54 protein-coding genes (1 of these 54 only partly in view) are annotated in these 51,981 nt (G+C 67.6%); 22 read left to right on the top strand and 32 right to left on the bottom strand.

Features of this window, described 5'->3' with window-relative positions; all coding sequences use genetic code 11:
* Positions 1-115: 115 nt before the first annotated feature.
* The 4 genes from ACAG26_RS18255 to ACAG26_RS18240 are packed head-to-tail and all read right to left on the bottom strand — an operon-like array spanning position 116 to position 2,149.
* Positions 116-550, bottom strand: coding sequence for a VapC toxin family PIN domain ribonuclease (locus ACAG26_RS18255; RefSeq protein WP_370484476.1), 435 nt, complete (start codon positions 548-550; stop codon positions 116-118).
* Positions 547-813: a CopG family transcriptional regulator gene (locus ACAG26_RS18250; protein ID WP_370484475.1), complete on the bottom strand. Its 267-nt coding sequence runs from the start codon at positions 811-813 to the stop codon at positions 547-549. Before ACAG26_RS18250 ends, ACAG26_RS18255 begins: the two co-directional genes overlap by 4 nt.
* A 38-nt stretch (positions 814-851) precedes the next feature.
* Positions 852-1,541: a hypothetical protein gene (locus ACAG26_RS18245; RefSeq protein WP_370484474.1), complete on the bottom strand. Its 690-nt coding sequence runs from the start codon at positions 1,539-1,541 to the stop codon at positions 852-854.
* The gene (locus tag ACAG26_RS18240) at positions 1,538-2,149 is read right to left on the bottom strand and encodes a hypothetical protein (protein ID WP_370484473.1); all 612 of its coding nucleotides are present in this window, start codon (positions 2,147-2,149) and stop codon (positions 1,538-1,540) included. Before ACAG26_RS18240 ends, ACAG26_RS18245 begins: the two co-directional genes overlap by 4 nt.
* 60 nt (positions 2,150-2,209) lie before the next feature.
* Here ACAG26_RS18240 and ACAG26_RS18235 point away from each other — a divergent pair, with 60 nt between their 5' ends.
* Positions 2,210-4,201 (top strand): M13 family metallopeptidase, encoded by a 1,992-nt coding sequence (locus tag ACAG26_RS18235; protein WP_370484472.1) that lies wholly within the window; start codon positions 2,210-2,212, stop codon positions 4,199-4,201.
* A 108-nt stretch (positions 4,202-4,309) separates the two neighbouring features.
* On the opposite strand, the gene ACAG26_RS18230 is transcribed toward ACAG26_RS18235, so the two are convergent.
* The 4 genes from ACAG26_RS18230 to ACAG26_RS18215 form a co-directional block, all read right to left on the bottom strand.
* A complete protein-coding gene (locus tag ACAG26_RS18230; RefSeq protein WP_370484471.1) occupies positions 4,310-5,341 on the bottom strand; it encodes a L,D-transpeptidase family protein in 1,032 nt (343 codons plus the stop codon).
* A gap of 140 nt (positions 5,342-5,481) precedes the next feature.
* Positions 5,482-6,717 carry an MFS transporter gene (locus ACAG26_RS18225; RefSeq protein WP_370484470.1) on the bottom strand — a complete coding sequence of 412 codons (1,236 nt, stop codon included), beginning with the start codon at positions 6,715-6,717 and terminating at the stop codon, positions 5,482-5,484.
* Positions 6,718-6,787: 70 nt separating this feature from the next.
* Entirely contained in the window at positions 6,788-7,078 is a 291-nt protein-coding gene (locus tag ACAG26_RS18220) for a metal-sensitive transcriptional regulator (RefSeq protein WP_370484469.1), read from the bottom strand.
* Positions 7,079-7,654: a DUF305 domain-containing protein gene (locus ACAG26_RS18215; RefSeq protein ID WP_370484468.1), complete on the bottom strand. Its 576-nt coding sequence runs from the start codon at positions 7,652-7,654 to the stop codon at positions 7,079-7,081. It lies immediately after the preceding gene.
* A gap of 77 nt (positions 7,655-7,731) precedes the next feature.
* Between ACAG26_RS18215 and ilvD the strand changes: the two genes are divergently transcribed.
* Positions 7,732-9,450, top strand: coding sequence for a dihydroxy-acid dehydratase (gene ilvD / locus ACAG26_RS18210; protein ID WP_370484467.1), 1,719 nt, complete (start codon positions 7,732-7,734; stop codon positions 9,448-9,450).
* A gap of 134 nt (positions 9,451-9,584) precedes the next feature.
* On the opposite strand, the gene ACAG26_RS18205 is transcribed toward ilvD, so the two are convergent.
* Entirely contained in the window at positions 9,585-10,028 is a 444-nt protein-coding gene (locus ACAG26_RS18205) for an SPW repeat protein (RefSeq protein ID WP_370484466.1), read from the bottom strand.
* A gap of 129 nt (positions 10,029-10,157) precedes the next feature.
* Positions 10,158-10,817, bottom strand: coding sequence for an O-methyltransferase (locus ACAG26_RS18200; protein WP_370484465.1), 660 nt, complete (start codon positions 10,815-10,817; stop codon positions 10,158-10,160).
* Positions 10,818-10,973: 156 nt separating this feature from the next.
* On the opposite strand from ACAG26_RS18200, the gene ACAG26_RS18195 reads away from it, so the two are divergent.
* A complete protein-coding gene (locus tag ACAG26_RS18195) occupies positions 10,974-11,129 on the top strand; it encodes a metallothionein (RefSeq protein ID WP_370484464.1) in 156 nt (51 codons plus the stop codon).
* A 57-nt stretch (positions 11,130-11,186) separates the two neighbouring features.
* Here ACAG26_RS18195 and ACAG26_RS18190 read toward each other — a convergent pair whose 3' ends face one another.
* From ACAG26_RS18190 to ACAG26_RS18180, 3 genes are read right to left on the bottom strand one after another with little or no spacing between them, the layout of a single operon-like run.
* On the bottom strand, positions 11,187-11,681 hold the full coding sequence (locus ACAG26_RS18190) for a TIGR04338 family metallohydrolase (RefSeq protein WP_370484463.1): 495 nt from the start codon (positions 11,679-11,681) through the stop codon (positions 11,187-11,189).
* Positions 11,678-12,427: a DUF2786 domain-containing protein gene (locus ACAG26_RS18185; RefSeq protein ID WP_370484462.1), complete on the bottom strand. Its 750-nt coding sequence runs from the start codon at positions 12,425-12,427 to the stop codon at positions 11,678-11,680. Before ACAG26_RS18185 ends, ACAG26_RS18190 begins: the two co-directional genes overlap by 4 nt.
* A 45-nt stretch (positions 12,428-12,472) precedes the next feature.
* Positions 12,473-13,312, bottom strand: coding sequence for a lysophospholipase (locus ACAG26_RS18180; protein WP_370484461.1), 840 nt, complete (start codon positions 13,310-13,312; stop codon positions 12,473-12,475).
* On the opposite strand from ACAG26_RS18180, the gene ACAG26_RS18175 reads away from it, so the two are divergent.
* Positions 13,260-14,339 carry a sigma-70 family RNA polymerase sigma factor gene (locus ACAG26_RS18175; RefSeq protein WP_370484460.1) on the top strand — a complete coding sequence of 360 codons (1,080 nt, stop codon included), beginning with the start codon at positions 13,260-13,262 and terminating at the stop codon, positions 14,337-14,339. The genes ACAG26_RS18180 and ACAG26_RS18175 overlap by 53 nt on opposite strands.
* Here ACAG26_RS18175 and ACAG26_RS18170 read toward each other — a convergent pair.
* Positions 14,336-15,469: a dihydrodipicolinate reductase gene (locus ACAG26_RS18170; RefSeq protein WP_370484459.1), complete on the bottom strand. Its 1,134-nt coding sequence runs from the start codon at positions 15,467-15,469 to the stop codon at positions 14,336-14,338. The genes ACAG26_RS18175 and ACAG26_RS18170 overlap by 4 nt on opposite strands.
* A gap of 72 nt (positions 15,470-15,541) precedes the next feature.
* On the opposite strand from ACAG26_RS18170, the gene ACAG26_RS18165 reads away from it, so the two are divergent.
* The 6 genes from ACAG26_RS18165 (at position 15,542) to ACAG26_RS18140 (ending at position 21,782) form a co-directional block, all read left to right on the top strand.
* Positions 15,542-16,381 (top strand): MarR family transcriptional regulator, encoded by an 840-nt coding sequence (locus ACAG26_RS18165; protein ID WP_370484458.1) that lies wholly within the window; start codon positions 15,542-15,544, stop codon positions 16,379-16,381.
* Between the two features lie 72 nt (positions 16,382-16,453).
* Positions 16,454-17,194 carry a glucose 1-dehydrogenase gene (locus ACAG26_RS18160; protein ID WP_370484457.1) on the top strand — a complete coding sequence of 247 codons (741 nt, stop codon included), beginning with the start codon at positions 16,454-16,456 and terminating at the stop codon, positions 17,192-17,194.
* A 68-nt stretch (positions 17,195-17,262) separates the two neighbouring features.
* Positions 17,263-18,387 carry an NDMA-dependent alcohol dehydrogenase gene (locus tag ACAG26_RS18155; protein ID WP_370484456.1) on the top strand — a complete coding sequence of 375 codons (1,125 nt, stop codon included), beginning with the start codon at positions 17,263-17,265 and terminating at the stop codon, positions 18,385-18,387.
* Positions 18,388-18,422: 35 nt separating this feature from the next.
* Positions 18,423-19,145: a pirin family protein gene (locus ACAG26_RS18150; RefSeq protein WP_370484455.1), complete on the top strand. Its 723-nt coding sequence runs from the start codon at positions 18,423-18,425 to the stop codon at positions 19,143-19,145.
* Between the two features lie 2 nt (positions 19,146-19,147).
* Entirely contained in the window at positions 19,148-20,524 is a 1,377-nt protein-coding gene (locus tag ACAG26_RS18145; RefSeq protein ID WP_370484454.1) for a DUF3533 domain-containing protein, read from the top strand.
* Positions 20,525-20,753: 229 nt separating this feature from the next.
* Positions 20,754-21,782, top strand: coding sequence for a phosphodiester glycosidase family protein (locus tag ACAG26_RS18140; protein ID WP_370484490.1), 1,029 nt, complete (start codon positions 20,754-20,756; stop codon positions 21,780-21,782).
* Between the two features lie 76 nt (positions 21,783-21,858).
* Here ACAG26_RS18140 and ACAG26_RS18135 read toward each other — a convergent pair whose 3' ends face one another.
* Both ACAG26_RS18135 and ACAG26_RS18130 read right to left on the bottom strand, forming a co-directional pair.
* The gene (locus tag ACAG26_RS18135) at positions 21,859-22,518 is read right to left on the bottom strand and encodes an Mce protein (RefSeq protein ID WP_370484489.1); all 660 of its coding nucleotides are present in this window, start codon (positions 22,516-22,518) and stop codon (positions 21,859-21,861) included.
* Between the two features lie 344 nt (positions 22,519-22,862).
* The gene (locus tag ACAG26_RS18130) at positions 22,863-23,465 is read right to left on the bottom strand and encodes a hypothetical protein (protein WP_370484453.1); all 603 of its coding nucleotides are present in this window, start codon (positions 23,463-23,465) and stop codon (positions 22,863-22,865) included.
* A 340-nt stretch (positions 23,466-23,805) separates the two neighbouring features.
* On the opposite strand from ACAG26_RS18130, the gene ACAG26_RS18125 reads away from it, so the two are divergent.
* Genes ACAG26_RS18125 through ACAG26_RS18080 form a run of 10 tightly spaced genes read left to right on the top strand, consistent with a single transcriptional unit; the run spans position 23,806 to position 34,452 of the window.
* Complete coding sequence (locus ACAG26_RS18125) at positions 23,806-24,669, top strand: ABC transporter permease (protein ID WP_071021876.1); 864 nt, start codon at positions 23,806-23,808, stop codon at positions 24,667-24,669.
* 1 nt (position 24,670) lies between these two features.
* Positions 24,671-25,528: an ABC transporter permease gene (locus ACAG26_RS18120; RefSeq protein ID WP_370484452.1), complete on the top strand. Its 858-nt coding sequence runs from the start codon at positions 24,671-24,673 to the stop codon at positions 25,526-25,528.
* Entirely contained in the window at positions 25,529-27,136 is a 1,608-nt protein-coding gene (locus ACAG26_RS18115) for an MlaD family protein (protein ID WP_370484451.1), read from the top strand. It begins immediately after the preceding gene.
* A complete protein-coding gene (locus ACAG26_RS18110) occupies positions 27,133-28,212 on the top strand; it encodes an MlaD family protein (protein WP_370484450.1) in 1,080 nt (359 codons plus the stop codon). The genes ACAG26_RS18115 and ACAG26_RS18110 overlap by 4 nt, the downstream gene beginning before the upstream one ends.
* Positions 28,205-29,278: an MlaD family protein gene (locus ACAG26_RS18105; protein WP_370484449.1), complete on the top strand. Its 1,074-nt coding sequence runs from the start codon at positions 28,205-28,207 to the stop codon at positions 29,276-29,278. The genes ACAG26_RS18110 and ACAG26_RS18105 overlap by 8 nt, the downstream gene beginning before the upstream one ends.
* The gene (locus ACAG26_RS18100; RefSeq protein WP_370484448.1) at positions 29,275-30,387 is read left to right on the top strand and encodes an MCE family protein; all 1,113 of its coding nucleotides are present in this window, start codon (positions 29,275-29,277) and stop codon (positions 30,385-30,387) included. The genes ACAG26_RS18105 and ACAG26_RS18100 overlap by 4 nt, the downstream gene beginning before the upstream one ends.
* Positions 30,384-31,640 (top strand): MCE family protein, encoded by a 1,257-nt coding sequence (locus ACAG26_RS18095; RefSeq protein WP_370484447.1) that lies wholly within the window; start codon positions 30,384-30,386, stop codon positions 31,638-31,640. Before ACAG26_RS18100 ends, ACAG26_RS18095 begins: the two co-directional genes overlap by 4 nt.
* Positions 31,637-32,917, top strand: a complete 1,281-nt coding sequence (locus ACAG26_RS18090; protein ID WP_370484446.1) for an MlaD family protein — start codon at positions 31,637-31,639, stop codon at positions 32,915-32,917. Before ACAG26_RS18095 ends, ACAG26_RS18090 begins: the two co-directional genes overlap by 4 nt.
* Positions 32,918-32,953: 36 nt before the next feature.
* Positions 32,954-33,652, top strand: coding sequence for an Mce protein (locus tag ACAG26_RS18085; protein ID WP_370484445.1), 699 nt, complete (start codon positions 32,954-32,956; stop codon positions 33,650-33,652).
* 11 nt (positions 33,653-33,663) lie between these two features.
* The gene (locus ACAG26_RS18080) at positions 33,664-34,452 is read left to right on the top strand and encodes a mannan-binding protein (RefSeq protein WP_370484444.1); all 789 of its coding nucleotides are present in this window, start codon (positions 33,664-33,666) and stop codon (positions 34,450-34,452) included.
* Positions 34,453-34,491: 39 nt separating this feature from the next.
* Here ACAG26_RS18080 and ACAG26_RS18075 read toward each other — a convergent pair whose 3' ends face one another.
* The 14 genes from ACAG26_RS18075 to fadD5 form a co-directional block, all read right to left on the bottom strand.
* Positions 34,492-35,190 (bottom strand): YoaK family protein, encoded by a 699-nt coding sequence (locus tag ACAG26_RS18075; RefSeq protein WP_370484443.1) that lies wholly within the window; start codon positions 35,188-35,190, stop codon positions 34,492-34,494.
* 12 nt (positions 35,191-35,202) lie between these two features.
* On the bottom strand, positions 35,203-35,883 hold the full coding sequence (locus tag ACAG26_RS18070) for a mammalian cell entry protein (protein WP_370484442.1): 681 nt from the start codon (positions 35,881-35,883) through the stop codon (positions 35,203-35,205).
* Positions 35,850-36,416 (bottom strand): mammalian cell entry protein, encoded by a 567-nt coding sequence (locus ACAG26_RS18065; RefSeq protein ID WP_370484441.1) that lies wholly within the window; start codon positions 36,414-36,416, stop codon positions 35,850-35,852. The genes ACAG26_RS18070 and ACAG26_RS18065 overlap by 34 nt, the downstream gene beginning before the upstream one ends.
* Positions 36,413-37,369 carry an RDD family protein gene (locus ACAG26_RS18060; protein ID WP_370484440.1) on the bottom strand — a complete coding sequence of 319 codons (957 nt, stop codon included), beginning with the start codon at positions 37,367-37,369 and terminating at the stop codon, positions 36,413-36,415. Before ACAG26_RS18060 ends, ACAG26_RS18065 begins: the two co-directional genes overlap by 4 nt.
* Positions 37,366-38,055, bottom strand: a complete 690-nt coding sequence (locus ACAG26_RS18055) for a hypothetical protein (RefSeq protein WP_370484439.1) — start codon at positions 38,053-38,055, stop codon at positions 37,366-37,368. Before ACAG26_RS18055 ends, ACAG26_RS18060 begins: the two co-directional genes overlap by 4 nt.
* On the bottom strand, positions 38,025-39,626 hold the full coding sequence (locus ACAG26_RS18050) for an MCE family protein (protein WP_370484438.1): 1,602 nt from the start codon (positions 39,624-39,626) through the stop codon (positions 38,025-38,027). Before ACAG26_RS18050 ends, ACAG26_RS18055 begins: the two co-directional genes overlap by 31 nt.
* Positions 39,627-39,628: 2 nt before the next feature.
* Entirely contained in the window at positions 39,629-40,780 is a 1,152-nt protein-coding gene (locus ACAG26_RS18045; RefSeq protein ID WP_370484437.1) for a virulence factor Mce family protein, read from the bottom strand.
* A complete protein-coding gene (locus ACAG26_RS18040) occupies positions 40,777-42,414 on the bottom strand; it encodes a virulence factor Mce family protein (protein WP_370484436.1) in 1,638 nt (545 codons plus the stop codon). The genes ACAG26_RS18045 and ACAG26_RS18040 overlap by 4 nt, the downstream gene beginning before the upstream one ends.
* Before the next feature lie 3 nt (positions 42,415-42,417).
* Positions 42,418-43,989 carry an MCE family protein gene (locus tag ACAG26_RS18035; RefSeq protein ID WP_370484435.1) on the bottom strand — a complete coding sequence of 524 codons (1,572 nt, stop codon included), beginning with the start codon at positions 43,987-43,989 and terminating at the stop codon, positions 42,418-42,420.
* Positions 43,986-45,026: a virulence factor Mce family protein gene (locus ACAG26_RS18030; protein WP_370484434.1), complete on the bottom strand. Its 1,041-nt coding sequence runs from the start codon at positions 45,024-45,026 to the stop codon at positions 43,986-43,988. Before ACAG26_RS18030 ends, ACAG26_RS18035 begins: the two co-directional genes overlap by 4 nt.
* On the bottom strand, positions 45,023-46,327 hold the full coding sequence (locus ACAG26_RS18025; protein ID WP_370484433.1) for an MCE family protein: 1,305 nt from the start codon (positions 46,325-46,327) through the stop codon (positions 45,023-45,025). The genes ACAG26_RS18030 and ACAG26_RS18025 overlap by 4 nt, the downstream gene beginning before the upstream one ends.
* A 7-nt stretch (positions 46,328-46,334) precedes the next feature.
* Complete coding sequence (locus ACAG26_RS18020; protein ID WP_370484432.1) at positions 46,335-47,204, bottom strand: ABC transporter permease; 870 nt, start codon at positions 47,202-47,204, stop codon at positions 46,335-46,337.
* A gap of 1 nt (position 47,205) precedes the next feature.
* Positions 47,206-47,943, bottom strand: coding sequence for an MlaE family ABC transporter permease (locus ACAG26_RS18015; protein ID WP_370484431.1), 738 nt, complete (start codon positions 47,941-47,943; stop codon positions 47,206-47,208).
* A 284-nt stretch (positions 47,944-48,227) separates the two neighbouring features.
* The gene (gene fadD5, locus ACAG26_RS18010) at positions 48,228-49,853 is read right to left on the bottom strand and encodes a fatty-acid--CoA ligase FadD5 (RefSeq protein ID WP_370484430.1); all 1,626 of its coding nucleotides are present in this window, start codon (positions 49,851-49,853) and stop codon (positions 48,228-48,230) included.
* A 70-nt stretch (positions 49,854-49,923) separates the two neighbouring features.
* On the opposite strand from fadD5, the gene ACAG26_RS18005 reads away from it, so the two are divergent.
* A complete protein-coding gene (locus tag ACAG26_RS18005) occupies positions 49,924-50,634 on the top strand; it encodes a GntR family transcriptional regulator (protein ID WP_370484429.1) in 711 nt (236 codons plus the stop codon).
* 153 nt (positions 50,635-50,787) lie between these two features.
* On the opposite strand, the gene ACAG26_RS18000 is transcribed toward ACAG26_RS18005, so the two are convergent.
* Both ACAG26_RS18000 and ACAG26_RS17995 read right to left on the bottom strand, forming a co-directional pair.
* Positions 50,788-51,231 (bottom strand): SRPBCC family protein, encoded by a 444-nt coding sequence (locus tag ACAG26_RS18000; protein ID WP_370484428.1) that lies wholly within the window; start codon positions 51,229-51,231, stop codon positions 50,788-50,790.
* Positions 51,232-51,263: 32 nt separating this feature from the next.
* Complete coding sequence (locus tag ACAG26_RS17995; RefSeq protein ID WP_370484488.1) at positions 51,264-51,734, bottom strand: acyl-CoA thioesterase; 471 nt, start codon at positions 51,732-51,734, stop codon at positions 51,264-51,266.
* Positions 51,735-51,769: 35 nt separating this feature from the next.
* Here ACAG26_RS17995 and ACAG26_RS17990 point away from each other — a divergent pair, with 35 nt between their 5' ends.
* Positions 51,770-51,981: the 5' end (the start) of an alcohol dehydrogenase catalytic domain-containing protein gene (locus ACAG26_RS17990; RefSeq protein ID WP_370484427.1), read on the top strand. Its footprint extends 895 nt past the window's final position; only the first 212 of its 1,107 coding nucleotides appear in the window; its start codon is at positions 51,770-51,772; the stop codon falls past the right edge of the window.

Below are 51,981 nucleotides of genomic sequence, written 5' to 3'. Positions count from 1 at the left end.
CTACGTAGAGACGAGGACCGGGGCACAGCCCCCCAACCCCTTGACAAAAACCCCTTACGAAGGTGTCCCCGGCCGCCACACCGGGCAAATTTCCGGTTCTGCGCACGTTCGCCGATCAGAGATCGTCGGGCAGGAGCCGGAAGGCGCCGTGGCCAGTCAACGGCCGGATGGCGCGAAAGTCGCGGCGGTCCAGCGTTAACACCACGTCGGTACGGTATTCGGCGGCCAGCACGACGGCGGCGGCGTCAGCTAGATCCAGATCCAACTCGACGTACCGGCGGCGGACCGCCAATGTGTTGCGCAGCAGTCGCGGAGTCGTCTCGACGATCGCGACGCGACTCGATTCGGCGCGAGCGACAACGGTGCCCAGGATGGCATCGGCGGCGCGCCGATCGGCGCGGATGCTGGCGACCTGATGGGCCTCAACGAGGGCCAGTGGGCTCACGACCAGCAGACCGCAGGCGTCGGCCGCGGCAACCGTCTGGGTGTGCTCGGGGTCGGCGCGGTTGAAAAGGGCCAAGAGCCCCGAGGTATCGGCGATCGCGATCACCGATACGCCTCGGTACGCTCCCCTTTCGATTGGGCCGCCCGCCCAAGTGCAGTGTGGACGTCGTCGCTGGTCAGCGGCCCGCCCAAGTCGACGGTTTCGTCGTCGCGGACCAGCGGCTCGTCCCACACCCGGGCGCCGAGGGCGGCAAGCCGGATGCCCTCGCGCAGTATCTCCGCTTCGGGAACACCACGACGCGCGGCCGCTTCCTTGATCAAGGCCAGGTCTGCTTCATCCGCATACACGTTGGTCCGCTTCATGGACATGTACCAACCCTAGCGTATGTACCTGTTGGGCGGCAGCCTCAACGCTGGTTGATCGGCGACACATCGAGCACCAGCCACTGCCCGTCGCGCTTGGTCAACGCCACCCGCAGCGCCACGACCGCCTGATCGGGCGGCTGGCCCGGGGCGTTCTGGGTGACGCGCAGCACGGTGGTCACGGTGCCCATCGACGGCCCCAACGCCTCGACACCGGCCGACAGCGTCAGCGCCTGCGCCGTCACGTTGCGGTGCGCCAGATCGGCGGAGGACTGGGCGACGTTCTGTTTGAATGCCCCGGCCCGCTCCGGCACCATCAGCGCCGCAGCCTTCTCGGCGGCGCCGGTCGGGTTCTGCGGGGTAAACGTCGCGGTCGCTTCGGCCATCGTGGTAGCGATCTGCACCACCTGCGCCGCATCGCGGGTGAACTCGCGGTCCGGTTCGGTCCAGCGCTCGTACCCGACCACCACCGCGGCGACCAGCGCCGCCGTGCACAGCGCCACCACGGCCAGCCGCAGGCCCGGCCCGTCGTCGTCGGTGCCGACGGTCACCGAGTCGCGGCGCAGCAGCCAGAAGTTGATCGCCACCGCCTCGAGCACCAGCAGCACCAGCACCGAGCACGCCGACACCCACCACCACGGCCAGCCGAGCACCACCCCGATCGCCAACAGCGCGGCCACCGCGGCCAGCGGGGCGGCGATGTCGAACGCCACCACCCGCCAGAGGTTTCTCATCGGATGGACCCCAGCCGCGATATCAGCAGCTTGCCGTCGACGTCGGCGACGTCCAGGCGCAGATTCCAGTGCACCGTCTGCGGCTTGCCGCTGACGTTCTCGGCGACCGAGGTGGCCACCAGCAGCACGGTGTCGACCCGGCTGGCCACTTCGGGCAGCGGGTCATCGCGCGGCCGGGCAGCCGGCCGCGCATCGGGGTCGTGGTGCACCGATTCGATCGCCACCGACTCGACCTGCCCAACGCTGTGCGGCTTGAGCTTCTGCACGACTTGGCGATAGGACTGCATCGCCGAGACGAACTCCACATTGAGCTGGCCGACGGTGCCCTCGTGCAGCCGCCGCAGGTCGGCGTCGACGGTGTCGATGTTCATGTTGATCAGCACCCCGGTCCACTCGACCGCGGCCGCCAGCACCCGGGTTTGGTGGTCGCGCTCACCCACGTTGTCGCGATGGACCGACCAAAGCAGCAAACCCAGCGCCAGCGCGGCGACCGACAGCACACCCAGCGCCGCCGACGCGACGCCGTACCCGGAGAACACCCGACCGTCCGAGGATGCGTCGTCGTCGGGATCGGTGTCGGCTGACGCGCTCGGCTCCGGGTCGGACATGGCTGGAGGGTACCTGCCGAGCCCGGCGCATCAGTGCCCCGCCGTGGTAAGGATGGGAGCGTGACGCCACAAGCCTTGCGCTCGGGGATCGACCTGAGCTACGTCGACGCCGATGCCCGTCCCCAAGACGACCTGTTCGGTCATGTCAACGGCCGCTGGCTGGCCGACTACGTCATCCCCGCCGACCGGGCGACCGACGGCGCGTTCCGCACGTTGTTCGACCGCGCCGAGATCCAGGTGCGCGACCTGATCACCGAGGCCGCGGAATCCGGTGCCGCCGCCGGCACCGACCGGCAGCGCATCGGCGACCTGTATGGCAGCTTCGCCGACGAGCAGGCGGTGGAAAACCGCGGCGTGCAGCCGTTGCTCGACGAGTTGGCCGCGATCGACGCCGCGGCGACTCCGGAGGAGTTGGCGGCGGCGCTGGGCGGCCTGCAACGCACCGGGGTGGGCGGCGGGGCCGGGCTCTACATCGACACCGACTCGAAGAATTCGTCGCGCTACCTGGTGCATCTGACCCAGTCCGGGCTCGGGTTACCCGACGAGTCCTACTACCGCGAGCCGCAGCACGCCGAGGTGCTGGCCGCCTACCCGAACCACATCGCGGCGATGTTCGCCCTGGTCTACGGCGGTGGCGCCGACGACCACGCCGACACCGCCGCCCGGATCGTCGCGCTGGAGACCAAACTGGCCGCCGCCCACTGGGACGTGGTCAAGCGCCGCGACGCCGAACTCGGCTACAACCTGCGCACCTTCGCCGACCTGCCGGCGCAGGCCCCCGGATTCGACTGGGCCGGGTGGGTGACCGCGCTGGGCACCAGCCCGGACGCGGCCCCCGAACTGGTGGTGCGCCAACCCGACTACCTGACCGCGTTCGCCGCGCTGTGGTCCGGGGAAGACCTGGCGGACTGGAAGCGCTGGGTGCGCTGGCGGGTGATCCACTCCCGCGCGGCACTATTGACCGAGGCGCTGGTCGCCGAGGACTTCGCGTTTTACGGTCGAACCCTGACCGGCGCCGAACAGATCCGCGATCGCTGGAAACGCGGCGTCGGGCTGGTCGAGGGCCTGATGGGTGACGCGCTGGGCAAGCTGTATGTCGAGCGGCATTTCCCACCCGAGGCCAAGGCCCGGATGGATGTGTTGGTGGACAACCTGCGGGAGGCCTACCGGGTCAGCATCACCGACCTGGACTGGATGACACCGGCCACCCGGCAACGCGCCCTGGCCAAGCTGGACAAGTTCACCGCCAAGATCGGCTACCCGACGAAGTGGCGGGACTACTCGGCGCTGCGGATCGACCGCGCCGACCTGTACGGCAACTACCAACGCGGCTACGCGGTCAACCACGACCGCGAGCTGGCCAAGTTGGGCGGCCCGGTGGACCGCGACGAGTGGTTCATGACCCCGCAGACCGTTAACGCCTACTACAACCCCGGCATGAACGAAATCGTCTTCCCGGCAGCGATTTTGCAGCCGCCGTTCTTCGACGCCGACGCCGACGACGCCGCCAACTACGGCGGGATCGGGGCGGTGATCGGCCACGAGATCGGGCACGGGTTCGACGATCAGGGCGCCAAGTACGACGGCGACGGCAACCTGGTCGACTGGTGGACCGACGACGACCGCACCGAGTTCGGGGCGCGCACCAAGGCGCTGATCGAGCAGTACGAGGCCTACGTGCCGCGGGCGTTGGCCGACGGCAATGGCCACCACGTCAACGGCGCGTTCACCGTCGGGGAGAACATCGGTGATCTGGGCGGATTGTCGATCGCGCTGCTGGCCTATCAGCTGTCGTTGGGCGGTCGGGAGGCGCCGGTGATCGACGAATTGACCGGCGTACAGCGCGTTTTTTATGGTTGGGCGCAGGTGTGGCGCACCAAATCCCGTGACGCCGAAGCGATCCGGCGGCTGGCCATCGACCCGCACTCACCGCCGGAGTTCCGCTGCAACGGCGTCATCCGCAACGTCGACGCGTTCTACGAGGCGTTCGAGGTGGCTGAGGCCGACGGGCTGTACCTGGAGCCGGACCGCCGGGTCCGCATCTGGAACTAACGGTGCGACCGCCGAGTCTGGAACTAACCGTGCACCCGCCGAGATCGACGTGAGCGCGGTGTCCTCTCGGGTTTTCTCGCGCTGTGGTCGATCTCGGGGGCCTCGGCGTTAAATCTGCCAGTCGTTGGAGCCGTCGTTCTTGGTGTAGCTGCCGACGGAGTTCTTCACCACGACGGGGTCCCCGCTGCCGAAGTTGTCGTAGAACCACTTCGCGTTGGCTGGCGCCAGGTTGATGCAGCCGTGGCTGACGTTGCGCTTACCCTGGTCGCCCACCGACCACGGCGCGCTGTGCACGAAGCCGCCGCTGTTGTCGATGCGCACGGCGTCGTTGACCGTCACCTTGTAGCCGTAGGTCGAGTTGACCGGCACCCCGTAAGTCGAGGAGTCCATCACCACCGTGGGCATCTTTTCCAGCACGTAGTAGGTGCCGTTGGGGGTCTGGTGGTTACCGGCGGCCATCCCCATCGACATGGGGAAGGTCTGCTCCACCTTCCCGTTGCGGGTGATGGTCATCTGGTGGGTGGCGTCGTCGGCGGTGGCGACCAGCGCGTCCCCGGTGTGAAAGTCCGACTGGGTGCCGGCGGCGTCGATGTGCACCGCGGTGTGGGCGGGCCACAGGTTCAGCGGGCGCCACCGCAGCTGGGTGGGGGTCATCCAGTAGAACTTGCCGGGCACCGGCGGCACCGAGGAGATGTGGATCGCCTGTTCGGCCATCGCCTGGTCGGCGATCGGCCGCTGGAAATTGATGATGATGGGCTTGGCCACCCCGACCATCGAGCCGTTGACGGGGTTGAAGCTGGGTGGCAGGAACGGCGGCTCACCGGTGAACGGCGCCGGGTTTTGCCCGGCGACCGGCCCACTCGCGGCGGCCGCAGGCGGCGGCGCCAGCGGGTCAGCCGGCGGGGGCACCGCCAATGGATCGGCTGGCGGCGGCGCCAGCGGGTCGGCCGGCGGGGGCGCCGGCGGCTCGGGCGGCGGGGGCATGTCGTCCGGTGCCGGGTCGACGGCCGCCGGGTCCGCCGGGGGCGGCGGAACGTCGTCGGGATCGGCCCACGCTGGACCAGCACCAAGCGTGAGCACGGCGGCCAGTCCGACCGCTCCCAGCGCGGCGGTGAACGTACCCGTCGTCCATCGCGACATGTGATTACCTCCAGTCACAAACTCAAACCAGTGTTGCACAGCACGCACCCCAGCTACCGGTCCCGACGTGGCTGGGCACCGCGAATCCGCCGGGTACAGGCCGCTGAACTGCTGTGTTAATCGCCGGACAGTGGCCAACGTTACGGTTGGTGACTGGGCGAGGGAACTTCGAACAGCCGCCGGCCCGCCGCCATCCCGGCCAGCGCGGCCCCGACCAGGACCGCCGACGCCGCCAGCATCACCGGTACGCCGGCGCGTTCGTAGAACAGCCCGCCCAGCAGCGAGCCGGCCATGATGCCGACCTGAAACGCCGCCACGTACAGCCCCGACGCCCCGTCCGGGTCGTCCGGTGAGGTGCGCATGGCCGCCGACTGCAGCATCGGCGAGACCGCCATCGCCATCGCCCCCCACAGCACGATGGCGGCGGTGCCGATCAGGGCGGTGACCACCGAATGCCGCGCGCCGAACGCCAACACCGTCAAGACAATGAACGCCATCATCAACGCCGCCATGCACACATTGACCGCGGCCTGGGGCTGGCGGTCCAGCGGCCGCGCGACCAGCGGCATCGCCACCAGGCCGGCGACGCCGAACGCGGCCAACAGCCAGGCCAGGTTGGGCCCGTGCACACCGACCACGTCCCGAATGATCACCACGATGAAGGTGTAGGAGATGAAGTGCCCGGCAACCGCGGTCAGGGTCAGCCCGCTCAGCGCGAGCAACCGGTTGTTGCGGTGATGGCGGGCCCGCCCGCCGACGGCCGCCCGCTGCTCGGCGCTGAGCACCATCGCCGGCAGCACCAGCCAGGCCGCGACGGTGACCGCCGCGGCGGCCACGGTGACCCCCACCACCGCCAGGCGCCAGCCCCACAACAGGCTCATCGCCGCGGTCAGCGGATTACCCAGCACCAACGCCAGGCTGGTGCCCACGTAGATCGCGGTGGTGGCCCGCCCGGAGTGGCTGGCGGGTACCAAACGGGCCGCGATCGGCGCGATCACCGACCACATCAGCCCGTGGGTGATGGCGCACAGCACCCGCGCCCCGGTGAGCACCGCGAAGTTGAGGGCCGCCGCGGAGATGGCCTGGGAGACGGTCAGGCACACCAACGTCAGCAGCAGCGTGCGGCGTCGCGGCCACTGCGCGGTCCACCGCACCAGCGGAATGGTGGTCACCGCCGCCACCAGCGCATACCAGGCCAGCAGGGTGCCGACCAGGGCCTCGCTGACGTGCAGGTCACGGGCGATCGCCGGCAGGGCGCCCACCGGCACCGTTTCGGCGGTGACATAGATGAAGGCCGCCGCGGCCAAAACCGTCAACTGCACAGCGACCCGCGGTGTCCACGGTCCGCTGCGAGCACTTCCGGTTTCAATAGCCATGGTGTGGGGGCAGCGCTGAGTGGCCTCTAACGCGTGCCCCCACCGTAGCGGCTACCTCGCCCGGCGCCGCTCAGGACCGGACAAGTCGGGCGATCGCGGCCGAGGCTTCGGCGAGCTTGGCGTCGGCTTGGGCGCCGCCCTCGGCGACCGCGTGGCTCACGCAGTGCCCGAGATGCTCGTCGAGCAGATTCAGCGCCACCGACCGCAATGCGCTGTTGGCCGCGCTGATCTGGGTGAGGACGTCGATGCAGTACTTGTCCTCCTCGATCATCTTGGCGATGCCACGCACCTGGCCCTCGATGCGGCGCAGCCGCTTGGCGTAGTTGTCCTTCTGCGGCGAATATCCGTGTGCGGTGGTCATCTACCCTCCCAGCATCTGATTCATCTGATCGACCTCGGCCTGCTGGGACGCGACGATGGCGTTCGCCACCGCGGTGACGTCGGTGCTTTGGCCGTGGCTGAGTTCGGTTTGCGCCATGGTGATGGAGCCGCGATGGTGCGCGATCATCGACTGCAGCCACAACGTGTCGAACTCCGCGCCGGACAGGGTCTGCAATTTGTCCACGGTGCCCGGATCGACCATGCCGTCCATCGGGATACCCGGCTGCGCGCCCGGGTTCAGGTCCCACTGGATCAACTGCGCCCGGAAACCTTGGATCACGGCCGGCTGCTGATCGGAGATGTTCGCGGCGAGCGCGGTGAGCTGGGCATTGCTGGTGCGGGTGGGCGCCATCGCCGCCAACTGCACCGCCTGCTGGTAATGCGGGATCATCTTCTGCAGGAACGCGACGTCGTCGGCGTTGTGCGCCGGCGCCGACGAGGCCGCCGTCGTCGACGTCGCGTCGCCCCGGTGCTCGGCGGGCGTGCCGCAGGCGGCGACGCCGGCGGTGGCCAGGGTGACGGCCACCGCGGCGAGACGGGCGAGGATCGACGTCATGACGCCACTGTAGCGCATACCCCTGTAGGGTATCTAAATCGTTTTGCCCGGCTAACCGGCCCAGGCATACTGGCACGGTGACAGCTGGGACTCCCGAGGCCGCATCGACCGTCGACATCAAACCCCGCAGCCGCGACGTTACCGACGGGCTGGAGAAGGCGGCCGCGCGCGGCATGCTGCGCGCGGTCGGGATGGGCGACGACGATTTCGCCAAACCGCAGATCGGGGTGGCCTCGTCGTGGAACGAGATCACCCCGTGCAACCTGTCGCTGGATCGGTTGGCCAAGGCCGTCAAGGAGGGAGTGTTCGAAGCCGGCGGCTATCCGCTGGAGTTCGGCACCATCTCGGTGTCCGACGGGATCTCCATGGGCCACGAGGGCATGCACTTTTCGCTGGTGAGCCGCGAGGTGATCGCCGACAGCGTCGAAACCGTGATGCAGGCCGAGCGGCTGGACGGGTCGGTGCTACTGGCCGGCTGCGATAAGTCGCTGCCGGGCATGCTGATGGCCGCCGCCCGGCTGGATCTGGCCGCGGTGTTCCTCTACGCCGGATCGATCCTGCCCGGCCGGGCGAAACTGTCCGACGGCACCGAACGCGACGTCACGATCATCGACGCGTTCGAGGCGATCGGGGCCTGCGCCCGCGGGCTGATGCCCCGCGAAGACGTCGACGCCATCGAGCGGGCCATCTGCCCGGGCGAGGGCGCGTGCGGCGGCATGTACACCGCCAACACCATGGCCAGCGCCGCCGAGGCGCTGGGCATGTCGCTGCCGGGCAGCGCCGCACCCCCGGCCACCGACCGCCGCCGCGACGGCTACGCCCGGCGCAGCGGTCGGGCCGTCGTCGAGTTACTGCGCCGCGGGATCACCGCCCGCGACATCCTGACCAAAGAAGCCTTCGAAAACGCGATCGCGGTGGTGATGGCGTTCGGCGGCTCCACCAACGCGGTGCTGCACCTGCTGGCCATCGCCCACGAGGCCGGGGTGGCGCTGTCGTTGGCGGACTTCAGCCGGGTCGGCGCCAAGGTGCCGCACCTGGCCGACGTCAAACCCTTTGGCCGCCACGTCATGTTCGACGTCGACCGGATCGGCGGCGTGCCGGTGATCATGAAAGCGCTGCTGGACGCGGGCCTGCTGCACGGCGACTGCCTGACGGTGACCGGGCAGACCATGGCCGAAAACCTGGCGCACATCGCTCCGCCGGATCCCGACGGCAAGGTGCTGCGGGCGCTAAGCGACCCGATTCACCCGACCGGCGGCATCACCATCCTGCACGGCTCGCTGGCCCCGGAGGGGGCGGTGGTCAAGTCCGCCGGCTTCGAGAAGGACGTGATCGAGGGGACGGCACGGGTTTTCGAGCGGGAGCGCGCCGCGCTGGACGCCCTGGAGGACGGCACCATCACCGCCGGTGACGCGGTGGTGATCCGCTACGAGGGCCCCAAGGGCGGGCCCGGGATGCGGGAGATGCTGGCGATCACCGGCGCCATCAAGGGCGCCGGGCTCGGCAAGGACGTGCTGCTGCTCACCGACGGCCGGTTCTCCGGGGGCACCACCGGGTTGTGCGTCGGGCACGTGGCACCCGAGGCGGTGGACGGCGGCCCGATCGCCTTCCTGCGCGACGGCGACCGGATCCGGCTCGACGTCGCCAACGGCACCCTGGACGTGCTGGTCGATGAGGCGGAATTCGCCGCGCGCCGCGCCGGTTTCACGCCGCTGCCGCCGCGCTACACGACCGGGGTGCTGGCCAAATACGTCAAGCTTGTCGGCTCGGCCGCGGTCGGCGCGGTCTGCACGTAGACCGCGGGCGGGCGCGCTGCGCGCGCGTTGAGATTGCGTCGGTGGTCGTGCTTTTTCGAAATCCACGACCCTCGACGCAATCTCAACGTCGTCCCTGGGCGCTGGTGTGTCCGTTGACCAGACCAAGTGACCCGCTACGCGTGCTCGGTCACCTCGCTACGGGCCCGCGTCCCGAAATACACCGCGGTCAGGCCCAGTGCGGTGAGCAGGCCGCCCGCGATCACATTCGACCAGATCATGCCGGCGGTCGGCGAGACCCCGGACAGGACCCACGGCGAGATGACGAGCCAGAGACCGAATACCGGCAGTGTCCAGGTCATGCCGTGGGTGCGGTCCAGCGCCGAGGCGAAGCAAAACGCCAGCACCGTGACCGTGATCCCGACAATCAGATCGTTGCGAGCGAGCTCCCTGGTGGCGCTGAATCCAACGATCCAGGGCGAGAGGGCCGCGTACACGCCGGTCAACAACGTCAAACCGAAGGTGAACTGGGCGGTCATCGACTCGGCCGCCCGGTCGTAGTTCGCCCGGAGAGCCAACAAATCCGGGTGGTGATCAATTGATGAATGGACTGTACTCATTTCGCAACCTTTCTGTTACGCAGCAAGCAGATTGGTGCTCGCTGCACCCATCCATCTGCTGCAAGGTTACGCTCGCCGCTTCGCCGCCAGCAACGAAAATCGACCGGCCCCGAGGCCGCCGACCTGGGCTTATTGCACCACGGCCAGGGCGAAGCCGTCCCAGCCTTTGACCCCGACCGTCTGAATGGTGGCGGCCTGCAGCCGGGGGTGCTCCCCCATCGCAACCAGCGTGTCGTGGCTGGCCCGCGCCGTCGGGTCGTCGCTGGCCGGTTCGAGCACCGCGCCGTCGCGAATGACGTTGTCCACCACGATGACCGACCCCGGGTGACTCAACCGGACCGCCCACTGCAGGTAGGCCAGGTTGTTCTCCTTGTCGGCGTCGATGAACACCAGATCGAAGGACTCGCCGTCCAGCGTCGGCAGCGTGGTCAGGGCGGCGCCGACGTGCACCTGCACCCGGTCGGCCACCCCCGCCCGCTCCAGATTGGCCTTGGCGACCTCGGCGTGCTTCGGTTCGTATTCCAGAGTCACTACGGCGCCCCCCGGTCCGACGGCGCGCGCCAACCAGATCGTGCTGTAGCCGCCGAGGGTGCCGACTTCCAGGATGCGTTTGGCACCCACGGCCGTGGCCAGCAGATTCAAGAACTTGCCCTGCTGCGCCGAAACCGCGATGGAGGGCAAACCCGCCGCCGCGCTGGCCCGCAACGCCTCAGCCAATGCCGGGTCGTCGCCCACCAATGTGCGGTCCAGCAGGGCATCGACGTCACGGGGGGTCGCTTTTTCGGTCATGCCGTCAACGCTAACGCCTCGCCCCATCCCCCGCGACTGCTTAAATCCAAGGCTTTACTCCATACCCCTATGGGGTATACAGTCGGAGCTGGTTGTACCGCAGCGGCCATAACCAACCCGAGATATCCAGATCCCCCCCGGGGGCCGACCAAGGAGATGCCGCCGATGAGCAGCTACGAACAAGGAACCGTGTTGACGTGCACCCATGAAGGTTGCGGGTGCCGGGTCCGCATCGAAGTCGAATGCCACTGCACCGAGTCCAGCGACGCCTACCAGTGCACCTGCGGCGCCGACCTCGTCCCCGTCAGCTGACGCGCTCAAACCCCAAGCCGCCCAGGCTTACCCGACGGTAAGCCTGGGCCACGGGTGCTAGCACACCCCTACTTTGGCGTACACCACCCGCAGCACGTGGCCGACTTCGGCGCCCATCACCAACTCGGCCAAGGTGCACAGCGTCGCGACAAACTGCGGCCCGTGCGCCGGGTGCGCGTCGCACAGGTGATGCGCGACTTCGTGTAGCACCACCAGTTCGCGCATCGCCCACCCGGCGCCGTGTCCATCCGGCACCGCGATGACGCCCGGGGGCTCGTAGTGGGCCGCGGTGGCACCCCGGCGGGCACGGACCGTCAGCGCCGCCACCGCTGGCCAGCGTTGCCGCACCGCCGGCAGCGCCAGCACGTCGTGGACGTAGCGCTGCACCGCGGCCACCGAGCCGAATCGGGCTTCGGGCGGCAACGTCAGCTGGGTGCCGAAGAACTCGACGACGGGCGCACCGTGCTCGGCGGCCCGATCGAACAAGGTCCGGACGAATTCCTCGGCGGCGTAGACCTTGGCGCGCTGCGCGTCGCGTTCCGGGCCGGTCACCGGTCCAACGCGGTGCGCGCCGCCGACAACTCCGGGTCGTGGCCCAGCCGTGCCCGTCGACCGGCCCGGTCTCCGGCCCGGCGTGCCGCCGAGGAATACCCGGCCGAGGCGCGGCTGGCCCGCCAGGTCCCGCGCGCCTTCGACGCGCTGCGGTAATAGTCGTGCAGCTCGATCTCCTTGTCGCGCAGCGCGACAGCGGTCCCAGGTGGGCGGCCCCGGTCCTGGGTGGCTTCGCGTTGCGCCTCATCGCGGGCTTCGGCCAGCCGCTGCCCGATCCGCGCACCGAACGCCAGCTGGAAGTTCAGCCGGGCGGTGATCGTCGGGGTGGGGCGATGCGCACCGGAGCCGATATAGGCATCGGAGGCCCGCACCATCTGGACCACCAGGCTGGCGTACAGCGCGTGTGAGGCGTCGATATCTTCGGCGAACCCGTAGGCGTAGACGAAGGTCGAGTTCGACGCCACATCGCAGCGCACGTCGTTGGCCGCGGCGATCACCACGAACAACTGCACATAGGTCCGCAGGCCTTTGCTGCCGGCGGCGCCGATGGTGATGGTGCGCTGGATGGGCCGCTGCGCCGGCGACCGCTGGGCGCCGTGCGCGCGGGCCACCGCCAGGTCGATGGAGGTCGCGGTGGCGAGCCGCTGCGCGGCCGCCAGGAAGGCCTCGGCCTCGTGCAGGTTGTCGGTACCTTCGGCTTGGCGCAGCAGCGCGGCGATGCGCGCCAGCATCTTGTCGTCGGGCATACCGGCCAAGCTAGCCGACCGCCCCGACGGCGCGCCGACCTCAGTTCACAGCCTGGCGTCGATCCAGGACACGACGTCGTCGAGCACCTGGTCGCGCTCCGGCTCGTTGAACACCTCGTGATACAGCCCCGGATAGATCTTGAGCTGCACCTCGGTGGACACCGCGCAGGCGACCAGCCGGCGGCTGCCCTCCACCGGGATCAGCCGGTCCTCGCCGCCGTGCACCACCAGCAGCGGCGCGGTCAACGCCGCCGCCCGCCCGGGCATGGCCTCCCCGACCCGCACCAGCGCCCGGGCCACCCCGGCGGGCACCTTACCGTGATGGACCAGCGGGTCGGTGTCGTAGGCGGCCACCACCGCCGGGTCGCGCGACACCGCCGACGAATCGAGTTGCTGCACCGGCAGGCCCGGGGCGATCACCCCGAGGACCTTGGCGGCCACCACCAACGGCGCCGGCACCTGGGACTGGGCCGCCACCGCCGGGCCGGACAGCACCATCAGCTGGTAGTCCTCCGGGTAGTCGACGCCGTAGGCGAACACGATGGCGCCGCCCATGCTGTGCCCGAGGACGATCCGGGGAAGACCCGGATGGTCGGCGGCGGCGATGCCGACCAGGGTGCGGAAGTCACCGGTGTACTCCGAGATGTCGCTGACCCGGACGCGTTTGCCCCCGGAACGGCCGTGGCCGCGGTGGTCCAGCGCGTAGGTCAGCAACCCGGCAGCGCCGAACCGCTGCGCGACGTGGTCGTAGCGGCGGGCGTGCTCACCGAAACCGTGCGAGAGGATCAGCACCGCCCGCGGCGCGGTGTCGGGGGTCCAGACGTCGTAGACGATGCGGACGCCGCCGACACCGTCGAAGCTGCGTTCGACCCGGGTGGTAATCATGTGGTCGAAGCGTAACCGCCCACGCGTCGCCGTTCTGCGTAAGCTCGGTCGGGTGAGCCTGCCGGCCGAATCTCTCGACGCCGCCCAGGGCACAGATTTTTCCGCCCGCGTCGAACCGTTCCGACGTGAACTGCTTGCGCACTGCTACCGGATGACCGGGTCGCTGCACGACGCCGAGGATCTGGTGCAGGAGACCTTGCTGCGGGCGTGGAAGGCCTATGACCGGTTCGAGGGCCGGTCGTCGCTGCGGACCTGGCTGCACCGCATCGCCACCAACACCTGCCTGACCGCGCTGGAGGGTCGGCAACGTCGGCCGCTGCCGACCGGGCTGGGCGCCCCCAGCGCGGACCCGACCGCGGAGTTGGTGCAGCGCACCGAGGTGCCGTGGTTGGAGCCGCTGCCGGATCCCGTCGACCCGTCCGAGGTGGTGGGCACCCGGGAGTCGGTGCGGCTGGCGTTCGTGGCGGCGCTGCAGCACCTGTCCGCGCGCCAACGCGCGGTGCTGGTGCTGCGGGATGTCCTGGGCTGGAAGGCCGCCGAGGTGGCCGGGGCGATCGGGGCGTCCACCGCCGCGGTCAACAGCCTGTTGCAGCGGGCCCGCGCACAGCTCGACGTCGTCGGCCCCAGCCCGGACGACCGGCTGCAACACCCGGACTCCCCGGAGGCCCAAGACCGGTTGACGCGCTACATCGCCGCGTTCCAGGCCTACGACATCGACGCGCTGGTGCGGCTGTTCACCGCCGAGGCGATCTGGGAGATGCCGCCGTTTACCGGCTGGTATCAGAGCCGGCGGGCGATCGCCACGCTGATTCAACAGCAATGCCCCGCCCAGGCGCCCGGGGATATGCGGCTGCTGCCGGTGACCGCCAACGGCCAGCCCGCGGCGGCGATGTACATGCGCAGCGGGGATATCCACCTGCCGTTCCAACTGCAGGTGCTGGAGATGGGGCCCGAGGGGGTATCGCACGTGGTGGCCTTCCTGGACACCACGGTGTTCCCCAAATTCGGCCTGCCCGCCGCGCTTTAGAACAGCCGGCTGTCCGGGGGCGGGCCGGGCACCGGGCGGACCAGGCCCGCGCCGGTGACCAGCGGCAGGTCCAGCGCCGACAGCAGCCCGGGCGCCGCGGCGCACACCGCCGGGATGGCATTGACCATCCGGCACGCCCCGGCGATGCGGGCCCCCAGATCGTGATCGTGGTCATCGGCCAACTCCAACTCGCAACGCACACTGGGCGATCCGTCGATTTCGACCCGGTAGACGCCGCGCCCCGACGCCGCCCCGAAGCCGAGGTCGCGCGGCGCAATCGAAATCTGCGGTTGCGGCCAGTCCGGGGCGATGTCGTCGCGCATCCGGGTGACGTGGTCGACGACGAACGTCGGTGTGCCGTCGACGTATCCGGTCAGCACCGAGCGCATCGCCGCGATCGTCCCGGCGTCGATATGCCCGGTGGGGGTATCGAACGCCTCGTCGGCGGCGACCCGCTCGACCCGCTCCTCGACGTCGTCGATCCGCACCCCCAGCCCGGCGGCGAGTTGGTGCAGCACCGGCCCCCACCCGAAGGTGAAGACACCGGGGGCGGCGGCGATCGGGGTGGCCTCGGGCGGCTTGCCAAAGCCGAGGATGTCGTAGACCGCGACCGGATCCGGGTAGGTGGCGTAGTTGAACATCTCGGTCACCCGCACCGACGTGATCGACCTCGCGACACCGGAAAGCACCAGGGGCAGCACATCGTTGGCGAAACCGGTATCGATGCCGGTGGTGAAGAACGACGCGCCGCCGGTCAGCGCGGCCTCGCGCAGCGGCTCGGTGAGCGCGGCGTCGACGGCGTCGGGAAACACCAGCGGCACCACCGAGCAGGACACCACGTTCTTGCCGGCGCGCAGGAGCGACGCCATGTCCTGCACGGCCTCCAGCGGGCGCAGGTTGGCGGCCGCGGCATAGACGACCGCGTCGGTGTCGCCGGCCAGCAGCGCGGCGGGATCCTGGGTCGCGACCACGCCCACCGGGTCCGCCCCGCACAGCTCCCCCGCGTCGCGACCGGCCTTGGTGTCGCTGTGCACGACGAGGTCGACCAGCTCCAGCTCCGGGTGGTCGATCACCGCGCGCAACGCGATGACGCCCATCGAGCCAGGACCCCAGACACCGACTTTGATCACCGATACTCCTATTATTAGGACACACTGTGAGATAATTTGGACGAATCGTAGGGTGGGCTTCCGGAGTCGTCAATGGTGAAATCCCCGCCGACGCGGCGCGTGGTGGCGGTGTTGACCGCGCTGGCCGCCGCGCCGCACGGCCAGACCTCGGCCGAACTCGCCCGTGGCTGCGGCATCACCACGTCGACGTGCGCGCTGCTGCTGGCCGAGCTGGAACACGCCGGCTGGGTGGGCCGCCGCGACGACCGCCGCTACGTGCTGGGCAGCGGATTGTTCGGGCTGGTGCACGGGCTGCGCACCCAGTTTCCGCTGCTGGACCGCGGCCGCGACGCGCTGCTGTCCTTGCACCGCACCCTGGGCGCGGCCTGCTCGATGTCCAAGATCGGCGACCGCAACCTGGTCACCGTCGACGCGGTGGGCCACGCCACCGAGGGCGAGCACGCCGTGGGTCAGCGCTTCCCGATCGACCCCCCGTTCGGGCTGGTGGCGATGGCCTGGCGCGATGAGGCCGCCGTCGACGCGTGGCTGCGCGGGGTGACGCCGCGGCTGACCACGGCCGACCTGGACCGGCACCGGGCGGTGCTCGCCGCTATCCGCGACCGCGGCTACGGGGCGTGGCGGTTCGACGAGACCCACGCCGGCCTGCATGATCGGCTGGCCACCGTGCTGGCGTCGATGGAGCCCACCGCGCAGCTCACCCGTCAGCTCAGCGCCCTGATGACGATGGTGACCCTGCGCTCGGTCACCGACACGCTGGAAAGCGACTTGCCGGCCGCCGAGTTCGTGGTGGTACCGATCTTCGGCGACGACGGCCAGCCGGAGTATCAGATCGAGATTCACCTGGGCCGCACCGAGGGTCTCACCCTCGGTGAACTCGACGCCGCGCTCGCCGCGGCAACGGCCCGCTTTTAGCGCCGAGTGTGCGGTTGTGTCACGCTTCTGCCGGCATAGCGTGCGTCAAGTCCACACCCGGCGGAGGAAGGCATGAGCAGAGTCGACGGCAAGGTCGCGGTGATCAGCGGCGGGGCCCGCGGGATGGGCGCCGCGCACGTCCGGGCGCTGGCCGCCGAGGGCGCCCGGGTGGTCATCGCCGACATCCTGGACGCCGAGGGCACCAAACTCGCCGACGAGCTCGGCGACCGGGCCCGCTTCGTCCACCTCGACGTCACCCAAGCAGATCAGTGGGCGGCGGCGGTCGCCACCGCCGTCGAGCAGTTCGGCAAACTCGACGTGTTAGTCAACAACGCCGGCATCGCCAGGTACCAGACGATCGAGAACTTCGACCTCAAGCAGTGGCAGCAGGTCCTCGACGTCAACCTCACCGGCACGTTCCTGGGGATGCACGCTGCGGTGGCGCCGATGAAGACCGCCGGGGGCGGATCCATCATTAACATTTCGTCGGTGGAGGGGATGCGCGGCAGCCCCGCCCTGTACGGGTACGTGGCGTCGAAGTGGGGGGTGCGCGGCCTGGCCAAGGCCGCCGCCGTGGAGCTGGCGCCGCACGGCATCCGCGTCAACACCGTGCTGCCGGGCCTGGTCCGGACCCGCATGACGATCGCCATCCCCGACGACTCGCTGCAGATCCCGCTCGGTCGCGGAGCCAAGCCCGCCGAGGTGTCCAGCACGGTGGTGTTCCTGGCCTCCGACGAGTCCGGCTACATGACCGGCGCCGACCTGGTGGTCGACGGCGGATTGTCGGTGGGCATTCCGCACAAGATGAACTAGCGGACCATTTCCGCAGCTAGTGCCACTAATTGACACCCGTTCTGGAACGTGTTCTATGATCACGGGTCATGAAGACCAAGGGCGCATTGCTGTGGGAGTTGAACTCGCCGTTCAAGGTCGACGAGATCGACCTGGGCGATCCGGTGGACGGCGAGGTTCAGATCCGGATGCATGCCGCGGGCATGTGCCACTCGGACTACCACCTCACCACGGGCGCCACCCCGATCGGGCTGCCGGCGCTGGGCGGCCACGAGGGCGCCGGCGTCATCACCAAGGTCGGCAAGAACGTGACCGGCCTGGCCGAGGGCGACCACGTCATCCTGGCCTTCATCCCGGCCTGCGGCGGCTGTCCGCCGTGCCTGAAGGGCTTCCGGTCGCTGTGCGATCGCGGTGCGATGCTGCTGGGCGGCAAGGCCATCGCCGACGGCACCAGCCGGATCCACGCCGGCAGCCACGAGGTGTCGCCGATGAACCTGTTGGGCACCTTCGCCCCGTACATGACCGTGCACCAGGACTCGGTGGTCAAGATCGACCCGGACATCCCGTTTGAGTCCGCGGCGATCATGGGCTGCGCGCTGCCGACCGGGTTCGGTTCGGCCACCAATGTCGCCGAGGTGCAGCCCGGCGAGACCGTGATCATCGTCGGCGTGGGCGGTATCGGCATGAGCGCCCTGCAGGGGGCGGTGCTGTCCGGGGCGCGGCACGTCATCGCGATCGACCCGGTGGAGTACAAACGCGAGCAGGCCATCAAGTTCGGCGCCACCCACGTCTACCCGTCCATGGCCGAAGCCATCGCGCCAATCATCGACCTGACCTGGGGCATCATGGCGCAAAAGACCATCATCGCGGTCGGCGAGATCCGCGGCGAGATGATCGAAGAGGCGATGACGCTGACCGCCAAGACCGGCACCTGCGTGGTGACCGGCATGGGCGCCATGACCGACGTCGACGTGAAACTCAACCTGTTCCTGTTCACGATGTTGCAGAAGACGTTGAAGGGCAACATCTTCGGTGGCGGCAGCTCGCACATCGAGACGCCGCGGCTGGTCGGCCTGTACAAGTCGGGGCTGCTGAAGGTCGACGAGATGGTGACCAAGACCTACAAGCTCGACGACATCAACGACGGCTACCAGGACATGATCGACGGCAAGAACATCCGCGGGGTCATCACGTTCGACGAGTCCGACTGGTAATTCCGCGGCGGTGCGACTCGGCTTAGCCTAGAGCCATGAGCACCGTCGACGTCCGGCGCGCCGCGGACCGATCCGCCACCACCACCTCGTGGCTGAACTCGCGGCATTCGTTCTCGTTCGGCGACCACTACGACCCGCACAACACCCACCATGGGCTGTTGATGGTCAACAACGACGACATCGTGGCGCCACGCACCGGCTTTGACACCCATCCGCACCGCGATATGGAGATCGTCACCTGGGTGTTGCGCGGCGCGCTGACCCATCGCGACTCCCTCGGCAACTCCGGGGTCGTCTACCCCGGTCTGGCTCAACGCATGTCCGCTGGGACCGGCATCCTGCACTCGGAGAAGAACGACTCCGCCGACGAGCCAGTGCATTTCGTGCAGATGTGGGTGGTGCCCGACGAGCCCGGCGGCGATCCGGGATATCAGCACGCCGAGGTCGACCAGGACCTGGCCGGCGGCGGCCTGGTACCGATCGCCTCGGGCATCCCCGGCCGCGACGCCGCCATCACCATCGGCAACCGACGGGCCGCGCTGCACTGCGCCCGGCTGTCGGCGGGCGACGGCGTCGCGTTGCCGGAGGCCCCGTACCTGCACCTGTTCGTCACCCGGGGCGAACTGGCCCTGGAGGATGCGGGCGAGTTGTGCGAAGGTGACGCGGTGCGATTCACTGCCTGCGACGGTCGACGGGTCAGCGCCGTGGGCCCCGCGGAGATCCTGGTTTGGGAGATGCACGCGAGGCTGGGCGGCTAGCGGTGCCAGCAGGCCACGCACCCCTCACCCCGACCGCCGGTCTCCGCACGACACGAACGGTGCGGTTCTGGGCGGCACCGATCGTGCTGGCGCTCGCGCTGTTGGCCGCGTTGGCCGCGTTGTATCTGGGCGGCATCCTCAAACCGACCAGCAATCTGCGGCATTTCCCGATCGCGGTGGTCAACGAGGACGCCGGGCCCAGCGGGCGGCAAATCGTCGACGGGTTGGTGTCGGCGCTCGACGCCGAGAAGTTCGATGTCCGGGTGCTTTCCGCCGCGGACGCCGTCCGTCAGTTGGACACCGCGCAGGTCTACGGCCTGGTCGCGATCCCGCCGGATTTCTCGGCCACATTCCAAAACGTCGCCAAGAGTGCGATCAGCCCCGGCCGCGTCGACCGCCCGGTGATCACCATCGCGACCAACCCGCGCGCCGGGTCGTTGGGCGCCACCATCGCCGGTCAAACCCTGAACCGGGCGATCAGTGCGGTGGATGCCAAAGCGGGAGAACGGCTTTCCGCGCAGGTGGCGCAGCGCGCCGGGGGTGCGCCACTGGCCGGTGCCGTGTCGATGGTGCTCGCCAGCCCGATCAATATCCATAACACGGTGCACAATCCGCTGCCGGACGGCACCGGTAACGGGCTGTCGGCGTTCTACTATGCGCTGCTGCTGTTGCTGGCGGGTTTTACCGGCAGCATCGTGGTCAGCACGCTGGTGGATTCGATGCTCGGTTATGTACCGGCCGAATTCGGCCCGGTGTACCGGTTCGCCGAGCAGGTCAGCATCTCCCGATTCCGCACTCTATTGGTCAAGTGGGCCTTGATGATTGTGCTGGCGCTGCTGACCTCGGCGGTGTATCTGGCGATCGCCCACCGGCTCGGTATGCCGATCCCGCACGGCGGGGCGCTCTGGGGATACGGGGTGTTCGCGATCGCCGCCGTCGGCATCACCTCCACGTCGTTGATCGCGGTGCTGGGTTCGCTGGGGCTGCTGGTCAGCATGCTGGTGTTCGTGATCTTGGGCTTGCCCTCCGCGGGCGCGACGATTCCGCTGGAGGCCACCCCGCCGTTCTTTGGCTGGCTGGCCCGATTCGAGCCGATGCACCAGGTCTTCGTCGGCGCCCGTGCGTTGCTGTATCTGGATGGGCAGGCCGGTTCGGGTCTGTCGCATGCGTTGGCGGTGACGGCGATCGGCCTGCTGATCGGATTGCTGCTGGGCGCGGTGGTGACTCGCGGCTACGACCGCCGCGGCTACCACCGGATCCACGCCGTGGGCGAGGACAGCGACGACGCGGTGGCCGCCGGCGGTGAGACGCTGCCCCCGCAGCAGCCGACATCGGATATCGCCGATCCCGGGTGGAGCGGCAATTCCGTCATCCGCTAAGCCACGCCGCTCGACCACAGCCGGAGGCCTCCGCAAACCGTAAGGGGCAGAACGTAATTGCCCCGGAGCCAAACCGACGCCCAACCGTTACATATGTTGACAGTGTGATTGTTGTGGCTATTGTGTTGTTTGTCGGAGTGACCTTAGTAGCGCCGAAGGGGCCACCGTGTCGAGTCGAGCCGCAACGTTTCGGCGCCTAGCAACCCGCTGTGCCGCGGTGGCGCTGGGGATGGCGCTGGCGGCCGCCACCGGGCAGCCCGAGGCCCGCGCCGCCGACGCGCGCGAGCTGCTGGCCAACGCGATCGCCACCACCCGCGGCTCCTACCTGGTCTACAACTTCGGCGGTGGCCATCCGGCGCCCATGCTCGACGCCGCCGGCAACTGGTACGACGGCAACAGCGGTGGCCACCTGATGATCATCAAGGGAGCGTCACAACGACTTTCCCCCCACCTGCTGGTCGACAGCCACGCCGGCTACCAGGCCCGCTGTGAACGCACCCCCGGGGCGCGTACCAGCGAGGGCCTGCGGCAGGCGGCCGAGACCTATTCCCCGCTGCAGGCCTGGCAAGTGCTGGGCCAGCCCACGATCGCGATCAACGCCAACTTCTTCGACGTGCGCGGCCAGCAGGGCGGCTCGTGGCGCTCGACGGGCTGCAGCTCACCGCTGGGCGTCTACGTCGACAACACCCGCGGCCAAGGCCGGGCCAACCAACCGTTGACCGGCACCATCCCGTACGCCGGCAAGCAGGGGCTCTCCGGCGGCAATGAGCACTGGAGCGCGTTGGCGACGATGATCCTGCCGACCTCGGGTGCCCCGTCGCTGTTGTGGCCCAACGGCGGACGCGACGGCGGCGACTACGACGCCGCCGGCCCGGTCGTCACCGGGTTGGTGGAAAAGGGGCAACGATTCGTCGCGGTGAGCGGGCTGGGACTGCTATCCCCCGGCAACACCGGCCAACTCAACGACGGCGGTCCCAGCGCGGCCCGCACCGCGCTGGCCTACTCGCGGCCCAAGGATGAGATGTACGTATTCCAAGGCGGCAGTTACACCCCGGACAACATCCAGGACCTGTTCCGCGGCCTGGGCAGCGACACCGCACTGCTGTTGGACGGCGGCGGATCGTCGGCGATCGTGTTGCGGCGCGATACCGGCGGGATGTGGGCCGGCGCCGGGGCGCCGAAAGGCTCCTGCGACACCCGCCAGGTGCTCTGCGACTCCCACGAGCGCGCCCTGCCGAGTTGGCTCGCGTTCAACTAAGTAGCGCGAGCAGACGCAAAAGCCCCCATTTCGGGGCCGAAATGGGGGCTTTTGCGTCTGCTCGCGGGCTAACCCCTCAGGGCATCTCCAGCTTGCTGGCCAGCCACCGGCCGTTGACCTTCTCCATGGTCATCGTGATGCGGCTGCGATCCAACTGCGGTTGGGGCGCCGCGGCGTTGCTCACCGACTGGTCGATGAACAGCATCACCACGACCTTGTTCTTGGTGGCGGACTTGACCGCCGCTTCGATCACCGTGCCGTGCGCGACGGCCTTGTTCTCGATGAGCAACTGACGGAGCTGTTCGCTGGACTGGGTGTACATGTCCTTGAACTCACCGGTCGCCCCGTCGAGGACCTCAGCGAAGTTCTTGTCGATGGCGTTGGGATCAATAGTGGTCAACGCCAGGGTGAATTTTTGGGCCGCCTCAAGCGCTTGGGCGGCGGCGACATCTTTCTGGTGCTGCTGGTACAGCAACCACCCCTCATAGCCGGCGCCGGCCAGGACGAGGACCAACACCGCCGCAGCGAGCCACCGCCGCAGCGAGTTGCGCCGCCCGCTGTCGTCGCCGGAACCGGACCCCGCCCGCGACTTCCGCTTCCACCACCGCGTCGGTTTCCCCGATTTTTCGGCGGCGCTCTCGTCGCCCTCCTGGGGCTCGTCGTCCGGCTCGGGATCGTCATCGTCATCGTCGGCGGAGTCGCGCGTCGGCGTCTCGCCCTCCGCCGCGTCTTCCACTGTTACGTCCGAATTTTCGGTTAGTTCGTCCGGTTCTTCGGTCGGGTCTTCGGCGACTTCGGCCGTCTCGGCGTCCTCGTTGTTGGCGTCTGGATCGCCGGCGCGTACCGCCGCGGTATCTGCCGAAGACTTCAACTCAACGATCCTCTCCCTGTGATCTCCGCCCGGAATCGGTCACCGAGAGCCACCTGGCCCTGCACCAGCGATCGACCCGGACGGTGGTCGGGACTGACCGGCAAGCCGTGGCCCGCACATCCCGTGTTCTGGTTGGCCACCATACGGGTAATCCCGGGCTCCCGATAGTAGTTGTCGGGTCACGCCTCGGCCACTTGCCGACGCACCCGTTAATTACAGGCGCCCGAATCCCGTAACGCGTTGCCCCATCCGGCGGCGTGAACGATGTGCGCGTGCGTAACCCCGGACGGTTCCTTGCGTTTCATACTGTCGGCGATGCTCGAGAGTTGAAACAGGACGCTGGTCATCTGTTCGCCGCCGTAGATCGGCGAGTACGGGCCGAAGTTGTCCGGAGTGTTCCGGATGGTCAACGGCTGCAGTCGCGGCGCCAAGAAGCCGGTCGACTGGTCGATGTTGGCGACCACCGCGTTGACCTGCGACTGCACACCGGAGTACACGTCGTGGTTGTCGCCGAGAACGCGGTTGACATCGTTGATCTGACCCATCAGCGGGTCGAACTGCGCGGCGAACCACTGACAGGAATCCGACATCCCGCTGACCATCTCCGGCGTCACCTTCTCTGTGAACGTGCTGTACGGCCAGATCTCCGAGTGCGGCGACCAGTCGGAGGGCCCGGGGGTGAACACCGGCAGCGGTGGTGGCGGGCTTGAATCGGCAACTGCCGGACCGGATGTCAGCAACGCGGCCGCGGCCAACGCGCAGCCGCTGCCCAGTGCGGCGGTCCCGCGCTGTCGCACATTCTTCGACACCATTGGCATCCTCCCAGGGCTTGCATCGGCCGACCGCCCGCCGTCGCCGATCATCTTGCCCGAATCGGCCACACCAGGTCGCCGGATGGCCGAAGATGGCCAGATGGGGGCGTCTCAGCGGGACCGCGTAGATTGCCTTGGACGCACCGGCTCGGGCCGCCCAGACCTCCTCATGCCAGTCGTCCAAAATTGGTATTGCAGAAACCTACCGCAGGGTAAGGACGGCCGTTAACATGTCCGCCGTGGATCACCCCGTCAGCGCGCAGCAGCCGGCTCTGCTCACCGCGGCGTTGTACAGCCGTCGGTGGACGGCCACGGCCGGTTGCGGCTCGGGCAGCAGCGCATGACCACCCAGGAAGAGCAACAGCCCGCGCGGGCATCCGATGGTGTGGCCGCCATTGAGGAGTGGACTACCGGGTACGTCAAGCGGCATCCGCTGGCCTCGTTGACCACGGTCGGTGAGCAGTATGTGTTGGCGGTGCGCACGGTGCAGTGGTTCTTTATCGATTTGTTCACCGGCCGGTTTCAGTGGGGCGAGTTTTTGCGGCAGGGCGCGTTCATGGCCGGCACCGCGGTGTTACCGACGATTTTGGTGGCGCTGCCGATCGGGGTGACGCTGTCGATTCAGTTCGCCCTGTTGGCCAACCAGGTGGGTGCGACGTCGTTGGCCGGGGCGGCGGCCGGGCTGGCGGTGATCCGGCAGGCGGCCTCGCTGGTGGCCGCGGTGATGATGGCCTCGGCGGTGGGGTCGGCGATCACCGCCGACCTGGGCTCGCGCACCATGCGTGAGGAGACCGACGCCATGGAGGTGATGGGGGTGTCGGTGATCCGCCGCCTGGTGGTGCCGCGGTTCGCGGCGGCCATCATGGTCGGGGTGGCGCTGACCGGGATCACCTGTTTCGTCGGCTTTTTGGCCAGCTACCTGTTCAATGTCTATTTTCAGCACGGCGCGCCGGGCAGCTTCGTGGCGACGTTCTCCTCGTTCGCGACACCGGAGGACATGATCGTCGCGCTGCTCAAGGCCATCGTGTACGGGGCGATCGTCGCGATCGTCGCCTGCCAGAAGGGGTTGTCGACCAAGGGCGGGCCGACCGGGGTGGCCGATTCCGTCAACGCGGCCGTGGTGGAAGCCATCCTGCTGCTGATGATGGTCAACGTCGGCATCAGCCAGCTGTATAACGTGCTGTTCCCGCGGACGGGGCTATGACGTGACCGCCACACCCTATGTTCCCGCTTTGGCCCGGCCGTTTGTCGCGGCCTATCGCCGGGCGTCCAAGCCGGCCATCGTGCTGGGGCACATGGTGGTGTTCTTCGTGCGGGCCGCGGTCTCGGTGCCCGCGGTGTTGCGGTCCTACCGTAAGGAGTTTTTGCGGCTGCTGAGCGATATCGCGTGGGGCAACGGCTCCATCGTGGTCGGCGGCGGCACCGCCGGGGTGGCGGTGGTGCTCGGGTTCACCGCGGGCGCGCTGGTGGCCATCGAGGGCTACAACTTTTTGAACCTGCTCGGGCTGGGTCCGGCGACCGGCATCATCTCCTCGCTGGTCAATACCCGCGAACTGGCGCCGCTGATGGCGTCGCTGGCGTTCGCCATGCAGGCCGGCTGCCGGTTCACCGCGCAGCTGGGCGCGATGCGCATCGCCGAGGAGATCGACGCGCTGGATTCCATCGCGATTAAGCCCATCCCGTATCTGGTGACCACCCGGCTGATGGCGTCGATCATCGCGGTGATCCCGCTGTATGTGGCCTGCCTGGCGATCACCTACCTGACCTGTCAGGTCGCCACCGGGGTGATCAGCGGCGGCTCCATCGGCCCCTACCTGCACTACTTCACCATGATGCTCTCGGGTAAGGACATCATCTATTCGGTGATCAAATGCGTGGTGTTCGTGTGGATCTCGTCGACCATCCAGTGCTACTACGGTTTCTACGCCAGTGGTGGTCCAGAAGGTGTCGGGGTGGCCGCCGGGCACGCCATGCGGGCTTCGATCACCGTGGTGATCATGTTCAACATGCTGCTGACCATGGCGCTGTGGAGCATCGACGCCGGCGCGAGGTTTGGTGGGTAGATGGGTAATTCGCTCGACCTGGACGGCCGCGGCCCCACCGACCAACAACTGCTCGGCTACGGGCTGGCCATCTTCGCGGTGATCATCGCGGTCACCGCCACCCTGCTATACAAATCCACCGGTCGGCTCAACGAGTACGTGCGGGTGGTCGCCGACCTGGTCAACGTCGGCGACGGTCTGCCCAGCCAGTCCGACGTCAAATACCACGAGCTGCTGGTCGGCTCGGTCAAGGACGTCACCCCGGCGGCCTTCGGCAAACCCAACTACGTGTACATCGATCTCAAACCCCAATACGCCAAAGACATCCCGGCCACCGTGACCGCGCGGGTGGTGCCCTCCAACGTGTTCGCGGTGTCCTCGGTGCAACTGGTCGACCCCGGCGAGGGCCATCGCGGCACCGCCATCGGCAACGGCGCCCACATCCCCGAGGACCAAAGGCAGTCGACGGTGATCTTCCAGACCACCATTTCCAAGCTGCGCGACCTCCTCGCGGCGACCGGGCGGGGACGCGAGGACCACAGCGTCGGCATCCTGGCCGCCGTGCAGGCGGCCACCGAGAACCGCCGCACCAAGCTGCTCACCGCGGCCGGCCAGCTGACCCACATCCTGAACGAACTCGACGCCATCGTCGCCACCGACCCCGAGGCCCCGTCGACGGTGTCGGCGCTGTTGGATGCGACCCGCGGCTTGCAGTCCACCGCACCCGATCTCGTCGACGCCCTGCACCAGGCGATCAAACCGATGCAGACCTTCGCCGAGACCCGCGCCCAGCTGGAATCGCTGCTCGCCGGCTCCCAAAACACGTTGGGCACCACCCGGACCGCCATCGACAACCACATCGACCAGCTGATCCAGATGAGCCATGACCTCACCCCGGCGCTGGGCGTGTTCGCCCAAAACGCGCACCACTTCGTGCCGATCTTCACCCGCGTGCACAAGCTGTCCGACCTGTTCTTCGAAAACGTCTGGATTGACGACGTCGACACCGGCAATATGCGGGTGAACCTGTCGTTGACCCCGACCTACACCTACACCCGGGCGGACTGCCCCCGCTACGGCGAGCTGAAGGGGCCCAGCTGTTACACCGCGCCACTGGTTGCTCAGCGGCCCGACCTGCCGGAGTCGATGCTGCCACAGAACTACCATTTCCCGGCCGGCCTCGAGCCGCCGCGGGGCACCCACATCGGCCCCGACGGGAACCTCATCGCCGACGGGTTCCCGCTCGTCAACCCCAACCCCAACCTGGAAGACCCGAACCCCCCGCTGCCGTGGTGGACGGCCCCCGCGCCCCGGATTCCCGGCACCGCCGACCCCGACCTGGGCGGCCCGCCGCCGCCGCCGGGGCCGCCTATCCCGGCGTTCCCGCCGGGCCCGGAGTTGGGTGTCCCGCCACCCCCGCTGCCGCCGGGCCCGCTGCCGGCCGAGGCCGCACCGGCGTCGTTCGGCGGCAATGTCGGACCGGTGGGTAGCGAGGTCGAACGCGCCCAGCTCGGGGTGATGACCGGCCAACCGCACCCGGCGTCGGTGGCCACCCAGCTGCTGCTGGGCCCGGTGGCCCGGGGTATGACGGTCTCGCTCGAGTCCGAGCCAGCGGAGGGGCCGAAATGAGAACGCGGGGACCGCTGATCGGTCTGTCCATCTTCATGGTGATCGCGATCGCGGTGACCTGGCTGGTCTACGCCACCCTGCAACGCGACGTGGCCGGGCCGACCAACAAGTATTCGGCGGTGTTCACCGACGTGTACGGGCTGCGGGAAAGCGACGACGTGCGCATGGCCGGGGTGCGCGTCGGCCGGGTGGAAAAGATCGAACTCGACGGGAAACTGGCCAAGGTCAGCTTCATCGTCCAAAAGGACCAGAAGCTCTACGGCAACACCGTTGCCTCGGTGACCTACCAAAACATCATCGGGCAGCGCTACCTGGGCCTGTCACTGGGCAAGGTCGGCAATACCGATCTGCTGCCGCCGGGCAGCGTCATCCCGGTGGAACGCACCGATCCCTCGTTTGACGTCGGCCACATGCTCAACGGATTCGAGCCGCTGTTTTCCTTGCTGGACACCAAGGCCGCCGACGACCTGACCAAGGGCGTCATCCAATCCCTGTCCGGGGACAAGGCGTCGATCACCGAACTGGTGGAGCAGAGTTCGGTGCTCACCCAATCGATTGCCGGGCGCGATGAAGCCCTCGGTAACCTGATCACCAGCCTGTCCAAGGTCACCGACAACGTCGCGACGCAAAACGACAACCTCGATCACGCGCTGAATCAGGCCCGCATCATCGTCAGCGACTTCGACGCCCGCCGCCCCGCCCTGCAGTCCTCGGTGGGTTCACTGGCCCACGTGACGCGGCAGCTGTCGATCATCATGAACGAGGTCTACCCCTCGCTGAACGAACTCATCACCCGCCAGCCCGGTTTCGCCAAACACATGGTCGGCATCGAACCCCAGCTGGCGTTCATGGGCGATAACCTGCCGCTGCTGCTGAAGGGCCTGGCCCGCATCGTCGGGGAGGGCGGCTACGGCAACGCCTACATCTGCGACCTCAACCTGACCGGCTTCTTCCCCGGACTCAACGACATCGTGACCTTCATCGTGAACGCCGCAACCCCAGGAAACGCTCGGGTGATCACCAAGGAGAACCAGGCCTGGCACACGCCCCGATGCAGGAACATGTCCAATGGCTGAGATCACGGCACCCATTCCGAAGCCCCGGCAGTCGTTCATCCAACGCTGGCGGAGTCGGCCGCTGGAGACCTACAACAGGACGTTGCTCGGGGTGATCGCCCTGGGCGTGATCACGGTGCTGGTCGCGATCTCGCTGTTCATCAAGCTGCTCGGCTTCGGCTACACCCACTACACCGCCGAATTCGCCCAAGCCGCATCGCTGCGCCCCGGAAACCCCATCACCGTCGCCGGTATCGAAGTCGGCACGGTCTCATCGATGAAACTGGTCGACGGTCACGTCGAGGCCGGGTTGACGGTGCGCGACAACGTTCCGCTGGGCAAAGACACCCGCGCGGTCATCAACGTGATGACCATCTTGGGTTCGCGCTATCTGGCGTTGATCCCCGACGGCCCGGGGTCCTTGCCGCACAAGACAATCACCCTCGACCACACCCAGGTGCCCTACGACCTGCAGACCGCGTTGGAAGACGCGACCACCACCTTCGACCAGGTCAACTCCGACCAGTTCGCCCAGTCGCTGGCGGTTTTGGGCCGCCAGCTCAACGGGCTGCCGGCCATCTTGCCCCAGGCCATGGCCAACCTGAACACGTTGTCCGCGATCACCGCCGGCCGGCGCGATCAACTGGGCACCCTGCTCAAAAGCACTCAGCGGGTGGCCAACACGCTGCGCGCCCAGCAGACGAATCTGGGTAACCTCGTCGACCGGGGCCAGGACCTGCTCGGGACCTTCGTCGCCCGACAAGCCACCTTCCACGCGATGCTGGCGGCCCTGACGAACCTGGCCGGCGACCTGAACAACATCGTCGTCAACGACCGGCCGATGCTCGATGACATGCTCAACAGCCTGCACCAGTTGTCGGACATGATCGGCCAGCACGACGACCTGTTCCGCAGCTTGCTGCAGATCGGTCCGGTGCCGCTGCGCGGTTTGGCCAACGTCACCGGATACGGGCCGGCCGTCGAGTTCTACACCGCCAACGGGATCGCCGTGGACTCGTGGATGTGCGCGATCAGCGGGCGCGCCAAGCAATTCGGGATGATCGAGTACTTCAAGGACTGCAAATGAGCGGCAGAAGTAGGGTCATCGCCCTGGTGACCGGCATCGCCGTGGTGGTGGCGGCGGTGCTCGGCGGCATCGCGTACTACGTCTACAAGCAGGTCAACACGATCACGGTGACCGCCCAGTTCGACAGCGCGGCGGGGCTTTACGAGGGCAACGTGGTCGCGGTGGTCGGCATGCCGGTGGGCGAGGTCACCAAGGTCACGCCCAAGGGTGAGTACGTCGAGGCCGAATTCACCGTCGACAAGAACGTCAAGGTGCCCGCCGACGTGCACGCGGTGACCATCAGCACCTCGATCCTGACCGACCGTCAGATCGAACTGACGCCGCCGTATAAGGGCGGCCCGGTGCTGCGCAACCACGACATCATCGGCCTGCCCAGAACCAAGACCCCGGTCGCGTTCGACAAGGTCCTCGACATGCTGGACAAGATCACGAAGTCGCTCAACGGCGAGAAGACGGGCGACACGCCGATCGGCGACCTCATCAACGCCGCCGCCGAATCCACCGAAGGCAACGGCGAGAAGGTCAAATCGGCACTCAGCGAGCTCTCCGGGGCGCTGCGGCTCAGCTCCGACCGCGGCGAAGCGACCCGCGATCAGCTGACCACGATCATTACCAACCTCAGCTCGTTGATCGACGCGGCGGCACGTAATGACGCGAAGCTGCGCGAATTCGGGTCGACAACCCACCAGCTGGCTCAGATCCTGGCCGACGAGGATCTCGGCACCGGCACCACCGGCCGCACGCTCAACCAGATCATCGCGCAGGCGACGAGCCTGATCCAGGCCAACCGGGACAACCTCAAACAGAGCATCATCAACGGGAACACCGCCGTCACGTCCACCTCCGAGCGCAAGCGCGAAGTGGCCGAGCTCATCGATGTGTTGCCGCTGATGCTGGAAAACACCTACAACGCCATCGATCAGGTCAACGGCGCGGTGCGCGTGCACGTGCCCGTCGACAAGATTCTCACCGACACCCAGTCCACCAAGGAACTCTGCAACATGATGCATCTGCGTCAGTTGGGGTGCAGCACTGGGACATTGGCGGATTACGGACCCGACTTCGGCTTGACCTTCATTCTCGACGGACTTTCGGCGATGGGGCAATGACGATGGCGCGGCACACAAAACGGGCGTTGGCGGCGATGGCAGCTACCGCCCTGCTCAGCTCCGGCTGCGCCACGAACGGGTTAGGCAGCCTGCCGCTGCCGGCCCCGGGCATCGGCACCGGTGGATACATGATCAACGCGGTGTTCTCCAACGCGCTGAACTTGCCCGCGCACGCCAAGGTCAAGCTCGCCGGGGCCGACGTCGGGCAGCTGGAGTCCATGGTCGCGCGCAACTACACCGCGTTCACCACGCTGCGCCTGATGGATGGGGTGCGGGTTCCGGTGGGCAGCACCGCCGAACTGCGCTCGGCGACACCGTTGGGCGATGTGTTCGTCGCGATCAAACCCCCGGACCCGCTGGACCCCAAGGCGCCGCTGCTCAAAGAGGGCGACACCATTGGCCTGGAGTCCACCGCGGCCGCAGCGACGGTGGAGTCGGTGCTGAACTCGGCGGCCCTGCTGGTCAATGGCGGCGCGGTGCGCAACTTCACCAACTTCGTCAACGGCGCCGGCCGGGCCACCGGAAACCAGGGGGAGGCGTTCGGCAACCTGATCAACCAGACCAACGACCTGCTGGCCAAACTCAACAGCCGATCCGGCCAGATCGAGAACGCCTTGACCGAAACCGCCGCCCTCGGCGACCGGCTCGAAGAAAAGAACCAGGCCCTCACCGACTTCTTGAGCAACGTGGGTCCCGCCACCGACACGCTGGCCGCCAACACCAACCAAATCGCCGATGTGATCGAGACGCTGGGCGCCACCAGCGATCAGCTCAGACGATTCCCGTCCATCGCCGGCACCGACACCAGCGGTCGCAGCGTGATCAAGGATCTCAACACCGTCGCCGGCTCCTGGAACGATGTCGCGCTGAGCCCGGACACCAGCCTGTACGCGCTGAACCGGCTGATGCCGCCGATCGTCAAGTTGCTGCCGGGCACGGCGATTTCGGTGCGCGCCTCGATCGACCGGCTGGTGCTCGGGTCGATCCCCGACGCCGGCTGGAAGGGCGACGTGGCCTTCCATGGGCCCAAGCGCTACGACTGGGCCAAACTGGCCGGCTCGGTGAAGTATGTGCTGTGGCGGCTGCAGGAACGGGTAGTGGGGACCGGACCCAACACCAACATGGGCCAGGTGCCGTGGTTCCCGGTGGGGCCGCCGCTGCCGCCCACCCCCGCTGAGCAGCAGGCCCAGCAGGAAATCGAGTCGCACAGCCCCGGGCCAGGCAATCCCGGACCGCAGGTGCCGGCGCCGTGATCAACACCATTGCCCGCTTCCTCGTCGCCCTGGTCAAGGCCGGCTACCGCCAGCGCAACTGGGTGTCCGGGATCGCGCTGGCGTTGACCCTGGTGGTGTCGGTCGCCTACCTGCTGGTCGGCGCGCTGCGGGTGAACCCGCTGGACACCACCTACCAGGTCAAGATCGCGCTGCCCGCATCCGGCGGCCTGCTGGCCAACCAGGACGTCGCGGTCCGCGGGATCCCGGTGGGGCGGATTCAATCGCTGCACATCACCCCCGACGGGGTCGAAGCGATCGCCAAGATCAAAAAGAGCGTGAAGATCCCGGTGCCGCCGGAATGTCCGAAGGACAAGCCACATCTGTGCCAGGTGCATGTCTCCGGGCTGTCCGCGGCCGGCGAGCAGTACATCGACTTCGAGCCGCGCTCCACCGAAGGCCCCTACCTGTCCAATGGCAGCGTCGTCGGGCCGGGGCGGGCCACCACACCGGTTCCGCTGTCGCAGCTGCTGGCCGACACCAACGGGGTGCTGGCGCAAGTCGATCCGAAGAAGCTCGAACTCATCAAGCATGAGCTGGGCATGAGCAAAGAGGGGCCGCGCAAGCTCGCCGACATCGTCGACGGCGGCATGTTCTTGCTGTCCACCTTGGACCCGGTGCTGCCGCAGACCACCAGTCTGCTGCGCAACAGCCGTACCGTGCTGACCCTGCTCACCGACAAGAACGCCGGCCTGGCCGCCACCGCGGACGAGCTCAGCGAGGTGCTGACCGGCGTCACCAAGATGGACGGCGGATACCGCAGGTTGGTCGCCCAGACGCCCGGGTTGATGTCGGCGATCGACACGCTCTACGACGACAACTCCGACACGATGGTGGGGCTGCTCGCCAACCTGGCGTCGTTGTCGCAGTTGCTCTACGTCCGGGTGCCCGCGCTCAACGCACTGTTCCCGAACTACCGCGGTTCCGGGTTGGAAGCCTTGATGGCGGTGATGCATGAGAACGGACTGTGGGCGACCGCCGATATCTACCCGCGCTACGTCTGTGACTACGGCACCCCACGCCGCGTCTCGTCGGGTGCGGACTACCCCGAGCCATTCATCTACGGGTACTGCTTCGACGACGATCCCAGCGTGCTGATCCGCGGCGCCAAGAACGCGCCGCGCCCCGCCGGGGACGACACCGCGGGCCCGCCGCCCGGCGCCGACCTCAGTGCGACCAGTGACCCAACGCCCAAGGGCCGCTACACCATCCCCACCCCGTATGGCGGGCCCGCGCTGCCGCTCGAGCCGCCCCGCTAGACCGCACCGCATCGCAACGCGCAAGGAGAGACCACCGTGACAAACAAAGACGACCCGGTAGTCGACGACACCGAGGAGAAACCCGAGGAAGCCGCAGCTGCCAGCGAACCGGCGGCGGTCGACACGGATACCGAGGGCGAGGCCGCAGCCGAGGTCGACGCTGAGACCGACACCGACACCGACACCGACACCGACACCGACACCGACACCGACGATGAGGTCACCGGGCTGGAGCCGACCGTGCAACGGCAGCGGTCCTGGAAACGCTATGCGCGCATCGGGTTGGTGGCTGCGGCGTTCACCGGCGCCTTCGGCCTGGCTGGTGGACTCGGCTGGCAGCTGTGGCAGCAGCACCTGCTCAACCAGGCGGCCAATGCCGCGCAACAGACCGCGGTGAGCTATGCCCAGGTGCTGACCAGCATTGACTCGAACAAGGTGGATGACAACTTCGCCGCGGTCCTCAACGGCGCGACGGGGGACTTCAAGGACATGTACACCAAGTCGAGCGTGCAGCTTCGGCAGCTGCTGATCGACAACAAGGCGGCGGCACAGGGCACCGTGGTGGAGTCGGCGATCCAGTCCGAATCCAAGAACAAGGTGGTCGTGCTGCTGATGGTCGACCAGAAGGTCACCAACACCGCGCTACCCGACCCGCGGGTGGACCGCAGCCGGATGAAGGTGACCATGGAGAAGGTCGACGATCGCTGGCTGGCAAGCAAAGTCGAACTGCCCTAGGAGCGAGCAGCATGTGGGTGACCCGGCTCGTGGCGAGCATGGCAAGTGTCGCGGTCATGGGCGCGACCGCGGCGATCGGGACGGCGCCCGTCGCCTCGGCATCGGCGGCATCGTTTTGCGGCGGGCTCGGCGGCGATTTCGACGGGCACTACTGCCACACCGCGGTGGTCTCCGAACGCAAAGCCACCCGCGACATCAAGATGGCCGTGCCCGACGGTTTCGTGGATCGCCCCGAGATCAGCGAATACCTGCGCAACCTGTTCAATAACTGGAAGATCAAGGGCGCCAGCATGGTCCAGGACAGCTGGGGCGAGGAGAACTACGAGATCTTCCCGCACGGCGGCGCGACCAGCGTGGTGTTCCACGAGGACTACCACGCCGACGGTCCGTGGATCAACAACGCCTACCGCACTTTCAGCTACGACGCCGGCGGCCGACGGCTGCAGCTCGCCGATATCACGAAACCGGGGGTCGACCCGCTGGCAGCGATCCCGCCGCTCGCCGAGCCCTACATCATCGAGGCGCTCGACGCCGCACACTGGGAGCACAACCCGCAGACCTACCCGTTCACCCCGGACCGCTGGACACCGGACAAACCGTTCGGCGCCGGGTACAAGGCGTGGGCTATCACCCCCGATGAGCTGATCCTGTACCTGCCGGATTACCCGGTCGGCCACGACACCCCAATCAATTACGGCACCTTCGACTGGCAGTGGTACATGGACGGCGGCACGGTGGAACCGCACATCCCGCTGGCCGCGCTCAGCTCGATCCTGCGGCCCGAGTACGGCGGCGCCTAGGGCGCGTAGAACACGTTCACTCTGCGCTGACCAGGCGTGTTACTCGCACTTTTGCCTGGTAGCCGCAGGGTCAACGCCAACGGTAAAGACCAGCAGGCTCACCGCGACCACCGCCGCCGCCAACGCGATCACCGGGGCCACCACCACACGGGAGAGCGTCGCGCCGACAACCGCGCCGCCCACCATCGCGGCAACGACGCTGTAGCGCAGCTTTTCCCGCTTACCGGTGCCGCCGGCCAGTCGGCTGTCGACGCCGAGTCCGACGATCGTCGAGGTCAGCACCGTGGTGTAGAGCTCCTGGATGCCGAACTGGCGCGCCGTAGAATTCTGCAGGCCAAACGCCAGGGCCCCGCTCGCGATCACGATGAGTTTGCTGCTGTCGTGGTAGTGCAGCACCCCGGTCCCGGCCAGGATCGACAGCACCGCTAGCACCACGATCTCGGTGCCCAGCGCCACGGTCAGCCAGACCCGGATCCGGTGGCCCAGCCACCGCACGAATCGGCCGCCGACGATCGCGCCGGTCACAAATCCGCCGAAAGACACTGCGGCGCCGGTCCAGTCGATGCCGGTTCCGGGCACGAACAAGAACCCGACGAAGATCGCGTTGCCGGTCATGTTCGCCACGAACACGTGGCCGAGCACCAGGACGCTGATCGCGTCGATCAGGCCGGTCGCGACGGTCAGCAGCAGCAGCGCTGCGACGATCCGCCGGCGGCCAATCGGCAGAGTCTCGGTCATCCGGTGCCCGCGTCAGAATTCCGGTGTCACACTGAATCTGGTGATGGCGGCCAGTTCGGTGGCCAGCCATCGGCCGTGCTGACGGGTCATGGAGATCTGATAGGACCGATACTGCAGGGACGGAATCCCCTTGGTCTTCGGGCTCGTCGAGCTGGTGTTGGTGTACACCAGCGCGCTGGCCTGAGTGCCGTCCACCGAAGACACCGCCACCCCGGAGACCTGTGTGCTCAGACTGATCTTCGCTTGCTTGTTGGCTGGGGTGATCCGATCAACATCCTTGCGGTACTTGGCGGCGAAATCGCCGGTGAGGTACTGGGCCGCCCGGTCCGGCAGCGTGTCGATGTTCTCCGGGGTGTAGCTCCACAACGTGGTGATGGCCTCGGTCGCGGCGCGGGCGATCTCAAGTTTGGTGGCCACCAACGCCCGGTCGACCAGGTAGGGCTGCACCATGGCGCCGGCGAACGCGCTCGACCCCACAAACAGCGCGGCCGCCGCCCCGATCCCCACCGCCGCCCGCCGGCCCCTCGGGCGTCGGGGCGGTGCCGCACCGTCGGCGGCGATCACCTCCGTCGTGGTGTGGTCGGCCACATCCGATTCGTCGTCACCGGCCGTGTCGGGCTCTTCCGCCGCCGACTCGTCCCCGTCGGGCGCCTGGTCGGTCAGATCACCGGGCTCAGGTTGCTGATCTTCCACTGGTTCCCTTCCCGTCGCACAGTTTCGAGGCAACGCACCGTCGGCTCGGCCTCGATGCGTTTGCCGTCACCGGACTTGATCGCGGTCTTGGCGACCACCAAGACGTCGACGCTGCCGTCGTCGTTCCACCGCTCCACCCCGGCATCCAAGACGGTGGCCTTCACCACCGGCCCGGTCGCAACCTGGATCAGGATCTCGTTTCTGCGGTCCTGCCACCACTTGCCGAGCTCGCCGGAGCTCTGCGCGGCCATCCGATCCACGTAGCGGTTGGCGCCGCTGTCGCCGGTGGGATCCGGCGACAGGAAGTCCGCGGTGAACGCCCGCGCGATGTCGAGCACCGCGACCTCGTTCAGCGCCGTCCGCCGGTGGTCTTCGTGGGAGTACAGCATCAAGGCGCCCGCCGTGACCGAGGCGATGATCACCAGCGCGCCCACGGCGGCGGCGACCAGCACCCCCCACGGTCGCGGCGGCCGCGGCGGCGGCGACACCAGCAGCTCGGGTTCGCCGAGTTCAATCTTGCGCCGCGGGCTCATCGGTGCCCCGGCGGCGGGACGAAGGTCAGGTCGTCGATGAGCCACCGGTCGGCGGGTTTCGCGAACTGCACGCGAAGGGTCGCGTGGATTCCCTGGACATGGGGTGGCACGCCGGCTTGTCCCTGCAAAAACATCAGCATGGTTCCCTGCCGCGGCGCCGCCGCCAGCACCGCGCTATCGGGGATCCAGTAGGCGTGCGGCGTGGCGCCCTTTTGCACCGCCTGCTGCACCTCGATGAGTTGACCACGGTAGTTGTCGGTGGTTAACGATTGCGCGTGGGCGAAGTCGTCGGTCAATGTCTTGGGGTCGTAGGTCAACATTTCCGCGACGATTTTCGGGCCCTGCTCGCTCAACTGGGCGCGGGCCTGGTCGTTGGCGCGGTCCCGTTGGTAGACCACGAAGAAACTCACGCCACCCAGCGCCGCGCACAGCACGGCGGCGACACCGACCAGGGCCACGACCCGCCGCTGCATGGTTCGCGTCGCCACCGGACACGGCACCGCGTGGGCACGCGTGCCCATCAGCATGTCGGCGAACGTGCGGCGGGGCGGATCCCACAGCGGCCAGAACCACCCGAGCAGCAGTGCGAGGGTGTCCAGCAGGTGCGCGACGTCGCGCACTGCGAGCCGCACCGGGCCGGCCGGGTCGCCGCCGCGACGCACCACCTGCACGCCAAAGGCCGCGCGGCCCAGGCTCCACCCGGTGACCGCGGGCAGGATCACCCGGTTGACCGGGATCGCCAGCATCGCCACGCCGCCGACCGAGACGCAGATCCACCACCACGGCCCGAATGGCGGCAGGGTCACTGCGGCCAGCGCCGCCGCGGCGACCACCCCGACCGCGGGTAGGACGTCGACGGCGCATGCGCCGGCACGCGCCGACCAGCGCGCGGCGGCCTCGCCGCCGGCCGCGGTGACGACGGTGGTTGGGGTGTCCGCCAGCACCGCGGTCACTGCGCCACCTGGTCGACCTTGGCCACCTTGTACTCGCCGTCCACCGGCGCCATCGTCACCCGCAGCCGATAACTCACTTCTTTGCCGGTGCTCGACACGATGAGCCGGAGCACGGTCAACACGTCGATCGAGCCGTCGTCGTTGTGGCGTTCCACCGCCGCCCGCAGGTCCAGCAGCTGCACGTGGACGTCCGCCTGGGTGTAGGCGTCGGCGAGCAGGCTGCTCAGCATCGGTGCTTGGGCCTCAAAGGCACCGGTGGCGCACTCGATGATCTTGCGTTGGCTGGCCTGCATCGCCGCCGGGTCGGGGGCGTTCAGTGCGGTCATGCAGTCCTTGGCGGCGGCGATCGCAGCCACATCGGCGCGTGCGGCGGCTTGGCTGTCGCGATGGAAGCGCAGCGCCAGGTAACCACCCGCCCCCAGCGCGCCGGCCAGCACAATCAGCACCGCCGCGATGCCGATCAGCCAGCGGCCCCGCAGCCGGGACGGACCCCGTGCTACCGCGTCGCCAGCGGCGGCGTTCACGTCCGCCTGGTCGGCCGGGGGTTCGGTGCCGGGTTGGTCGGTTTCGTCGGCCGCTTGTGGTGAATCGGCCGCCGTGCTGGTCTGGTCCATGCCATCCGTGAGCGACGAAGTGGCGTCAAGTTCGGGGTGGTTCAGCTGACCGGTGCCAGCATCTCCTTCCATCCGTCGTCTCCTGTGTTGCTCGAGTTGTCGACGGTGTATCTGACGCCGTCGGGCCCAACCAGCTGTCCACTGGACGGACTGTAGATCGCTGAGGGCGCCGCACCCGGAGTGTATACACACGGGTTAGGTTGCTGGCCGTTGCACTCGACGGTCCCGGTGCCGGGCCGGGTCAGCGGGTCGCTGACCGGCGGCGGGGTCCCACCGGGCGACGAACCGCTCGGCGGGGGCAGTTTGTCGGCTGGGGCCGGGTTCACCCCGTTGTTGATCGACGGCGCCGGGATCACCCGGCCGGGGTCGACCGGCTGATCGCAGCGGGCCCCCGGCGCCGGGCAGTTGCGGATCTGGTTCGGGTCGCCGTACCACGGGTTGGTGCCCAACGGCACGTACGGCTTGTCGCTGCGGCACTCCTTCGGGGTGGCCGCCGTCTTGCCCGGCACGTCGGCACACGGGATGTTCCGCGCGCCGCGCACCACGTTTTGGGCATCCTTGGGGATCTTGCAGTACAGGTCGTCCACCAGCGGTTGCAGGCTGGTGTCGGCCGGGGACCGCCACTCCGACGCCGGGAGGAACCCGGTCATGCACGGCGGCGGCTGGTTGATCGTGAGCCCCAGCGGCAGCAGCGCCCGGTGCTCCGACTCGAACGGGAGGGTGGCCGTCTGCGCCGCCGACGCCTCTTGCGGCAGCGCCACCAGGATTCCTTCCAGATAGCCGTGGTAGCGCTTGAACATATCGAAGAAGATCTCGAGGTTGGCCAGGGTCTGCGGCAGCGAATCCCGCAGCCCGCCGAGCACCCCGGCGACCTGGTCGGCCGAGGCCGCCGCCTGCGGCAGGATGCGGCGCACGGCCGGGTCCTGGGCGGCGGCCTGCGTCGCGAGCGTGTTCAGGTTCGCGGCCCAGCGTTGGATGGCATCGCCGGACTCGGCCTGGCTGTCCAGGATCGGACCGGAGTTGGCGATGATGTCGTCGATGTCGGTGATGTTGGTGTTGAAGTCACCGACGATCGCCTGGGTCGAGTCCACCAACCGCTGCAGCGCCGGGCCCAGCCCGCCGACCGCTTGCGCGGTTTCGTCGAGCAGTCCACCGATCTTGTCCGCGGGCAGCGCGGCCAGCCCGCGGTTGGCGGTATCTAGGACCGGGCCGATCGGGGACGGCACCGTGTTGCGGGGGCGTCCGTCCGCGAAATTTTTGGGGATGGTCGCTCCCGGCGAGAAATGCTGGGGCGGGTTGTCCTTGGACACCAGATCCAGATACTGCTCACCCACCGCCGACACCGAGTGCACGTTCGCCGACGCGTCGATCGGGATTTTGTACTTGCTGGCGATGCTCATGGTGGCCCGAGCGCCCTCATCGGTCGGCTCGACGCTGGTCACCTTACCGATGGTGGTGCCCCGATACGTCACGTTGGAGGTCGCGTACAGCCCGCCGGACGAGGGCAGATTCGCCGACAGCGTGTACTGGCCGATGCCGATCAGCGATGGGATGCGCAGGTAGTACCAGCCCAATGCGACCAGCGCGATCGTGGTCACCACGGTGAACAAGATCAACTGGCGCTTGATGAACGGGGTCAGCATGCTCACTCCCCCCTTTCGACCAGCGGACCGCCCGGTGCGTCGAGCGGGTTCGGCGTGAACCGGATATCGGGAATCATGGTGTTGGGGTCGCGGCCCCACGACTGTTCGAGCGCCCGCAATGCCCCCGAAAAGCCGGTGCCGGTCAGGATCCCGTTGTCGACCATGCTCAACGTGGTGTCCAGCATCAGCGACACGTTGATGTAGTCGCCCCGGATCGCGTACTTGATGCCGTTGAGTTCGAACGGCGTGGTCGCCATCAGATCTATTGCGCCGTTGATGTACGTCGCGCCGCGGCTGATCTGCTTGAGCGGGCGCTGCAGCAGTTGCAGGTTCTGATGCAGATTGGTCCGGGACGCCGACAGCGTCTCGTCGGCCACCCCGCTGAACCGGCCCACCGCGTCGACGGCGTTGATGAACAGGTCCTGCTTATCGGCGAAATGCTTGATCAGCGGCGGGAATTCGGTCAGCACCCGGTCCAGGGTTTCCGACCGGCCGGCGGCGTAGGCCAACAACCGATTGGTGGAATCGATGGCGTGGGTGATGTCGTCACGCTGCTGGTTCAGCTGCGCGGTGAACGTGTCGAGCTTGCCGAGGAAATCGTGAATCTGCTCTTTGCGGCCGCTGAAGATGTTGGTGACCTCGTTGGACAGCACTTCCAGGTTCGGCACCCCGCCGCCGCGCAGGATCAGCGCCACGCTGGCCAGGGTCCGCTCGACGTTGGGGTACGCCGACGAATGCGCCAGCGGGATGGTGTCGCCGTTCTTCAACCGTTGCGGCGACGGGTCGGCCGGTGCCGCCAACTCCACGTGCTGGGAGCCCAGGATGCTGGTTTGCCCGACCTTCGCGGTGGCATTCTTGGGCAGCCGCACATCCTTGTTTAACCGCAGCGTGAGCGTGGCGATCCAGTTCTTCAACTCGATCTTGTGCACCGTGCCGACGAACACATCGGCCACCATCACCTTGCTGTTTCCGTTGAGGGCCAGCGTGTCCGGCATCTGCACGTAGACGGTGTAGGAGCCGGCGCCGGAGCCTGGACCGCCCGGAAGTGGCACATTGGCAATGCCGTGCCACGCGCACGAACTCAGCAGCACGGCGCCGACGGACAGCACCAGCGTCTGCCACAGGCGGTGCCGCACCGCGCTCACGGCCCTCACTGTCCCGGTCCTTCCGGTGCGGGCGCCTCGGCGGCGAGCGGTGATTGGGCGGGCCCGGTGCCCGGGATGACCAGGTTGGGCGGCGGCGGTCCCGGCACCACCCCCGGCCCCGGGGCCGGCGGCGGGCCGGGCTGCGGGTACCAGGGTGGCGGCAACGGATTCTGTTCGTCGTAGTCGTTGGGCGCCCCGGGCGGGGTTTGCCCCTCCGGGGGCGGCACGATGTTCGGTCCGCCCATCAGCTCGGCCAGCGACTCCGGGGTCAGCATGGCCGCGGTGAAGCCGCCGACCTGAGTGTTTTGCATCCCGGGGGCGACGACCCAGCCTTCGGAGTTGTGGTTGCCATGCGAAAACGGGGTATCCGTCGCGAAGATCCCGGGCACGGTGGTGTCCTTGTAGCCGGGCGGCGGCCGCAGCCGTTCCTCGGAGTAGGAGACCTCCTTGGGCAGCACGGCGGCCGGCTGGAACGGGTTCAGGCCGAACGGCAGATAGTTGAATTTGACGGCGTCCATGATCGGTGCCAGGTATTGCGCGCACAGTTCGGCCGACTCCTGATAACCGAGCCGGCTGCCGGCCTGGATGGCGCTGCAGATGAACGACAACGGGTTGGCGAACATGTTCAGCGCCGGGATCTGGGTGACACCGCCGTTGGCCGGGTGGTAAATGCCGTTGAGGTTGGACTGCAGCGCCGGCAACACGTGCAAGACGGTCTCGATACCGTCCAACGCGTCGGGTTGCACCAGCGCGGTGGTCACCTCGGACAGGTTGTTGATGTCGTGGGTCAGCACCGGCCCGTTTTGGTCGAGGAACGTGCGCAGCGTCGGCAGCAGCTTGTCGACTTGTTGGATGGCCTCGGCGAGTTCCTGATCGGAGTTGGTGAGGTTGCCGGTGAGCTGGGCCAAATCCTTGTTCAACGCGACGAACTGCCGGTCGTTTTCGTGCAGCGCGTTGACGAACAGCGCCAAACTGCGCACCACCGCGAAGAAGTCACCCCGTCCCTCACCCAACGCGGTCAGCGACGTCGCCAGGCTGTTGAGGGTGGTGTTGATCTGCTCGCCTTTGCCGGCCAAACCGTCGGCGAAGGACTCGATGACATCGCCGAACGGGCCCTTGGGCTGTTCTTTGGTGGGGCCAAGGTCTTTGATGATGCGGGTCAGGTCGTTCCGCAGCTGGTCCCACTCCACCGGCACCTGAGTGCGCTCCACCTTGACCCCGTTCACCTCGGCCAGGTGGGGGATCACGGCGTTGTCTTGCAAGACCGGCCCACCGGTGTAGGCCGGCTCCAACTGGATGTTGCGCGAGGCCACCAGGGTCGGGTTGACGATCACCGCGCGGGCGTCCTTGGGGACCTTGTACTTGTTGGCGTAGTGGAACGTCACCTTCATCTGATCGCCGGCCGGTTCGATCTTGTCGATCGCGCCCACCGGCACACCCATGATCTCCACCCGGTCCCCCGGGTACAGCGCAGTGGTCTCGGTGAAATAGGCGACCACCGTGTTAGTGGTCAGCTTGCGGTACAGCTGCCAACCGACGATGCCGGCGACCAAGGCCACCACCACGGCCACGATGCCGATGAACACCGAGGTGCGGGTCAGCCTGGGCATCGGCAGGTTACGTAGATCAAAGAGGGTCGACATCGGTTAACCCCCTTGCCCGGGACAGAACAGAACATTTGTGCACAGCTCCCCGCCGGAGATCTGCGGGCCGGGCCCGGGCGGTGCCGGGGGACCGGGCGGCAGCGGGCCGGGTGGCGGTGCCGCCCCGGGGTTCGCCGGGCCGGGGCCGGCCACCGGGGCGACCGGTTCGGTCCGTGCGCCCGGTGGCCCCTCGGGCTGTGGCACCGGGACGCCGGGAACCATCGGGGGTGTCTCCCCGGGCAGCCCGGAGATGGTGATGCCCGGTCCGGGGGTGGCGTCGGGGTTCGGCGGCAGCGACAACACATCCGGTGCCCCGTAGCCGCCCGAGGGCGGGGCGCCGAACGGCAGATGTTCGGTCAGCGCACACGGCAGCGGAATGCCGGGGGTCGGCAGCGCACCGGCCGCGGGCGTGTAGGAGCACGGCGACCCCGGCGGAACCGCCGGCCCCGGATGTTCGGGGGTGCCCTCCAACACCGGCGGCGCCGCGGGCGGCGCCCCGTTGGGGAACCGGGTGCCGTTGGGGTCCGGGAACCGGAACGACGGCAGGCCGGCGTTGCGCCAGAACTCTTCCGGATCGATGCCACGCTTCTTGAACGCGGCATCCACCCACGGCTGCAGGATTTGGTACGGCAGCAGGTTGACGATCATCACCTTGAAGTACGGTCCCGATGCGATCGCTTCGTTCAACGCACCGGCGAATTTCGCTGCCCGGATGAATGATTCAGCGAGGTCGCCTTTGCGCTCCACCAGCATGTCGGTGAGGGTGCGCAGCTGCTCCAGCACATGGTTGAGGTTGGGGTTGTCGTTGATGAAGCCCTGCACCTGCGCCGAGACGGCCGAGACGTTCGCCAGCAGCGCGTCGATGGCCCGCCCGCGCGCGTTGAACGCGGCCAGCAGCGTCTGCGCGTTGACCAGCAACGCGTTGACCTGTTGGCTGCGGTCCCCGAGGACACTGGCCACCTGATTGGCCTGCGCCAACAAATGCTTGATCTGTTCGTCGCGTTTGCCGATGGTGTCGGAGAACTTGGCCACCCCGTCCAACGCCGCGCTCAGGTGTGGGTAGGTCTGGTCAACGGTCTGCGACAACACGTTGAGCGAGTCCTTGACGGTCTGGACGTTCCAGCCGTTCTCGGCGTTGGTGGCCTTGGTGACGTCGAGGAACGCGTCGTAGATCTGGTAGGGGGTGGTGCTCTGCCCCATCGGCAGGGTGGCGCCCGGGCGCAGTTGCTGCGCACCGCGCGGCTCGACCTCAAGCACTTTGCGGCCCAGGATCGTATCGGTGCGGATCGCCAGCCGGCTCTCGGTGCCGATGGTGGTGTCCCCGACGGAGAACTTCATCACCACGTGGTCGCCGTCGATGGCGATGTCTTCCACCTTGCCGATGTCCATGCCGGCGATGCGGACCTTGTCGCCCTTGTGCAGCCCGCCGGTGTTGGCGAACTGCCCGAAATAGCTCGGCCGGGCGAACAGCATCGGCACACTGGTGATGCTTTGGCCTACCCCGACCAACAGCACCACCACGATGATGCCCATCAACCCGATGTGGCGCCGGTTCGGTGGCTCGAGTGTCCTCATTGCGGCGTGCACCTACCCGTCGGCTGCTGGGTGAGCCGCACGGTGCGCACCGGGCCCCCGGGTTGCAGGCCGTTCAGCCGGATCGAGATGTCGCACAGGTAGAAGTTGAAGAAGTCGCCGTAGAGGCCGCCGGAGCGGCCGATCTTGTTCATGTTGACCGGGAACTCTTCGATCTTCCGGTTCAGGTCGGGAAGCTGCTCGATCAGCGGGCCGTTGAGTGCCTCGGCGTAGTTGACGCTGTCGTGCAGCAGCGCGCGGTTGTCGGCGAGCAGGGCCGATAAGGTACCGGCCGCGTCGCTGATGTGCGCGGTGCCGGCGGCCAGCGGATCGGCCTTGTTCTTCAGGCCGGTGATCAGCACCTCGAAATTGTTGACGGTTTGGTCGAATTCCTTGCGGTGCCGCACCGTGGTGTCCAGCACGATGTTGAGGTTCTTGACCACCTCGCCGATCGCCTGGTCACGTTCGGCGATGTGCGCGGTCAACTGTGCGGTTTGGTCGAGGATGTCGTTGATGGTGCCGCCTTGCCCCTGAAACACCGTCACGATCGACGAGGCGATGGTGTTGATCTTCTCCGGGTCCAAGGCCCGAAACACCGGTTTGAAACCGCCGATCAACGCGTCGAGGTCCAGGGCGGGTTGGGTGCGCGACAACGGAATGAACCCACCCGGCGGCAGGATCCGATCGGATCCTTCCCCCTCCCCTTTCTTGAGTTCCACATAACGGTTGCCGATCAGGTCGGCGTAGCGGATCTGGGCGGTCGTCGACTCGTACAGCGGCAGGGACCGGTCGACGTCGAAATCGACCCGCACCCGCCGACCGCCGTCAACCAGCTTGAGCCGCTTGACCTTGCCGATCTCCACCCCGGAGGCACGGACGAACTGTCCCTGCCGCAACCCGCTGGCGCTGCTGAACTCCGCCGAGTAGCTGTGGGTCCGGCCGAAGCGCATCTGACCGAACACCACGATGATCAAAGCGGTGAACAGCAGCAGCACCACCGAGATGATGCCGAGCCGGACAGCGGTACCGGTGATTTTCATGGGTTGATCGTGTTCTCCCCGACTTGACGACCCCAGACGTACTCGATGGCCCAGGGCGAACCAATCTCAAGGTGGTTGTACGGCGCGATGCTGGCGCCGTCGTCCACGACCAGCGTCGGTGCGGGCCACAGGTCACGGGTGATCGGCTGCCAGCACCCCGGCGCACCCGCCGGACCGCCGTGCGCGTTCACCCGACCCAAGTTATCCGGGTAGACATAGGGATTCTGCGCCCCGCCGACCAATCCGAACAGCGGCCCAGCCATGGAGGCGATCAGCGGAATGATCATGGGGTTCAACAGCAGCCCCGCCCCGGACAGCAGCCCGGTCTCGGTCTTCAACGAATAGTGGTTGTCGCCACCGAACGCGGCGAAGACCTTCGGCGCGACGTCGTGGAAGTTGCGCAGCATGCAGAAGTACTCGGGGCTGTAGGTGTCGAGCAGCTCGGAGGTGGGCACCAGGTCGGCGGTGCCGCGCACCAGGTACGGCCCGCCGCGGTTGAAGATGTCCTCGCCGGTGTTGCCGAAACCGGCCGCCGACAGCAACGCCGCGTCCAGATCGGCCTCGTGCTCGTGCAGGGTGCGCGCCGCGGTAACCGCGTTGGTCAAGGCATCCCACAAATCCGGTGAGGCGTCGGCGTAGACATCGGCCAACGCGGACAGCTGCCGGACGTCATGGCGGGCCTGGTCCATCCGCGGGTTGACGTTGTCGAGAATGTTGTTGGCGTTCACCAGCGACGCGCCAAACTTGTCGCCCAACCCGGTTAACGCGTCCGCGGCCGCGCTCAGCGTCAGGTTCAGTTTGACCGGGTCCACCTTTTCCGAAATCTGCATGATCGTCTGGAACAAGGTGTTGAACTCGGTGGTGACCGACTTCGAGACGATCAGATCCTTGGAGCTGATCCGTGTGGGGCTCGGATTGTTCTCGGGGGCGGTCAACGACACATACTTGTTGCCGAACACCGTGGTGGCCGCGATATTGGCCTCGACGTTCTGCGGAATCAGTTTGATGTAGCGGGGTTTGACATCCAGGGCGAACTGGGCCGCCGGCTTGCCCTCCCGCTGCACCTCGGAAATGCTGGCCACCCGGCCGATCTGCACCCCGTTGTAGGTCACCGGCGCACCGGGATCCATCACCAACCCGGCCCGGTTGGCCACCATGGTCAGCCGGTACTCCGGGGTGAACCCGCCCCGGAACTGCACATAAACCAGGGCGATGATGACGGCCAACGCCACCACCAACACCACCGCCGCCACCTTGTACGGCGGATTCTGGATCTTGTTCACCTTCGCTGGAGTGGTCATGGCGCGCTCACATCGTGAGGTTGAAGTTGGCGTTGGTGCCGTACAGCGCCAACTCGGCCAGTAGGACAACGACATTCACCGAGACCAGCGACAGCCGCATCGAGCGGCCGACGGCCTCGCCGACGCCGACCGGTCCGCCGCTGGCGGTGTAGCCGTAGTAGCAGTGCGTGACCATCACCACCACCGCGATCATGATGACCTCGGCGAACGACCAGAACACATCGTCGGGACGCAGGAAGGTCCGGAAATAGTGGTCGTAGGTACCCGAGGGTTGGCCGTAGATCAGCGTGGTGACCAGCTGCGGGGACACGAACGACATCAGCATCGCCATCGCGTACAGCGGGATGATCACCACCAGCCCGGCGACCACCCGGGTGGAGGTCAGGAACGCGATCGACTTGATGCCCATCACCTCTAGCGCGTCGATCTCCTCACTGATCCTCATGGCGCCGAGCTCCGCGGTGGCTCCGGCGCCGACGGTGGCGGCCAGCGCGATCCCGGTGACGACGGGGCCGGCGAGACGCACATTGATCAGCGCGGCGAAAAACCCGGTGAACACGTCGATCCCGATATAGCCCAGCGAGGCGAAACCCTGGATGGCGACCAGCGAGGCGCCGGCCAGCGTCGTGAAACCGATGATCGCCACGGTGCCGCCGACGACGGCCATCGCGCCGGTGCCCATCCCGATCTCGGCGATCAGCCGCAGCATTTCCTTGCGGTAGCGGCGCAGTGCCCAGCCGATCTGGCCGACGCTGACGACCGAGAACCAGGCCAGCTTCCCGATCCGCTCCAGCGCTCGCCCCAGCATGCCGGGGTAGCGGTCGACATTGGCGGCAATCCGCGGGAACCGGGCGCGAAGGACGGCGGCGGTCGACATCTCAGCGCCCCGTTCCGAATCGCACACCGATGGTGGTCAGCACCACGTTCACCGCGAACAACGCGATCACGCACAGCACCACGGTCTCGTTGACCGCGGTGCCCAACCCCTTGGAGCCACCCCGCGTCGTCAACCCGCGATAGCAGCCGACCAGGCCGGCGATCAGACCGAACGTCGCCGCCTTGACCGTCGCGATCACGACTTCCGGCAGACCGGTAATCAGGGTCAGGGTGGACAGATATGCACCGCCCGACACGTTTTGCAGGTAGACGCCGAAGATGAAACCGCCGACCAGCCCGACGGTGATCACCAGCGCGTTCAGCAGAGTCGCGACCAGGGTCGCCGCCAGCACTCGGGGCACCACCAGCCGGTGGATGGGGTCGATGCCCAGCACCTCCATCGCGTCGATTTCCTCGCGAATGGTGCGGGCCCCTAGGTCAGCACAGATGGCGGTCGACCCGGCGCCGGCGACCACCAGCACGGTGGTCAGCGGTCCGAGCTGGGTGACCGCACCGATAGCCGCGCCCGACCCGGAAATGTCGGAGGCGCCGATTTGCGCGAGCAGGATGTTCAGCGTGAAGATGAGCAGCACGGTCAACGGGATCGAGACCGCGATGGTCGGCATGATCGCGACCCGCATCACGAACCAGCTCATCAAAATGAATTCGCGCCACTGAAAGGGCGGGATAAACAAGGCTTTGCCGGTCAGCACGCACATTCGAAAGAACCCGCCGACCATAGTCAGCGGGGGCCCTAGCTGCTCTCGGACGTAATCGAAGAGGCCCGTCCTTGCCGGCGCCGTCACCGCTGTCGCACCCCTCCTCCTTGCCAGATCCGTCTGTGACGGCAACCTCGCTACTCTCCGGTAGTAAGAGAGACCACAGGACTGTACCCGATGGCCAACCGGGTATGCACCGCATCCGCACGATTGTGTCCTTAGTCCAGGTCAAACCGATATTTGGATGTTTTTTCCAACCCGGCTCGTGACAAATTATTATGTCAATCTGTAAATTTTCTTGACACTCAACCTTTTTCATCGGGCGGCGCGGCGGTGCCGTACTGGACGCGTAACTCGGTCTTGAGCACCTTGCCCGCGGGGTTGCGGGGGAGGGCGTCCACGATTTCCAGTCCCTTGGGGTGCTTGTAGCGGGCCAGTCGCTCGGTGAGGAAGTCGTCGAGGTCCTCGATGCGCAGCGGTCGCTGCGTGTCGTCGGTGGCGACGGCGGCGACCGCGATCGGTACTTCGCCCCATTTCTCGTCGGCCCGGCCGATTACGGCGACCTCGACGATGCTGGGGTGACTGGCCAAGACGTTTTCCACCTCGGCGCAGTAGATGTTCTCCCCGCCGGAGATGATCATGTCCTTCTTGCGGTCCACCACCCACACGTAGCCGTCGGCGTCCATCCGGACCAGGTCACCGGAATGGAACCAGCCGCCGGCGAACGCCTCCGCGGTGGCCTCCGGGTTGTTCCAGTAGCCGCTCATCAACGTCGGTGCGCGGTAGACGATTTCCCCCACCTCGCCAACCGGCACGTCGTTCATGTTCTCGTCGACCACCCGCGCGACCACGGTGGGGATCACCTTGCCGACCGATCCACGTTTTCTGATCGCGTCGTCGCCGAGCAACATGCAAGTGACCGGCGACATCTCGGTCTGACCGAACGCGGCGAGGATCTGGGTGCCCGGGAATGTCTCCGACATCTGGCGCAGCAAGGTGTCGGAGGCCGGGGCGGCGCCCCAGGACATCACCCGCAGCCGCACGTCGCGCGGATTGGCCTGCTGGGCAGCGCATACCGCCTGCCACTGCGCGGGCACCAAGAAGATGCCGGTGACTTTCTCGGCGGCCAGCACGTCAAGCAACTGTCCGGGGTCGAACGCGCCGAGCGGATGGATCACGGTCGGGGTGCCCAGCCACATCCCGGTCAACAGATTGCCGACCCCGGCGATGTGGAAGAACGGGACACCGATAAAACCGACATCGTTGTTGATGTCAGCGCCGCTGGTGTACAGCGCGGTCATGGTCTGCCCGGTGAGGTTGGTGTGGGTGAGCACCGCGCCCTTGGGCCGCCCGGTGGTTCCCGACGTGTACATGATCAGCGCCGGCGAATCGTTGGGGATGTCGGGCAGCTCCAGCGAGGCACCGGGATCCGGCACCTCGGTGATGAAGTCCTCATAGCCTTGCAGACCGTCCTGGGTGTCGCCGCCGGCCACCACCACCTCGCTGAGCAGCGGCGCGATCTCGCGCACCCCGGCGGCCACCGGCGCCAGCACCGACTCGGTGATCATGATCCGCGCCTCGCAATCGCCAACCAGGAACGCGATCTCCGGCGGTGTCAACCGGAAGTTCACCGGGACCGCGATGGCGCCGATCATGTTGGCCGCCAGCACCGATTCGACGAACTCGGTGCGGTTGAGCATCAGCACCATCACCCGGTCCCCGAATCCCACCCCGCGACGACTTAGGGCACCGGCCAGCGCCACCACCCGGCGGCGCAGTTCGGCCCACGTCACGGTGTTGCCCAGAAACCTCAGTGCCGGCCGGTCGGGCTGCATCAGCGCGTGCCGCTCGAGCTGGTTAATCCAGTTCTGCCGTCGCGCACGGTAGGGCTGCTCGGTGGAGGTCTGCTGGCCAAGTAACTGGGCGGTCAACGCGGTAGGTCCCTTCGTGATTTAGGGCAAGTTGATATTTGATCAAATTTGGTGTTGTCTGGGTCACACTATGGCGTTGGCGGCGAGAAGACAAGTCCACGGCCCCCATCCGACCGGGGCCCCGCCCGCGGTGCGCCGCTCACAGCTGTCCGACGACGTCGCCGGACACCTGCGGGCGGCCATTATGTCCGGGACGCTGCGGCCGGGGACGTTCATTCGGCTCGACGAGACCGCGGCGCAGCTCGGGGTCAGCGTCACGCCGGTGCGCGAGGCGTTGCTCAAGCTGCGCGGCGAGGGCATGGTGCAGCTGGAGCCGCATCGCGGCCACGTGGTGTTGCCGTTGACCCGTCAAGACATCGCCGACATCTTTTGGTTGCAGGCCACGATCGCGCGCGAGCTGGCCGTCACCGCCACCGATCGCATCACCGACGCCGACATCGATGAACTCGACCGGCTCACCGACCTGCTGGCCGCGGCCGTCGGGTCCACCGACACCGAGGCGATCGCCGGGATCGAGTTTTCCTTCCACCGGGCCTTCAACCTGGCCAGCGGGCGGATCAAGTTGGCCTGGTTTCTGCTGCACGCCGCCCGCTACATGCCGGCGTTGGTGTACGCCGCCGACCCGGATTGGGGTGCGGCCGCGGTCGATAACCACCGCGGGTTGGTCGCGGCGCTGCGCGTCCGCGACGCCGCGGCGGTGGCCGAGCACGTCGGCTGGCAATTCAGCGACGGCGCCCAGCGGCTGACCGCCAAGCTGGAGCGCAGCGGCATCTGGCGCTAACCCGCCGGCACTCCCCCCGCCTGGGCCGCCGAGCACTCCCCCGCCACGCACTACCCCGCCGAGATCGACGCGAGCGTGGCGCCCACTCGCAGTTTTCCGCGCTGGTGTCGATCTCGGCGCGGTTTACGCCTCGGCGCGGGTTAACGGCGCGGGTTAAGCCCCGGCGGCCAGCTGTTCGGCGCGCTGTTTGAGGTTGTTGGCCAGATGGTCCAGCGCGTTGTTGATCATGTTCTTGACCATCGGCTTGGGCACCGGCATCTGGGTGTCAACGTCCATATCGACCGTCAACAGGGTGGACGCACCCATCTCCACCACCGAAAACAGCTGCTCCTGCTTACTGAACAGGTCGCCTTGCTGCATGACGGTCTGGATCTGGGTGGCGCTGGGGTAGTACACCGCCTGGATGTAGCTGCCCTCGAAGCCGGACACCGAAGCGTCCAGGCGGACCTGGCTGGGCCGGCCGTCGTCGTAGCGGGCCAAGATCCACAGGCCCTTGATTTCCTCGTTCCACTGGGGATACGCCTCGAAGTCAGCCACGATGGCCATGATCGAGGCGGCGTCGGCGGCCACTTCCACGGTCTTACTCACGATCGGCATGCGCGCCAGCATATCGACGGGCCCAAGCAGCCCTACACGCACGCGGTGGCCAGCAGCTCCCGAATCGGGTCGGAGATCGGGACCGGCCGCCGGGTGGCGCGGTCGACGTAGACGTGCACCCAGTGGCCGAGCGCGGTGATGGCCTGGGGCTCACCGGCATCGAGTTCTTCGCCGGCCCGGAACACGCCCAGCCGGTAGGTCACGCTGCTGCGCCCGAGCCGGGTCACCGCCAGCCCCACCACGAGGCGTTCCGGAAACCGCAATTCGGAAAAGTACCGGCAGCCGGATTCGGCGACGATGCCCAGCGACGGCGTGGCCAGCGGATCCAGGTCGATGCTGGTGTTGATCCAACCGTTGATCGCGGTGTCGAACAATTGGTAGTAGACCGCGTTGTTGAGGTGACCGAACATGTCGTTGTCGGCCCACCGGGTCAGCACCGGCCACAGCACCGGAAAGTCGTGGCTGGTGAGCTGCTCGGACCCGGCGGGAACCGACGGCTCCATCCGCCCGCAGCTGTCTGTCATGGTTGTATTCCAACATGACCGGAATCCGGGGTGCGGTGCTGGAGCGAATCGGGGTGCCTCGGCCCTACGCCGAATCCCGGCCGCTGCGGGTCGACGACCTGGAGCTGGCCCCGCCGGGGCCCGACGAACTGCTGGTCCGGATCGAGGCCGCCGGGGTCTGTCACTCCGACCTGTCGGTGGTGGACGGCAACCGGGTGCGGCCGGTGCCGATGCTGCTGGGTCACGA

This window comes from Mycobacterium sp. pUA109, assembly GCF_041287095.1.
Taxonomy (GTDB): domain Bacteria; phylum Actinomycetota; class Actinomycetes; order Mycobacteriales; family Mycobacteriaceae; genus Mycobacterium.
Note: the sequence above shows the minus strand (reverse complement) of the source record. Positions and strands in the feature narration are given on the sequence as shown.

What these genes read in the sequence shown, in the direction of transcription:
- ACAG26_RS18250 (WP_370484475.1), bottom strand. Translation starts at nt 813, where the DNA reads ATGTCCATGAAGCGGACCAACGTGTATGCGGATGAAGCAGACCTGGCC.
- ACAG26_RS18245 (WP_370484474.1), bottom strand. Translation starts at nt 1,541, where the DNA reads ATGAGAAACCTCTGGCGGGTGGTGGCGTTCGACATCGCCGCCCCGCTG.
- ACAG26_RS18240 (WP_370484473.1), bottom strand. Translation starts at nt 2,149, where the DNA reads ATGTCCGACCCGGAGCCGAGCGCGTCAGCCGACACCGATCCCGACGAC.
- ACAG26_RS18230 (WP_370484471.1), bottom strand. Translation starts at nt 5,341, where the DNA reads ATGTCGCGATGGACGACGGGTACGTTCACCGCCGCGCTGGGAGCGGTC.
- ACAG26_RS18225 (WP_370484470.1), bottom strand. Translation starts at nt 6,717, where the DNA reads ATGGCTATTGAAACCGGAAGTGCTCGCAGCGGACCGTGGACACCGCGG.
- ACAG26_RS18220 (WP_370484469.1), bottom strand. Translation starts at nt 7,078, where the DNA reads ATGACCACCGCACACGGATATTCGCCGCAGAAGGACAACTACGCCAAG.
- ACAG26_RS18215 (WP_370484468.1), bottom strand. Translation starts at nt 7,654, where the DNA reads ATGACGTCGATCCTCGCCCGTCTCGCCGCGGTGGCCGTCACCCTGGCC.
- ACAG26_RS18205 (WP_370484466.1), bottom strand. Translation starts at nt 10,028, where the DNA reads ATGAGTACAGTCCATTCATCAATTGATCACCACCCGGATTTGTTGGCT.
- ACAG26_RS18200 (WP_370484465.1), bottom strand. Translation starts at nt 10,817, where the DNA reads ATGACCGAAAAAGCGACCCCCCGTGACGTCGATGCCCTGCTGGACCGC.
- ACAG26_RS18195 (WP_370484464.1), top strand. Translation starts at nt 10,974, where the DNA reads ATGCCGCCGATGAGCAGCTACGAACAAGGAACCGTGTTGACGTGCACC.
- ACAG26_RS18185 (WP_370484462.1), bottom strand. Translation starts at nt 12,427, where the DNA reads ATGCCCGACGACAAGATGCTGGCGCGCATCGCCGCGCTGCTGCGCCAA.
- ACAG26_RS18175 (WP_370484460.1), top strand. Translation starts at nt 13,260, where the DNA reads ATGCGGACGCCGCCGACACCGTCGAAGCTGCGTTCGACCCGGGTGGTA.
- ACAG26_RS18180 (WP_370484461.1), bottom strand. Translation starts at nt 13,312, where the DNA reads ATGATTACCACCCGGGTCGAACGCAGCTTCGACGGTGTCGGCGGCGTC.
- ACAG26_RS18165 (WP_370484458.1), top strand. Translation starts at nt 15,542, where the DNA reads ATGGTGAAATCCCCGCCGACGCGGCGCGTGGTGGCGGTGTTGACCGCG.
- ACAG26_RS18160 (WP_370484457.1), top strand. Translation starts at nt 16,454, where the DNA reads ATGAGCAGAGTCGACGGCAAGGTCGCGGTGATCAGCGGCGGGGCCCGC.
- ACAG26_RS18155 (WP_370484456.1), top strand. Translation starts at nt 17,263, where the DNA reads ATGAAGACCAAGGGCGCATTGCTGTGGGAGTTGAACTCGCCGTTCAAG.
- ACAG26_RS18150 (WP_370484455.1), top strand. Translation starts at nt 18,423, where the DNA reads ATGAGCACCGTCGACGTCCGGCGCGCCGCGGACCGATCCGCCACCACC.
- ACAG26_RS18140 (WP_370484490.1), top strand. Translation starts at nt 20,754, where the DNA reads ATGGCGCTGGCGGCCGCCACCGGGCAGCCCGAGGCCCGCGCCGCCGAC.
- ACAG26_RS18130 (WP_370484453.1), bottom strand. Translation starts at nt 23,465, where the DNA reads ATGGTGTCGAAGAATGTGCGACAGCGCGGGACCGCCGCACTGGGCAGC.
- ACAG26_RS18125 (WP_071021876.1), top strand. Translation starts at nt 23,806, where the DNA reads ATGACCACCCAGGAAGAGCAACAGCCCGCGCGGGCATCCGATGGTGTG.
- ACAG26_RS18115 (WP_370484451.1), top strand. Translation starts at nt 25,529, where the DNA reads ATGGGTAATTCGCTCGACCTGGACGGCCGCGGCCCCACCGACCAACAA.
- ACAG26_RS18110 (WP_370484450.1), top strand. Translation starts at nt 27,133, where the DNA reads ATGAGAACGCGGGGACCGCTGATCGGTCTGTCCATCTTCATGGTGATC.
- ACAG26_RS18105 (WP_370484449.1), top strand. Translation starts at nt 28,205, where the DNA reads ATGGCTGAGATCACGGCACCCATTCCGAAGCCCCGGCAGTCGTTCATC.
- ACAG26_RS18100 (WP_370484448.1), top strand. Translation starts at nt 29,275, where the DNA reads ATGAGCGGCAGAAGTAGGGTCATCGCCCTGGTGACCGGCATCGCCGTG.
- ACAG26_RS18095 (WP_370484447.1), top strand. Translation starts at nt 30,384, where the DNA reads ATGACGATGGCGCGGCACACAAAACGGGCGTTGGCGGCGATGGCAGCT.
- ACAG26_RS18080 (WP_370484444.1), top strand. Translation starts at nt 33,664, where the DNA reads ATGTGGGTGACCCGGCTCGTGGCGAGCATGGCAAGTGTCGCGGTCATG.
- ACAG26_RS18075 (WP_370484443.1), bottom strand. Translation starts at nt 35,190, where the DNA reads ATGACCGAGACTCTGCCGATTGGCCGCCGGCGGATCGTCGCAGCGCTG.
- ACAG26_RS18065 (WP_370484441.1), bottom strand. Translation starts at nt 36,416, where the DNA reads ATGAGCCCGCGGCGCAAGATTGAACTCGGCGAACCCGAGCTGCTGGTG.
- ACAG26_RS18055 (WP_370484439.1), bottom strand. Translation starts at nt 38,055, where the DNA reads ATGGAAGGAGATGCTGGCACCGGTCAGCTGAACCACCCCGAACTTGAC.
- ACAG26_RS18050 (WP_370484438.1), bottom strand. Translation starts at nt 39,626, where the DNA reads ATGCTGACCCCGTTCATCAAGCGCCAGTTGATCTTGTTCACCGTGGTG.
- ACAG26_RS18040 (WP_370484436.1), bottom strand. Translation starts at nt 42,414, where the DNA reads ATGTCGACCCTCTTTGATCTACGTAACCTGCCGATGCCCAGGCTGACC.
- ACAG26_RS18035 (WP_370484435.1), bottom strand. Translation starts at nt 43,989, where the DNA reads ATGAGGACACTCGAGCCACCGAACCGGCGCCACATCGGGTTGATGGGC.
- ACAG26_RS18030 (WP_370484434.1), bottom strand. Translation starts at nt 45,026, where the DNA reads ATGAAAATCACCGGTACCGCTGTCCGGCTCGGCATCATCTCGGTGGTG.
- ACAG26_RS18025 (WP_370484433.1), bottom strand. Translation starts at nt 46,327, where the DNA reads ATGACCACTCCAGCGAAGGTGAACAAGATCCAGAATCCGCCGTACAAG.
- ACAG26_RS18020 (WP_370484432.1), bottom strand. Translation starts at nt 47,204, where the DNA reads ATGTCGACCGCCGCCGTCCTTCGCGCCCGGTTCCCGCGGATTGCCGCC.
- ACAG26_RS18015 (WP_370484431.1), bottom strand. Translation starts at nt 47,943, where the DNA reads ATGGTCGGCGGGTTCTTTCGAATGTGCGTGCTGACCGGCAAAGCCTTG.
- ACAG26_RS18005 (WP_370484429.1), top strand. Translation starts at nt 49,924, where the DNA reads ATGGCGTTGGCGGCGAGAAGACAAGTCCACGGCCCCCATCCGACCGGG.
- ACAG26_RS18000 (WP_370484428.1), bottom strand. Translation starts at nt 51,231, where the DNA reads ATGCCGATCGTGAGTAAGACCGTGGAAGTGGCCGCCGACGCCGCCTCG.
- ACAG26_RS17995 (WP_370484488.1), bottom strand. Translation starts at nt 51,734, where the DNA reads ATGGAGCCGTCGGTTCCCGCCGGGTCCGAGCAGCTCACCAGCCACGAC.